At 57.9% G+C, this 47,928-nt stretch carries 46 protein-coding genes, 1 tRNA gene and 2 pseudogenes; 21 read left to right on the top strand and 28 right to left on the bottom strand.

The genetic code is table 11. The features are described from left to right. Positions 1-117: 117 nt before the first annotated feature. From IM317_RS00005 to rraB, 5 genes and pseudogenes are all read right to left on the bottom strand, one after another. Positions 118-1,014: pseudogene (locus IM317_RS00005) on the bottom strand (N-6 DNA methylase); the annotation flags it as partial. A gap of 345 nt (positions 1,015-1,359) precedes the next feature. Beyond that, positions 1,360-1,444, bottom strand: a tRNA-Leu gene (locus IM317_RS00010). Between the two features lie 106 nt (positions 1,445-1,550). Next, the gene (locus IM317_RS00015; protein ID WP_033144512.1) at positions 1,551-2,273 is read right to left on the bottom strand and encodes a hypothetical protein; all 723 of its coding nucleotides are present in this window, start codon (positions 2,271-2,273) and stop codon (positions 1,551-1,553) included. 30 nt (positions 2,274-2,303) lie between these two features. Next, positions 2,304-3,062, bottom strand: coding sequence for a tRNA isopentenyl-2-thiomethyl-A-37 hydroxylase MiaE (gene miaE / locus IM317_RS00020; protein ID WP_033144511.1), 759 nt, complete (start codon positions 3,060-3,062; stop codon positions 2,304-2,306). Between the two features lie 46 nt (positions 3,063-3,108). Then, positions 3,109-3,534, bottom strand: coding sequence for a ribonuclease E inhibitor RraB (gene rraB / locus IM317_RS00025; protein WP_029739283.1), 426 nt, complete (start codon positions 3,532-3,534; stop codon positions 3,109-3,111). A gap of 99 nt (positions 3,535-3,633) precedes the next feature. On the opposite strand from rraB, the gene argL reads away from it, so the two are divergent. The 4 genes from argL (at position 3,634) to IM317_RS00040 (ending at position 5,784) form a co-directional block, all read left to right on the top strand. Then, on the top strand, positions 3,634-3,729 hold the full coding sequence (gene argL / locus IM317_RS23855) for a putative translational regulatory protein ArgL (protein WP_211180486.1): 96 nt from the start codon (positions 3,634-3,636) through the stop codon (positions 3,727-3,729). Then, positions 3,699-4,703 carry an ornithine carbamoyltransferase gene (gene argF / locus IM317_RS00030; RefSeq protein ID WP_033144510.1) on the top strand — a complete coding sequence of 335 codons (1,005 nt, stop codon included), beginning with the start codon at positions 3,699-3,701 and terminating at the stop codon, positions 4,701-4,703. Before argL ends, argF (IM317_RS00030) begins: the two co-directional genes overlap by 31 nt. A gap of 264 nt (positions 4,704-4,967) precedes the next feature. Then, positions 4,968-5,330: a hypothetical protein gene (locus IM317_RS00035; protein WP_033144509.1), complete on the top strand. Its 363-nt coding sequence runs from the start codon at positions 4,968-4,970 to the stop codon at positions 5,328-5,330. A 1-nt stretch (position 5,331) separates the two neighbouring features. Next, positions 5,332-5,784, top strand: coding sequence for a DUF3828 domain-containing protein (locus tag IM317_RS00040; protein ID WP_033144508.1), 453 nt, complete (start codon positions 5,332-5,334; stop codon positions 5,782-5,784). A gap of 180 nt (positions 5,785-5,964) precedes the next feature. Here IM317_RS00040 and IM317_RS00045 read toward each other — a convergent pair whose 3' ends face one another. Then, positions 5,965-6,417, bottom strand: a complete 453-nt coding sequence (locus IM317_RS00045) for a YhcH/YjgK/YiaL family protein (protein WP_033144507.1) — start codon at positions 6,415-6,417, stop codon at positions 5,965-5,967. A gap of 675 nt (positions 6,418-7,092) precedes the next feature. Here IM317_RS00045 and arcA point away from each other — a divergent pair. The 5 genes from arcA (at position 7,093) to IM317_RS00070 (ending at position 12,370) form a co-directional block, all read left to right on the top strand. Then, entirely contained in the window at positions 7,093-8,313 is a 1,221-nt protein-coding gene (gene arcA / locus IM317_RS00050) for an arginine deiminase (protein WP_029739276.1), read from the top strand. A 10-nt stretch (positions 8,314-8,323) separates the two neighbouring features. Beyond that, positions 8,324-9,235 (top strand): carbamate kinase, encoded by a 912-nt coding sequence (gene arcC, locus IM317_RS00055; RefSeq protein WP_033144506.1) that lies wholly within the window; start codon positions 8,324-8,326, stop codon positions 9,233-9,235. 119 nt (positions 9,236-9,354) lie between these two features. Continuing rightward, positions 9,355-10,359 (top strand): ornithine carbamoyltransferase, encoded by a 1,005-nt coding sequence (gene argF, locus IM317_RS00060; RefSeq protein WP_032647051.1) that lies wholly within the window; start codon positions 9,355-9,357, stop codon positions 10,357-10,359. Between the two features lie 47 nt (positions 10,360-10,406). Next, positions 10,407-11,810, top strand: a complete 1,404-nt coding sequence (locus tag IM317_RS00065) for a YfcC family protein (protein WP_033144505.1) — start codon at positions 10,407-10,409, stop codon at positions 11,808-11,810. A gap of 80 nt (positions 11,811-11,890) precedes the next feature. After that, complete coding sequence (locus IM317_RS00070) at positions 11,891-12,370, top strand: arginine repressor (RefSeq protein ID WP_029739272.1); 480 nt, start codon at positions 11,891-11,893, stop codon at positions 12,368-12,370. Between the two features lie 3 nt (positions 12,371-12,373). Here the strand turns inward: IM317_RS00070 and IM317_RS00075 are convergent. Continuing rightward, positions 12,374-12,491: pseudogene (locus IM317_RS00075) on the bottom strand (hypothetical protein). Here IM317_RS00075 and IM317_RS00080 point away from each other — a divergent pair. The 4 genes from IM317_RS00080 (at position 12,471) to ridA (ending at position 14,476) form a co-directional block, all read left to right on the top strand. Continuing rightward, entirely contained in the window at positions 12,471-12,575 is a 105-nt protein-coding gene (locus IM317_RS00080) for a pyrBI operon leader peptide (protein WP_022646880.1), read from the top strand. The pseudogene IM317_RS00075 and the gene IM317_RS00080 overlap by 21 nt on opposite strands. A gap of 34 nt (positions 12,576-12,609) precedes the next feature. After that, entirely contained in the window at positions 12,610-13,542 is a 933-nt protein-coding gene (gene pyrB / locus IM317_RS00085; protein ID WP_033144504.1) for an aspartate carbamoyltransferase, read from the top strand. Positions 13,543-13,554: 12 nt separating this feature from the next. Then, positions 13,555-14,016, top strand: coding sequence for an aspartate carbamoyltransferase regulatory subunit (pyrI, locus tag IM317_RS00090; protein WP_023310197.1), 462 nt, complete (start codon positions 13,555-13,557; stop codon positions 14,014-14,016). Positions 14,017-14,089: 73 nt separating this feature from the next. Then, positions 14,090-14,476 (top strand): 2-iminobutanoate/2-iminopropanoate deaminase, encoded by a 387-nt coding sequence (gene ridA / locus IM317_RS00095; RefSeq protein ID WP_008501391.1) that lies wholly within the window; start codon positions 14,090-14,092, stop codon positions 14,474-14,476. 51 nt (positions 14,477-14,527) lie between these two features. Here the strand turns inward: ridA and IM317_RS00100 are convergent, their stop codons facing one another. Then, positions 14,528-16,939, bottom strand: coding sequence for a beta-N-acetylhexosaminidase (locus IM317_RS00100; protein ID WP_033144503.1), 2,412 nt, complete (start codon positions 16,937-16,939; stop codon positions 14,528-14,530). A gap of 210 nt (positions 16,940-17,149) precedes the next feature. Further along, positions 17,150-19,858 carry a magnesium-translocating P-type ATPase gene (gene mgtA / locus IM317_RS00105; protein ID WP_033144502.1) on the bottom strand — a complete coding sequence of 903 codons (2,709 nt, stop codon included), beginning with the start codon at positions 19,856-19,858 and terminating at the stop codon, positions 17,150-17,152. A gap of 390 nt (positions 19,859-20,248) precedes the next feature. Here mgtA and treR point away from each other — a divergent pair, with 390 nt between their 5' ends. The 5 genes from treR to nrdG all read left to right on the top strand — a co-directional run bounded on the left by treR (position 20,249) and on the right by nrdG (position 27,560). After that, complete coding sequence (treR, locus tag IM317_RS00110; RefSeq protein ID WP_023310194.1) at positions 20,249-21,196, top strand: trehalose operon repressor TreR; 948 nt, start codon at positions 20,249-20,251, stop codon at positions 21,194-21,196. A gap of 129 nt (positions 21,197-21,325) precedes the next feature. Continuing rightward, the gene (gene treB / locus IM317_RS00115; protein ID WP_029739268.1) at positions 21,326-22,744 is read left to right on the top strand and encodes a PTS trehalose transporter subunit IIBC; all 1,419 of its coding nucleotides are present in this window, start codon (positions 21,326-21,328) and stop codon (positions 22,742-22,744) included. 51 nt (positions 22,745-22,795) lie between these two features. Further along, positions 22,796-24,439: an alpha,alpha-phosphotrehalase gene (treC, locus tag IM317_RS00120; RefSeq protein WP_033144501.1), complete on the top strand. Its 1,644-nt coding sequence runs from the start codon at positions 22,796-22,798 to the stop codon at positions 24,437-24,439. 376 nt (positions 24,440-24,815) lie between these two features. Continuing rightward, complete coding sequence (gene nrdD / locus IM317_RS00125; RefSeq protein ID WP_032662478.1) at positions 24,816-26,954, top strand: anaerobic ribonucleoside-triphosphate reductase; 2,139 nt, start codon at positions 24,816-24,818, stop codon at positions 26,952-26,954. A 141-nt stretch (positions 26,955-27,095) separates the two neighbouring features. Beyond that, positions 27,096-27,560, top strand: coding sequence for an anaerobic ribonucleoside-triphosphate reductase-activating protein (nrdG, locus tag IM317_RS00130; RefSeq protein ID WP_033144500.1), 465 nt, complete (start codon positions 27,096-27,098; stop codon positions 27,558-27,560). Between the two features lie 3 nt (positions 27,561-27,563). On the opposite strand, the gene IM317_RS00135 is transcribed toward nrdG, so the two are convergent. The 14 genes from IM317_RS00135 to pmbA form a co-directional block, all read right to left on the bottom strand. Continuing rightward, positions 27,564-27,848 carry a type II toxin-antitoxin system RelE/ParE family toxin gene (locus tag IM317_RS00135; protein WP_033144499.1) on the bottom strand — a complete coding sequence of 95 codons (285 nt, stop codon included), beginning with the start codon at positions 27,846-27,848 and terminating at the stop codon, positions 27,564-27,566. Continuing rightward, a complete protein-coding gene (locus tag IM317_RS00140) occupies positions 27,838-28,080 on the bottom strand; it encodes a type II toxin-antitoxin system RelB/DinJ family antitoxin (protein WP_008501400.1) in 243 nt (80 codons plus the stop codon). Before IM317_RS00140 ends, IM317_RS00135 begins: the two co-directional genes overlap by 11 nt. A 77-nt stretch (positions 28,081-28,157) precedes the next feature. After that, positions 28,158-30,068 (bottom strand): transcription antiterminator, encoded by a 1,911-nt coding sequence (locus IM317_RS00145; protein ID WP_033144498.1) that lies wholly within the window; start codon positions 30,066-30,068, stop codon positions 28,158-28,160. Between the two features lie 19 nt (positions 30,069-30,087). Beyond that, on the bottom strand, positions 30,088-31,224 hold the full coding sequence (locus IM317_RS00150; protein WP_033144497.1) for a lactonase family protein: 1,137 nt from the start codon (positions 31,222-31,224) through the stop codon (positions 30,088-30,090). 114 nt (positions 31,225-31,338) lie between these two features. Beyond that, positions 31,339-32,079, bottom strand: a complete 741-nt coding sequence (locus tag IM317_RS00155) for a KDGP aldolase family protein (protein ID WP_033144496.1) — start codon at positions 32,077-32,079, stop codon at positions 31,339-31,341. Continuing rightward, positions 32,076-33,194, bottom strand: a complete 1,119-nt coding sequence (locus IM317_RS00160) for a DgaE family pyridoxal phosphate-dependent ammonia lyase (RefSeq protein WP_033144495.1) — start codon at positions 33,192-33,194, stop codon at positions 32,076-32,078. The genes IM317_RS00155 and IM317_RS00160 overlap by 4 nt, the downstream gene beginning before the upstream one ends. Further along, positions 33,178-34,311: an amidohydrolase/deacetylase family metallohydrolase gene (locus tag IM317_RS00165; protein WP_033144494.1), complete on the bottom strand. Its 1,134-nt coding sequence runs from the start codon at positions 34,309-34,311 to the stop codon at positions 33,178-33,180. Before IM317_RS00165 ends, IM317_RS00160 begins: the two co-directional genes overlap by 17 nt. Positions 34,312-34,353: 42 nt before the next feature. Further along, positions 34,354-34,995: a DUF4310 family protein gene (locus IM317_RS00170; protein WP_023310183.1), complete on the bottom strand. Its 642-nt coding sequence runs from the start codon at positions 34,993-34,995 to the stop codon at positions 34,354-34,356. 13 nt (positions 34,996-35,008) lie between these two features. After that, positions 35,009-35,785: a DUF4311 domain-containing protein gene (locus IM317_RS00175; RefSeq protein WP_023310182.1), complete on the bottom strand. Its 777-nt coding sequence runs from the start codon at positions 35,783-35,785 to the stop codon at positions 35,009-35,011. A 22-nt stretch (positions 35,786-35,807) separates the two neighbouring features. Then, on the bottom strand, positions 35,808-36,107 hold the full coding sequence (locus IM317_RS00180; protein WP_006810338.1) for a DUF4312 family protein: 300 nt from the start codon (positions 36,105-36,107) through the stop codon (positions 35,808-35,810). 2 nt (positions 36,108-36,109) lie between these two features. Next, complete coding sequence (locus IM317_RS00185) at positions 36,110-36,472, bottom strand: SFCGS family glycine-rich protein (protein ID WP_023293430.1); 363 nt, start codon at positions 36,470-36,472, stop codon at positions 36,110-36,112. A 10-nt stretch (positions 36,473-36,482) separates the two neighbouring features. Continuing rightward, positions 36,483-36,821, bottom strand: a complete 339-nt coding sequence (locus IM317_RS00190; RefSeq protein ID WP_025911967.1) for a glycine dehydrogenase — start codon at positions 36,819-36,821, stop codon at positions 36,483-36,485. A 315-nt stretch (positions 36,822-37,136) separates the two neighbouring features. Further along, positions 37,137-37,523: a cytochrome b562 gene (cybC, locus tag IM317_RS00195; protein WP_033144493.1), complete on the bottom strand. Its 387-nt coding sequence runs from the start codon at positions 37,521-37,523 to the stop codon at positions 37,137-37,139. Between the two features lie 41 nt (positions 37,524-37,564). Continuing rightward, on the bottom strand, positions 37,565-38,917 hold the full coding sequence (pmbA, locus tag IM317_RS00200; protein WP_023310180.1) for a metalloprotease PmbA: 1,353 nt from the start codon (positions 38,915-38,917) through the stop codon (positions 37,565-37,567). A 95-nt stretch (positions 38,918-39,012) separates the two neighbouring features. Here pmbA and yjgA point away from each other — a divergent pair, with 95 nt between their 5' ends. Next, positions 39,013-39,564 (top strand): ribosome biogenesis factor YjgA, encoded by a 552-nt coding sequence (gene yjgA / locus IM317_RS00205; RefSeq protein ID WP_029739257.1) that lies wholly within the window; start codon positions 39,013-39,015, stop codon positions 39,562-39,564. A gap of 77 nt (positions 39,565-39,641) precedes the next feature. Here the strand turns inward: yjgA and mpl are convergent, their stop codons facing one another. Further along, positions 39,642-41,021: a UDP-N-acetylmuramate:L-alanyl-gamma-D-glutamyl-meso-diaminopimelate ligase gene (gene mpl, locus IM317_RS00210; RefSeq protein WP_029739256.1), complete on the bottom strand. Its 1,380-nt coding sequence runs from the start codon at positions 41,019-41,021 to the stop codon at positions 39,642-39,644. A 197-nt stretch (positions 41,022-41,218) separates the two neighbouring features. Here mpl and fbp point away from each other — a divergent pair, with 197 nt between their 5' ends. After that, positions 41,219-42,217, top strand: a complete 999-nt coding sequence (gene fbp, locus IM317_RS00215) for a class 1 fructose-bisphosphatase (protein WP_023310178.1) — start codon at positions 41,219-41,221, stop codon at positions 42,215-42,217. 150 nt (positions 42,218-42,367) lie between these two features. Next, on the top strand, positions 42,368-42,724 hold the full coding sequence (locus IM317_RS00220; protein ID WP_033144492.1) for a LysR family transcriptional regulator: 357 nt from the start codon (positions 42,368-42,370) through the stop codon (positions 42,722-42,724). Here the strand turns inward: IM317_RS00220 and IM317_RS00225 are convergent. The 4 genes from IM317_RS00225 to ytfR form a co-directional block, all read right to left on the bottom strand. Further along, positions 42,696-44,267, bottom strand: coding sequence for a methyl-accepting chemotaxis protein (locus IM317_RS00225; RefSeq protein ID WP_033144491.1), 1,572 nt, complete (start codon positions 44,265-44,267; stop codon positions 42,696-42,698). The genes IM317_RS00220 and IM317_RS00225 overlap by 29 nt on opposite strands. 93 nt (positions 44,268-44,360) lie before the next feature. Beyond that, positions 44,361-45,362 carry a galactofuranose ABC transporter, permease protein YjfF gene (yjfF, locus tag IM317_RS00230; protein ID WP_023293434.1) on the bottom strand — a complete coding sequence of 334 codons (1,002 nt, stop codon included), beginning with the start codon at positions 45,360-45,362 and terminating at the stop codon, positions 44,361-44,363. Beyond that, the gene (gene ytfT / locus IM317_RS00235; RefSeq protein WP_172421287.1) at positions 45,349-46,374 is read right to left on the bottom strand and encodes a galactofuranose ABC transporter, ATP-binding protein YtfT; all 1,026 of its coding nucleotides are present in this window, start codon (positions 46,372-46,374) and stop codon (positions 45,349-45,351) included. The genes yjfF and ytfT overlap by 14 nt, the downstream gene beginning before the upstream one ends. Before the next feature lie 10 nt (positions 46,375-46,384). Continuing rightward, positions 46,385-47,887: a galactofuranose ABC transporter, ATP-binding protein YtfR gene (ytfR, locus tag IM317_RS00240; protein WP_060568696.1), complete on the bottom strand. Its 1,503-nt coding sequence runs from the start codon at positions 47,885-47,887 to the stop codon at positions 46,385-46,387. Between the last annotated feature and the right edge of the window lie 41 nt (positions 47,888-47,928).

The following is a 47,928-nucleotide window of genomic DNA, read 5'->3' on the forward strand; positions in this document are numbered from 1 at the left end:
CGCGGAGAATACTGATGATCTGTTCGTCGGAAAAACGCTTCTTCATGGGGATGTCCTCATGTGGCTTATGAAGACATTACTAACATCGGGGTGTACTAATCAACGGGGAGCAGGTCAATATTGCTTGCGGCCATAGGGCTCGTTTGACCACAGATCGTATCCCCACTCCTTCAAGCTAAACGGTGGGTTGGCAACAACACAATCGAAGGTTTCTAAACGATCACTTTTTAAAAACTTAGGTTCGCGTAACGTATCCCCCCGAACAATATCGAAGTCTTCCTGACCGTGGAGGAACAGGTTCATCCGTGCAATAGCTTCCGTCGTCAGGTTTTTTTCCTGACCTTTGATTTTTAGCAAGCGCGGATCGCCACCGTTTTCTTTTACGTGGTGAATCGTCTCAAGCAACATACCGCCTGTGCCACAGGCTGGATCGTAAACACTCTCACCCGCTTTTGGATCGAGAATGTTAACCATCAAACGAACGATTGTACGTGGGGTGTAGAACTCACCAGCTTTTTTGTTAGCTTTGTCTGCAAAACGTTTAATCAGATACTCATATGCACGGCCCATGACATCATCACGGACACTTGCTACACCCAGATTCACCTTATTGAAGTGATTAAGTAGCGTAGCCAGTAACTCATCTGAAAGGCGTTCTTTATTGGTCCAACTGGCATCGCCAAAAATGCCATGCAGTTTAGGGTTTGCCAGTTCTATACCACGGAAGGAGTCTTTTAAGGCCTGACCAATGTCTTTGGTCTCAGCGAAAACATCACGCCAGTGGCAATTCTCTGGTATCTGAATGCGGTGAAACATCTTCCCCTTGGCAAGCTCTGCATCCCCAACCTTCTCCATCGCATCGGCAAATTCTTCGTCATATACATCACAAATGCGCTTGAAGAATAGGATTGGGAATATGTACGTTTTGTAATCTGACGCATCAATAGGCCCAGTGATAATATGGGCTGCATGCCAAAGATGGGCCTCGAGGTCTTTTAGATTAATCAGTGTCATTGTTTTCTCTTTTCGATTCTGCGACGCCGGAATCTTGTACAACAAAACATCTATGCCGTAGTTGAAAAGCAATCTTTTACTTCAGTCTTCGTCGTTAGACTTTCGGAAGCATTTTTTGAAAGCATAGTGCTATGGAGTTAACATCTGAGCCGGTAGGTTAGTATCGTAAGAATTATTACGCCCATAAACCAGCCTTTTTAACATCAGGCGTGATTAGTGTCGTTGTGCATGATTATAGTTATAACTTCATCATGACAGCGCCAGCATTGTGAGTGGGAATAGCAATTTTTCACGAATTTCAGACACAAAAAAAGCCGCCCTTAAGCGACTTTCATTTGCATCTTTTGGTGCCGAAGGCCGGACTCGAACCGGCACGTATTTCTACGGTTGATTTTGAATCAACTGCGTCTACCGATTTCGCCACTTCGGCACTGAAGGGGATGCGGAAACGTTGTGGATTATACCTGTCGCGCGCCGCCATGCAAGCGACGACGCGCTAAATCCGCGCTAAGTGCCCAAAAAACCAGCGCCCTTCGTCAGTCCAGCTCAGACACCGCCAGACGAATCACACCCGCCGCCTTCTGCTCCGGCAGCGCCAGCACCTTCACCCACATCTCCTGCACCATATCGCAGGAGAGCTTCTCTTTGCCCGCCGCCTTCTCCGGCATCTGCAGCAGCTGGATGTCCTCGCCGTACTTATCGGCAAGCGCCTTCATAATCGGCCGCACGTCCTCGACAGCCGCCTCGCGTTCGGCCGGGGTCACGGTGTGGCGGTTTTTGCCGTAGGCCGCGCGCATCATGTCGGCGTCGGCCTGCATGCGCCGCGCCATCAGGTCTTTATCCAGCATGCGCATCGGGTTCACGCCGCCCTTCACCGTCGGGTAGAGGAAGCGGAAGCAGGCGTCGTCGCTCACCTTCTGAATGGCGGCGGTCTGCTCCATGTTGATGGTCATGTAGTTCACCACGTTGGCGTCCGGGGCGTTTTGCAGGCGCGACATCTGCAGATGCAGGATCTGCGGCTGGATGGTGTCGATAATCTGCTGCTCCGGCTCGCCCGCTTTTTGCAGGGCGGCCATCTGGTCGAGGATGCGCTGATGCAGCGCGGGCTCCTGCTCCTTAATCACCTGCCAGGCGGGCATCGCGTTAAGGGCGGAATCCGTCTGCCGTTCCGGAGCGCGCTGCCTGTCAAAGAACACCCAGAACGCCACGGCGGCGGCCACCACAACAACCATCACGGTACGGGTCCACGTTTTATTCATCTCGCATCCTTATCCTTGAGTTGTGCCGGTTTATACCGGCACGCCGCTGTGGAAGCGAAACTCGTTGTCCGGTGTCGAGATAAGTGTGGCTTCAATTTCGCCAAAATGCTGTATGCGCGGTGAGATATCGTCGTCGCTCACCTGCTGGGCCAGCGTCAGGTAGTCCTGATAATGCCGCGCTTCCGAGCGCAGCAGCGAGAGATAGAACTTCTGCAGGTCGTCGTCGAGGAACGGGGCCAGCGCGGCGAAGCGTTCGCACGAGCGGGCTTCGATGTAGGCGCCGCAGATGAGCTTGTCGATCAGCGTCAGCGGTTCGTGGGTGCGCACTTCCTTCAGCATCCCTTTGGCGTAGCGGCTGGCGGTAATTTTGACGTACGGAATGTCGCGGGACTGCATCGCCTCGCGCACCTGCCAGAAGTGGTGCAGCTCCTCTTTAATCAGCAGCACCATGCTGTCGATGAGCGCCTGGCCCCACGGGTCGTCGGTTTTGGGCATCACGCTTTTGCCAATCTGCTTATGCAGGGCGATGAAGTCCGGCTCCGGGCCGTCGCGGAAGGTGAACTGTTCGTAGGGCTTGAGCCAGTCGAGCAGCGCGTCGGCACCGCTTTCGTCGGCGACGTATTTACGCACCAGCAGCAGCGCGGTCTGGGCGGCCTTGAGCTCGCACACCATGTGGTCGGTGAGCAGCAGCGGCAGGTTCGCCGGGTCGCGGGCTTTATCAATCCATGCTTGCGGGGTCGGGCACTGGAGGAAGTTGAGTACGGGGGCGAGTATCTGCGGGTAATCCATGGTTCTGCCTTGAAAAAGCGGTGGCGCGCGCCACCGCCTGAAACGCTTAGTGACGCACGCCGTCGTCGTCTTCGTCGACGTAATCTTCGTCGTCGCCTTCTTCGCCGTCTTCACCGTTCGGATCTTCGAAGTAGGTTCCCCAGCCGTCGTATTCCACTTCAAACTTCTCGGCCAGGTTCATCAGCTGTTCTACCTGCGCGTCGATCAGCTCCGCCTTCAGCGCGCCTTCGCTCAGGATGTCGCAGCAGATGACGGTGTCGCCCTCTTCCACTTCCAGCTCTTCCGGCTCGGTCACTTCGTAACCCAGCTTGAAGGCTTCCACGGCCAGTTTTTCCAGCGCGTCGAAATCATCCGCAGAGAAATGGTGCTCGATGGTGTACAGCGCGTCCGGATCGCTACCGTCTTCCAGCAGTTCTTCAATAATCAGACGCGTCTCTTCGCGTTGCTCTTCCAGGTGTTCCGGGTTTGCCATGGCTCAATCCTCTTTAAAGTGCGGCAGATACTTCTATTTTCACACACGGACGGGTTTGCCTCCACCTTTGTAAGAAAGAATTGTGAAACGGGGTTGCAAATGAATAATTACACATATAAAGTGAATTTTAATTCAATAAGTGGCGTTCGCCATGCGAGGATAAAATGTCCGATTTATACAAAAAACACTTTCTGAAACTGCTCGACTTTACCCCTGCACAGTTCACTTCTCTGCTGACTCTTGCCGCACAGCTCAAAGCCGATAAAAAAAATGGCAAGGAAGTACAAAAGCTTACTGGTAAAAACATCGCGCTCATCTTCGAAAAAGACTCGACCCGTACACGTTGCTCTTTCGAAGTTGCCGCATTTGACCAAGGCGCGCGCGTTACCTATTTAGGGCCGAGCGGCAGCCAGATTGGGCATAAAGAGTCAATTAAGGACACCGCGCGGGTTCTCGGGCGGATGTATGACGGCATTCAGTATCGCGGCCACGGCCAGGAAGTGGTCGAAACGCTGGCGCAGTATGCGGGCGTGCCGGTGTGGAATGGGCTGACCAACGAGTTCCATCCAACCCAGCTGCTGGCGGACCTGCTGACCATGCAGGAGCACCTGCCGGGCAAGGCGTTTAACGAGATGACGCTGGTCTACGCGGGCGATGCGCGCAACAACATGGGCAACTCGATGCTGGAAGCGGCGGCGCTGACCGGGCTGGATCTGCGCCTGGTGGCTCCGAAAGCCTGCTGGCCGGAAGCGAGCCTGGTGGCGGAGTGCAGCGCGCTGGCGGAGAAGCACGGCGGGAAGATCACGCTGACGGAAGACGTGGCGGCGGGCGTGAAGGGCGCGGACTTTATCTACACCGACGTCTGGGTGTCGATGGGCGAAGCCAAAGAGAAGTGGGCGGAGCGGATCGCGCTGCTGCGCGGGTATCAGGTGAACGCGCAGATGATGGCGCTGACCGGCAACCCGAACGTGAAGTTCCTGCACTGTCTGCCGGCGTTCCATGACGACCAGACCACGCTCGGCAAGCAGATGGCGAAAGAGTTCGACCTGCACGGCGGGATGGAAGTGACGGACGAGGTGTTTGAGTCGGCGGCGAGCATCGTGTTCGACCAGGCGGAAAACCGGATGCATACGATTAAGGCGGTGATGGTGGCGACGCTTGGGGAGTGAGCCTCTCTCTTACCTTGAGATGGTGATTATCTGCTGAATTATTTTTCAGCAGATAATCATTTCCAGTTTACGCGCAAAAAAATCATTTTACTGACGCATCTTCAGATAAGCATCAACCATAATATGTATTTATAATTTTATTAACCATTATTTATTAGATTGATGATGGTTAATATTAGATCATTATCAATTACATACCATTGTAAATATCCGGTGTAATGTTTCCTTATTACTACGTTTCGTTAATAAAATAAGGATTATTTTATGTCATGGAATAAGCATGAAGCTGTGTCATATGCCCGCAGCCACGCACATCATAACAGTACGGGTTACTGCGCTCGCGCCGTCGCTGCAGCTATTCGTGCCGGAGGTTTGAAAATTGATGGTGCTGATGCAAAAAACTTCTGGCGCTCTCTTGAGAAGGCAGGATTCAGCAAGGTGTACGGCACACCCATTGAGGGTGATGTCGCAGTAATTGACGCATTACCAGGTGCGCATCAGAATGGGCATGCATGTATCTACGACGGATCGGGTACCTGGTATTCAGATTTTAAACAGAACAGCCTTTATCCCGGCCAGACATATCGTAAGATACAGCCAAAAATTACCCTTTACAGGCACTACTGATATGAAAAATATCTTACTGCTTCTCTTCATATTTTCTTTCTCTGTAATGGCTGGCCACTCTGACCCGATTGAGCGTGCTGTAAAATTTAACAGCTGGTACGTTAATCAAATCAACAAAGATGCATTTCCCATTACTGATGGAAACGAAATAGATAAATATGTCACAGCATCAACAATGAAAAAACTCCGTCATACGCAGGATCCGCGTTATGCCGACAAAGAGTTTTACGAAGCCGATATGTTTTTAAAAGCGCAATACGTTGGCGATGACTGGCCCCAGAATGTAACAGCCATAGCCGGGGATACCGATCCAGTTTGCGTCAACGTATACATTGCATTTGGCAAAAAGCAGGAGCACGTAGTCATAGACTGCATGGTTAAAGAAAACAACTTATGGAAGGTACAGTCAGTTTCTAATGCGGATTTTTCAAGAAATCTGGCTATCTCTAAATGAGCCAAACAAAGTTCTTATCACTCTAGTGGTTCAGTGCGCCTTTCTTGCCGGGTGGCGCTGCGCTTACCCGGCCTGCTTTGTGCAACGATATCAATAATCGTAGGCCCGGTAAGCGCAGCGCCACCGGGCAAATCAAGCACCGATACGGCCCTCTCCCTGTGGGAGAGGGAGTAAACCCGATTAGCTAATCAGCATCTTCACAACAACCTTGCGCACCTTCGCAGGCGTCCCCACCGCGCACAGCGGCTTGTGCACTTCGCCCGGCCAGAACACCACAAAATCCCCTTCGCTCAGCACCACGGTTTTCTCCTGCTCGCCTTCCGGCAGGAACGCGATGTCTTTGTCCGCCAGCCAGTCGGTGTCCGGCGTACCGTGCGGCAGGGTGCTGAACGTCATTCCTTCCTGCCCCTTCATCACGATCTGGATATCCAGATAGCGCGCGTGGTACTCGGCGCGGCGCTCGGCGAACGGCTGAGTCATATCTTCCGAGACCAGATAAAACAGGCTGCTGCCGTTGATGTCGTGCTTGCCGAGCGGCGTAGCGTCGGTGACGTGGGCTTTAACGTGCTCAATGGCCTGGCGCAGCGCGTCAGGCAGCCAGGGCTGCAGATGGTGGATGTTGCCGATAATCATGTGAAATCCCTCTACGTAAAACAACGTTTCATTTTTATCTTTTATACGAGAGTTAAGACTGCCATACCAGCCCTTTTTCGAAGAGGTTTGCGCGAGCGCATGTTTATCGGGAAAGGTGTTAACCCACTGTTAATCCTGTCCAGGCAATTATGCAGGGGTTATGCATAACCTCGATCAGCGCTTGTCGGACGGCTGTTCTAACCTCTTGATCATGCTCTCTAATTAACAAAACCCGTTGCCGCCTCACACTTTACTGTTTTGATAATTTGCTCTAAAAAACCATAATTATTTATTGATTTTTCTTAAGTCAAAAGAAGTTAATTACGTTAATTGCATAGCAATTCTTGCTCATGATATTTATCATTTAAAATCAGCCACATAACGATATATTTCAAAACATTAAAATCTACAAAATAATAACAATCTCAAATAATGCCACCGAATCCTGCTTAGCTATTCACCCCTCAATAATATGAAATTAATCATTATCTGATACGAATCATGCAAATGAAAACAAACCCCTTAATATCCGGTTTCGCGTGAGCGATATCACAATACGGATTATTTAACTGCCTAGTATGAATCACGAAATCAATTGAGCTTAGCCGCCATGAAATTAAACACATCACATGGCGCATGCCCTTTTTATTCTGAAAAACAGTTAAAGGAATAATTATGGAAAAGCATTACGTCGGTTCTGAAATTGGTCAATTGCGTAGCGTTATGCTGCATCGTCCTAATTTAAGTCTGAAACGTTTAACGCCATCAAACTGTCAGGAGTTGCTTTTCGATGACGTGCTCTCGGTTGAGCGGGCGGGTGAGGAGCATGACATCTTCGCCAACACGCTGCGCGAGCAGGGTGTGGAAGTCCTGCTGTTGACCGACCTTCTGACACAAACCCTTGATATTGCAGAAGCGAAAGCCTGGCTTCTGGATACCCAAATCTCTGACTATCGCCTCGGCCCGACCTTTGCCGGCGACGTCCGCGGCTGGCTGGCGGATATGCCGCACCGCGAACTGGCGCGCAGATTAAGCGGCGGATTAACCTACGGCGAAATTCCGGCGGCCATTAAAAATATGGTGGTGGATACCCACACGGCGAATGATTTTATTATGAAGCCGCTGCCGAACCATTTATTTACCCGCGATACCTCGTGCTGGATTTATAACGGCGTCTCTATTAACCCCATGGCGAAACCGGCCCGTCAGCGTGAAACGAATAACCTGCGGGCAATATATCGCTGGCATCCGGCGTTTGCCGACGGCGATTTTATTAAGTATTTCGGCGACGAGAATATTAATTACGACCACGCCACGCTAGAAGGCGGCGACGTACTGGTGATTGGCCGCGGGGCGGTATTAATCGGCATGTCCGAGCGCACGACGCCGCAGGGCGTGGAGTTCCTCGCCAACAGCCTGTTCAAACACCGTCAGGCCGAGCGCGTGATCGCCGTTGAGCTGCCAAAACACCGCTCCTGCATGCACCTCGACACCGTCATGACCCACATCGACGTGGACACCTTCTCCGTCTACCCGGAAGTGGTGCGCAAGGACGCCCAGTGCTGGACGCTCACCCCGGACGGACGCGGCGGCCTGCTGCGCACCCAGGAAACCGACCTGCTGCACGCCATCGAGAAAGCGCTCGGCATTAACCAGGTGCGCCTGATCACCACCGGCGGCGACGCCTTTGAAGCCGAACGCGAGCAGTGGAACGACGCCAACAACGTGCTGACCATCCGCCCGGGCGTGGTAATTGGCTACGAGCGCAACGTCTGGACCAACGAGAAGTACGACAAAGCGGGCATCACCGTGCTGCCTATCCCGGGCGATGAGCTCGGACGCGGCCGCGGCGGCGCGCGCTGCATGAGCTGCCCGCTGGAACGTGACGGAATTTAAAGGAGCCATCATGGAACGAAAACCCACTCTGGTTGTGGCCCTGGGCGGCAACGCGCTGCTCAAGCGCGGCGAGCCGCTGGAAGCCGAAATCCAGCGCCAGAACATCGAGCAGGCCGCGCGCACCATCGCCGGATTAACAGAACAGTGGCGCGTGGTGCTGGTGCACGGCAACGGGCCGCAGGTCGGGCTGCTGGCGCTGCAGAACAGCGCCTACGACAAAGTCACACCCTACCCGCTGGACGTTCTCGGCGCCGAAAGCCAGGGAATGATCGGCTACATGCTCCAGCAGGCGCTGAAAAACAATCTGCCGCAGCGCGAGGTGAGCGTCCTGCTCACGCAGGTGGAAGTGGACGCCGCCGACCCGGCCTTCAGCAACCCGACCAAATACATCGGCCCGGTGTACAGCGAAGCCCAGGCGAAAGCGCTCGCTGCGGAAAAAGGCTGGGTGTTCAAGGCCGACGGCAGCTACGTCCGCCGCGTGGTGCCGTCACCGCAGCCGAAGCGCATCGTCGAGAGCGACGCCATCACGGCGCTGATCCAGCGCGATCACCTGGTGATCTGCAACGGCGGCGGCGGCGTGCCGGTAGTGGAGAACGCCAACGGCTATCGCGGCATTGAGGCGGTGATCGACAAAGACCTCTCCGCCGCCCTGCTGGCGCGCCAGATCGAGGCCGACGCCCTGCTGATCCTGACTGATGCCGACGCGGTGTACCTCGACTGGGGCAAGCCGACCCAGCGCCCGCTGGCGCAGGTGACGCCGGAGCTGCTCAGAGGCATGCAGTTCGACGCCGGATCGATGGGGCCGAAAGTGGCCGCCTGCCGCGAGTTTGTTGAGGCCTGCAACGGCATTGCCGGGATCGGCGCGCTGGCCGACGGCGCGGAGATCCTGGCGGGCGAGAAAGGCACGTTGATTCGTAACTGAGTCGTTTTCCCCTCACCCTAACCCTCTCCCTAAGGGAGAGGGGACGATTACACCCTCTCCCCGTGGGAGAGGGCCGGGGTGAGGGCATCAGACAGCTAATTTTTAAAAGGATTTCCCACATGACCATCAACCTGAAAAACCGCAACTTCCTGAAACTGCTGGACTACACCCCGGCGGAGATCCAGTACCTGATCGACCTCGCCATCGAGCTGAAAGCGGCCAAAAAAGCCGGACGTGAAAAGCAAACCCTGGTCGGGAAAAACATCGCCCTGATTTTTGAAAAAACCTCCACCCGCACCCGCTGCGCCTTTGAAGTGGGCGCGTTCGACCAGGGCGCGCAGGTCACCTATCTCGGCCCAAGCGGCTCGCAGATCGGCCATAAAGAGTCGATGAAAGACACCGCCCGCGTGCTGGGCCGCATGTATGACGGCATCGAATACCGCGGCTACGGCCAGGCCATCGTCGAAGAGCTGGGCGAATACGCGGGCGTGCCGGTGTGGAACGGCCTGACCGACGAGTTCCACCCAACGCAGATCCTCGCCGACCTGATGACCATGCTGGAGCACGCGCCGGGCAAAACCCTGCCGGAGCTGAGCTTTGCCTACCTGGGCGACGCGCGCAACAACATGGGCAACTCGCTGATGGTCGGCGCGGCCAAGATGGGGATGGATATCCGCCTCGTCGCACCGAAATCCTTCTGGCCGGAAGCCGGGCTGGTTGAGCAGTGCCGCGCCATCGCGAAAGAGACGGGCGCGCGCATCACCCTCACCGACGACGTGGAAGAAGGCGTGCAGGGGACCGATTTCCTCTACACCGACGTGTGGGTCTCCATGGGCGAGCCGAAGGAGGCCTGGGCCGAGCGCGTCAGCCTGATGAAGCCGTATCAAATCAACGCGGACGTGATGAAGGCCACCGGCAACCCGAACGTCAAGTTTATGCACTGCCTGCCGGCGTTCCACAACGAACACACCAAAGTGGGCCGCGAGATCGAGATGGCCTACGGCCTGAAGGGGCTGGAGGTGACGGAAGAGGTCTTCGAATCACCGAACTCCATCGTCTTCGACGAAGCAGAGAACCGCATGCACACCATTAAAGCGGTCATGGTGGCGACACTCGGCGACTAATCACCGCCCGGCGCGCCGCGGGGTGCGCCGGGTTTAAGGAGAACATCATGGGCAAGTTTAAGTTTCCCTCCGCTTACACCATTCTCTTTTTCCTGATTGCCGTTGTGGCGGCGCTGAGCTGGGTCGTCCCCGCCGGTCAGTACCAGATGGCGATGAACGAAACCCTCGGTAAAGAAGTCCCGATTGCCGGAACGTACGCGCACGTGGCGGCACATCCGCAGGGGCTGGTTTCCGTCCTGATGGCGCCCATCGCCGGGCTGTACGATCCGGTCTCCGGCCAGGCCGGGGCAATCGACGTCGCGCTGTTTATCCTGATCATCGGCGGTTTTCTCGGGATCGTCACCAAAACCGGGGCGATTGACGCCGGGATCGAACGCGTCACTACGCGGCTGCGCGGGCGCGAGGAGTGGATGATCCCGATCCTGATGGCGCTGTTTGCCGCAGGCGGCACGATTTACGGCATGGCCGAAGAGTCGCTGCCGTTCTACACCCTGCTGGTACCGGTGATGCTGGCCGCCCGGTTCGATCCGGTTGTCGCCGCGTCCACCGTGCTGCTCGGGGCGGGGATCGGCACGCTCGGCTCTACCATTAACCCGTTTGCCACGGTGATCGCCGCCAACGCCGCCGGGATCCCCTTCACTAACGGCATCGCCCTGCGCGTGGCGCTGCTGGTCATCGGCTGGGTCATCTGCGTGGCGTGGGTGATGCGTTACGCCCGTAAGGTGCGCCAGGATCCGTCGCTGTCGATCGTCGCAGACAAACAGGAAGAGAACCGCGCCCATTTCCTCGGCGACAAGGGCGAACAGTCGCTGGAATTTACCCCGGTGCGCAAAATCATCCTGGTGATTTTCGCCCTCGCCTTCGCGGTGATGATCTACGGCGTGGCGGTGCTGGGCTGGTGGATGGCGGAGATCTCGGCGGTGTTTCTCGCCAGCGCGATTATCGTCGGCCTGATTGCCCGCATGAGCGAAGAGGAGCTGACGTCGACGTTTATCAACGGCGCGCGAGATTTGCTGGGCGTCGCGCTGATTATCGGCATCGCGCGCGGTATCGTAGTCATCATGGATAAGGGCATGATTACCCACACCATTTTGCACAGCGCGGAAGGGCTGGTCAGCGGGTTGTCCACGGTAGCGTTTATCAACGTGATGTACTGGCTGGAGGTCGTGCTGTCGTTTCTTGTGCCTTCTTCATCCGGCCTGGCCGTTCTGACGATGCCGATCATGGCGCCGCTTGCCGATTTCGCTAACGTCAACCGCGACCTGGTTGTGACGGCTTACCAGTCGGCCTCCGGCATCGTTAACCTCGTCACGCCCACTTCTGCCGTCGTGATGGGCGGGCTGGCTATCGCCCGCGTGCCCTACGTGCGCTATCTGAAATGGGTGGCGCCGCTGCTGGGCATTTTAACGGTGGTGATTATGGTGGCGTTAAGTCTGGGTGCCTTGTTGTGATTTGCCGGATGGCGCTGCGCTTATCCGGCCTACGGATCGGTGCGGTGCCACCGGTTATTTCAGGAACTGATATGGGAACTATGATGGATTACGAAGAGTACTCTCCCAAAGAGCAACTACAGCTGACGGTCTGCCAGCGCCTGATCGCAGAAAAGAGCTATCTCTCTCAGGAGGAGATCCGCCGGGATTTGCAGGAGCGTGGTTTTGAGACCATCAGCCAGTCCACCGTTTCACGTCTGCTTAAATTGCTCGGCGTCATAAAAATTCGAAATGCCAAAGGGCTAAAGATTTATTCGCTGAATCCCCAGCTGCGCCCTGCCCCCGACGCCGCGCGTACCGTGTCCGAAATGGTGGTCAGCGTCGAGCACAATAGCGAGTTTATCCTTGTTCATACCGTCGCCGGATATGGCCGCGCGGTGGCGCGTATTCTGGATTATCACCAGCTGCCGGAAATTTTAGGCGTGGTGGCCGGCAGCAGTATCGTCTGGGTCGCTCCCCGGGTCGTGAAGCGCACCGCACTGGTGCATAAGCAAATTAATTATTTACTCAGAACGCATTAATATTCATAAAGAACCGTTTGCATTGAGTAAAGCGTGCATTAAATCGCTTGATCCGAAAAGCGAGCTGCGTATAATGCCCGACAATTTGCCGGGAGGAAGCATGGTCAAGCGTGTACGACATAACGTCTTACCGCGTCTGAAATCAGACGCTGGCCTGCCGTTTTTCTTCCCGTTGCTAAACCTATTCCCAGAGCCCCTCATTTGAGGGGCTTTTTTTTGCCCGGCGTCAGGAGATAAACATGAATCCGCTTTATCAAAAACACATCATTTCCATAAACGACCTCAGCCGCGAAGAGCTGGAACTGGTTCTGGAAACCGCGGCAAAACTGAAGGCCAATCCGCAACCGGAGCTGCTGAAGCACAAGGTGATTGCGAGCTGCTTCTTCGAAGCCTCGACCCGCACCCGCCTCTCCTTTGAAACCTCCATGCACCGCCTGGGCGCGAGCGTGGTGGGCTTCTCGGACAGCAGCAACACGTCGCTGGGTAAAAAAGGCGAGACCCTGGCGGATACCATTTCAGTGATCAGCACCTACGTCGACGCGATTGTGATGCGTCATCCGCAGGAGGGCGCGGCGCGCCTGGCGACCGAATTTTCCGGCGGCATTCCGGTGCTGAACGCCGGTGACGGTGCCAACCAGCACCCGACGCAGACCCTGCTGGATCTGTTCACCATTCAGGAGACGCAGGGCAAGCTCGAGAACCTGAATATCGCCATGGTCGGCGACCTGAAATATGGCCGCACCGTCCACTCCCTGACCCAGGCGCTGGCGAAATTTAACGGCAACCGCTTCTTCTTCATCGCCCCGGACGCGCTGGCGATGCCGCAGTACATTCTCGACATGCTGGACGAAAAAGGCATTCAGTGGAGCCTGCACGCCAGCATCGAAGAGGTGATGAGCCACGTGGATATTCTCTACATGACCCGCGTGCAAAAAGAGCGTCTGGATCCGTCCGAATACGCCAACGTGAAGGCACAGTTCGTGCTGCGCGCCACCGACCTCGAGGGCGCGCGCGACAACATGAAGGTGCTGCATCCGCTGCCGCGCATCGATGAGATCACCACAGACGTGGATAAGACGCCGCACGCCTGGTACTTCCAGCAGGCCGGAAACGGCATCTTCGCCCGCCAGGCGTTACTGGCACTGGTTCTGAATCGCGAATTGGCACTGTAAGGGGAAACGACCATGACACACGATAACAAACTCCAGGTTGAAGCCATCAAGCGCGGCACCGTGATTGACCATATCCCTGCGCAGGTGGGCTTTAAGCTGCTGACGCTGTTCAAACTGACCGAAACCGACCAGCGCATCACCATCGGCCTGAACCTGCCGTCGGGCGAGATGGGCCGCAAGGACCTGATCAAAATCGAGAACACCTTCCTGACCGACGAGCAGGTCAACCAGCTGTCGCTGTACGCACCGGACGCCACCGTCAACCGCATCGACGAGTATGAAGTGGTCGGCAAATCCCGTCCGAGCCTGCCGGATCGCATTGAAAGCGTGCTGGTCTGCCCGAACAGCAACTGCATCAGTCATGCTGAGCCGGTTTCTTCCAGCTTTGCAGTGAAAAAACGCGCCGATGACATCGCGCTCAAATGCAAATACTGCGAAAAAGAGTTTTCTCATTATGTGGTGCTGGCCAACTAATTGAGGTTGGTAATGAAATCCCGGCTGTTATAATGGCCGGGAACATTCTTAACGCTGTAATTCTGGAGAAAACATGAGCAAAGTACTCGCGACGGAAAATGCACCAGCGGCTATCGGCCCTTACGTTCAGGGCGTTGATCTGGGTAGCATGATCATCACTTCCGGTCAGATCCCGGTGAACCCAAAAACCGGCGCGGTGCCGGAAGACGTCGCGGCACAGGCCCGTCAGTCGCTGGAAAACGTGCAGGCTATCGTTGAATCTGCCGGTCTGAAAGTGGGCGATATCGTGAAAACCACCGTTTTCGTGAAAGATCTGAACGATTTCGCGACCGTTAACGCCACTTACGAAGCGTTCTTCACCGAGCACAACGCCACCTTCCCGGCGCGCTCCTGCGTGGAAGTGGCCCGTCTGCCAAAAGACGTGAAAATTGAAATCGAAGCGATTGCAGTACGTCGCTAATTCGCTTTGGCGATAAAAAAAGGCAGCCCAGGCTGCCTTTTTTGTTGCTTGCTACTGATTCCGCGTCGCCCTGAGCAGCGTCTCCAGCGGATAGACCGCCGCAATCACCACCTCGTCCTGAACCTTCGCCGCGTTATCCAGCTCGCTCTGAATCGAGGCTATCTCTTTATCATCCAGCGTGCCCTGGCGCGCTACCAGATCCGTCAGCCTCAGGCCAATGGAGGCCAGCTTATCCACCTCCTGGATCACCGGCTTCATGGCCTTCAGCTGATAGCTGTTTTCGCTTAGCGCCAGCGCGTCGCTGGTGTTGCTCTGCCAGCGGTTAAAGACGTGGCGCAGCGCGTCGGCGCTTTCCGCATCTTCCGCATCGCTCACCAGGCGGTCCGCCCATTTGTTCATCTGCCGCACGGTGGCGCTTTCGGCGTTCAGCGCATCGGCGAAGCGGTTGAGCGGTTCGAACTGATGATAATTTCCCGCCTGGAACTTCAGGTGCTGGCGGGTGTAATACTGCGCGGGCTCTACCGCCTGAGCGAGGATCTGCAGCGGCAGCGTGTCGGCATTACCGGCAAGGCGCGTGAACTGCACCTGCTGCTGGGTATGCTGCTGCAGCCCGACCGACACCGTCGACCAGCTGTCCATCGCCTGCAGGCGGGTGTACATGTTGTCGACGTCGTTGACGTCCTGCGCGGACCACAGCCGTTCCGCCACCGCGAAGGTGCGCGGCCACAGGCGGATATCCAGCACCGGCGCCACCACGTTTTCCGCCCACAGCGCGGCTTCCCCGCCGAGCAGGTTGGCCTGATTCGCCACGTCCGGCACGACCGGCGGAATGCCTTTCGGCACCGCGTCCAGACGCGTGCCGCTGATTGGGTAACGCGTATTCCCCACCAGGAAATAGCCGGTGAGCTTGTCGTTATCAACGGAAACCACCGGGCGCGTCTCGCCCATCCACGTGTCGACGGTGAAGGTCACCTGGCTGTCATCGCGCCATTCAATATCCTGCACCGCGCGGCGGGATTTCCCGGCAAAATCAATAAATCCGCGCCAGCCTGCGTCCCCTTTCACCAGCGTGAAGCTCCCCTCCACCGGCTTGCCCTTCAGGCGCGGCATGGAGAAGGCCCAGCTCTGGACGCTGTCGGTGTCTGCAATCACATCCACGCCGTTCAGCCCCTGCGGGACAATTTCGTTGCGGTAGTGATAGGCGGTGGACTGGGGCTGGTCGAGATAGAAACCGGTGGAAAGAATGCCCTTGTAGCCGTTCTGCGCCACCTGCCCCAGCGCGTCCTGCCCCTGCCAGGACTGGATCAGAATGCTTTTCGGCAGGTCGGGATGGTAGATCTCGTCCCAGCCGACCATCTGCCGGTGATGCTTCTCAAGGATCGTTTCCAGCCTGCGGTTGAAATACGCCTGCAGCGCGTGGCTGTCCGCCAGCCTGTTGTCGCGCATGAAGTTCTGGATCGCGGCATTCGCTTTCCACTGGCTGTCGTCCACCTCATCGCCGCCGATATGCAGATACGGATCGGGGAAGATCGCCGCCAGTTCGCTGACCATCGCGTCAGCAAAGGCGTAGGTTGCCTCTTTGGTGGGATCTAACACCGGCTTCAGCACGCCCCAGTGGCGCTCCATGGCGTACGGCCCCGGGGCGCTCATCAGCTCCGGGTAGGCTACGGCAATCGCCGAGGCGTGGCCCGGCATGTCGATCTCCGGCACCACGCGGATACCGCGTTCGGCGGCGTAACGCACCACCTCGCGCATCTGTTCCGGCGTGTAGTACAGCCCGTCGCTGGCAAGCTGCGTCAGCTTAGGGTAGCGCTTCGAGCTGAAGCGCCAGCCCTGGTCGTCGGTCAGGTGCCAGTGCAGGACATTGAGCTTCGCCGCGGCCATGCCGTCGATCTGGCGCTTGATATCCGGCAGCGGAATAAAATGACGCGCCGAGTCGAGCAGCAGCCCGCGCCACGGGAAGCGCGGCGAATCTTCAATGGTGACCCACGGCAGCGAGGTGTTTTCCGCCCCGTTCTGCATCAGCTGGAGCAGCGTTTCCATGGCGCGCAGCGCGCCGAAGCGGGTGTTGGCGGAGATATCGACGCCGTTGGCATCCACCGTGAGCCTATAGCTTTCATCGCTTTCCGGCAGCGGCAGCGGCTTGACCTTTTTGGCAATCGCGATACGGATGGTCGGCTTTTCAGGCTTTTCAGGCTTTTCAGGCTTTTCAGGCTTGTCGGCCTGGGGCTGCAGCGTCCAGCCGGTTTGCAGGGCAATGCGCTGGCGCAGGCGGTTGACGGCGTCACCGAGATCGTCCCCGCTGACGCTAATGGATACGTTGTTGCTGAGCACCAGCGCGCCCTGGGTCGTCGGGCGTTCGACCTTCGCAGGCCAGGGCATCAAAGGGAGATCGCCTGCCGGGGCGGCAAACGCAGAGGCGCCGAGCATCAGCCCGGCGGTTAAGAGGCTGTACCGTAACATGAATGTTCCTTATCTGACGGGCCAAATAAAGGCAAAACATTCTGTTAACATGCGCTCAATTTGTCGTCAAGCGAATGCGCCGACGGAGATCACAGGTTGTTGAATTTGGGAGGAAAGCCAGCCCCCTCACCCCAAAGGAGCGAGGGTGAAAGGCGACACCGAGCGGTCCCCTCTCCCTTTCAGGGAGAGGGTTAGGGTGAGGGTAAAAAATTACTGCCACCCGTACCGACGCGCATAGAATCCTTTCACCATCTGCGTCAGCACCATGTAGCCCGCGAGGATAGCCACCAGCCACGGGAAGTAGCTCAGCGGCAGCGCCTGCAGCTGCAGGTAGCCTGCCAGCGGCGAGAACGGCAGCGCGATGCCGAGCGCCATCACAATGCCCGTCATTACAATCAGCGGCCACGCGGCGCGGCTCTGGATGAACGGAATGCGGCGGGTGCGGATCATGTGCACAATCAGCGTCTGCGACAGCAGGCCTACCACGAACCAGCCGGACTGGAACAGCGTCTGGTGTTCCGGGGTGTTGGCGTGGAACACAAACCACATCAGGCAGAACGTCAGAATGTCGAAGATGGAGCTGATCGGCCCAAAGAACAGCATAAAACGCCCCAGATCCGCCGGGTTCCAGTGCTGCGGCTTCTGGATCTGCTCGTCGTCGACGTTATCAAACGGGATCGCTACCTGAGACACGTCGTACATCAGGTTCTGGATCAGCAGGTGCAGCGGCAGCATCGGCAGGAACGGCAGAAACGCGCTCGCCACCAGCACGCTGAAGACGTTACCGAAGTTGGAGCTGGCGGTCATTTTGATGTACTTGAGCATATTGGCGAAGGTGCGGCGCCCTTCGATCACGCCCTCCTCCAGCACCATCAGGCTCTTTTCCAGCAGAATAATATCCGCCGCCTCGCGGGCGATATCCACCGCCCCATCGACGGAGATACCGATGTCCGCCGCACGCAGCGCGGGCGCGTCGTTGATGCCGTCGCCCATAAAGCCCACCACGTGCCCTTCACGCTTAAGCAGGGTGACGATGCGCTCTTTGTGCATCGGCGTCAGGCGGGCAAACAGCGTGGTACGCTGGGCAAGCTTCGCCAGCTCGTCGTCGGACAGGTGCTCAATATCGCTTCCCACCACCACGTCGCCCGCGTCCAGCCCCACTTCATGGCACACTTTGGCCGCCACCAGCTCGCTGTCGCCGGTGAGAATTTTGACGGTAATACCGCTCGCCTTCAGCGCTTTCAGCGCCGGCGCGGTGGTCTCTTTCGGCGGATCGAGGAAGGCGATGTAGCCCTCGAGGATTAGATCGGATTCGTCGATACGCTGATAGTCCCCCTCGCGCGCGGGCAGGAACTTGCTCGCGACCGCCACCACGCGCAGCCCCTGACGGTTCAGGTTGTCGGTGACGCGCTTGATGCGGCGCAGCATGGTGTCGTCCAGCGGCACGATGTCGCCGTTATAGCGAACCTGCGTCGACACGTTGAGGATCTCCTGCAGCGCCCCTTTACAGATCAGCTGATGCACGTCCGTCTGCTCGCTCACCACCACCGACATGCGGCGGCGCTCGAAGTCGAACGGGATCTCATCCACCTTCTGCCAGCGGCCGGAGAGCGTGCGGGCGGATTCCTCGTCCACCCCTTCCAGCACCGCGACGTCGAGCAGGTTTTTCAGCCCGGTCTGGTAATGACTGTTCAGCCACGCGCTGTGCAGGACGCGCTCGCTGGTTTTGCCGGAGATATCGGTGTGGTTCTCCAGCACGATTTTGTCCTGCGTCAGGGTGCCGGTTTTATCGGTGCAGAGGATGTCCATCGCGCCAAAGTTTTGAATGGCGTCGAGGTGTTTAACGATTACTTTCTGTTTAGAGAGCTTCACCGCCCCGCGCGCCAGCGTGGAGGTGACGATCATCGGCAGCATTTCCGGCGTCAGGCCAACGGCCACGGAGAGCGCAAACAGGGCCGCTTCCCACCAGTCGCCTTTGGTGTAGCCGTTGATCAGCAGCACGATCGGCGTCATCACCATCATAAAGCGGATCAGCAGCATGCTGACGCGGCCAATCCCTTTCTGGAAGGCGTTCGGCTCGCTCTCCTGCTCGCTGACGCGCCCGGCAAGCTGACCAAACCAGGTGTCGCCCCCGGTGGCGGTGACAATCGCCTGCGCGGTGCCGCTGACCACCGTGGTGCCCATAAAGCACAGGGTGTCGCATTCAAGCGGGTTCATCTGCTGCGGGTCGCGGCTGCGCGCTACCTTTTCAACGGGCAGGGATTCCCCGGTCAGGGAGGCCTGAGCGACGAACAGATCGCGCGCCTGGATAATGCGTAAATCCGCCGGGATCATGTCCCCCGCGGCCAGCTTCACCAGATCGCCCGGCACCAGCTGGTCGATAGGCAGCTCCACCCAGGCGTTTTCGCCGAGATCGTTAATCACGCGCGAGACGGTCGCGGTGTTGCTGACCATCGCCTTCAGGGCGTCCGCCGCTTTGGTGGAGCGGGCTTCCTGAATAAAGTTCAGCAGCGTGGAGATGCCCACCATCAGGGCAATGACGCCTGCGGCAAACAGATCTTCCGTCGCGTAAGAGATGAGGCCGAGTACGGTCAACAGCAGGTTGAACGGGTTGCGGTAGCAGAGCCACAGGTGCACCCACCACGGAGACGGCTTCTGCGCCGGGATTTGGTTATCGCCGTGCACGGCGCGGATTTTTTCCACTTCGGCCGCGTTTAGCCCTTCCGGGTGTCCGCCGAACGCGCGCCAGACTTCGTTTTCATCCATCGCCGCCGCGTTCAGGCAGCGTTCGGTCAGGGATGCGGGGATCGCCGCCCCCGCCATGTTTTTGGCGTTTGGCAGCGGGTCGCGCTGAACAAGACGGTGTGGCAGGTGGCGGCTCAGCAGGGCCTGCAGCTGCCGGGTGATATTTTTAAACATAGGCATTCCTCCGCATCCGCAGGGGCGGACGCAGCATTTCCTTCAGGCGTGGCAAGGCCGTACCTGAGAGGCACTCAATTTTTCAAGCAGGAACGTTTAAGACGCTACTGCCTCACGCCGGTGAGACAGCAACAAGGCTGGCTTACCGGAAAGAACGTTTTCTCCCGCTCAGGAGAGGTGTGGGATCGGGATCCATGAAGCCTCCGGTAAGTAAAAAAACAGGGTGTCGCTGCGCAGTATAAGGATTTAAGCGTACCCTTTATGACGATTCGGGCGGTATTATACCCCCCTGCAAATAAACCGAACGTAAACCAGACTTTGCCCATAGCGAAATCGCGCTATAGCATTAGGCTCAATTCACTACATCGTCGTTGTTACAGGGAATACAGCATGCAGAACCGCCTTACGATTAAAGACATCGCGCGTTTAAGCGGCGTGGGGAAATCGACCGTCTCACGCGTGCTGAACAACGAAAGCGGCGTCAGCGAACGCACCCGCGAGCGCGTTGAGGCGGTCATGAATCAGCACGGTTTTTCCCCTTCCCGCTCCGCGCGCGCCATGCGCGGGCAGAGTGACAAAGTCGTCGCCATCATTGTTTCTCGTCTGGACTCTCTGTCTGAAAATCTCGCCGTGCAGACCATGCTGCCCGCCTTCTATGAGCAGGGGTATGATCCGATCATGATGGAGAGCCAGTTCTCTGTGCAGCTTGTTGAAGAGCATCTGGGGATGCTCCAGCGGCGCAACATTGATGGCGTGGTGCTGTTCGGTTTTACCGGCATTAAGGACGAGATGCTGAAACCCTGGCAGCCTTCGCTGGTGCTGCTGGCGCGCGATGCACACGGTTTTGCCTCCGTCTGCTATGACGACGAGGGCGCGATCATTACCCTGATGCAGCGCCTGTTTGACGAGGGCCATCGTCACATCAGCTTCCTCGGCGTCCCGCACGCGGACGTCACCACCGGCAAGCGTCGCCATGAGGCGTATCTGGCCTTTTGCAAAAAGCACAACCTCTCCGCCGTGGCCTCCCTGCCGGGGCTGGGCATGAAGCAGGGCTACGAGCAGGTCGCCAGCGTTCTGACGCCGCAGACCACGGCGCTGGTGTGCGCCACGGATACCCTGGCGCTGGGTGCCAGCAAATATCTGCAGGAGCAGCGTATCGATAACCTGCAGGTGGCGAGCGTCGGCAGCACGCCGCTGATGAAGTTCCTGCACCCGGAGATCATCACCGTCGATCCGGGCTACGCCGAGTCCGGCAGACAGGCCGCCGCGCAGCTGATCGAGCAGATAAACGGGCGTTCAGAGCCTCGTCAGATCGTCATTCCCGCTCACCTTTCGTAACCCCTCTAAAACAGATTATTGTGATCTTCGCCTGATTTCGGGAACGTTCCCATTTTCGCCGTCACGCTGAAGGAGTAGGCTTGCGCTCAGGTCATTACACCCCCTCACCATCTGTCATGAGGTTTCATGATGAGTAAAGTCAAACAAGCAGATATCGATCGGCTGATCGTCCTGGTCGGCGGACGCGAAAACATCGCCACCGTCAGCCATTGCATTACCCGCCTGCGCTTCGTGCTGAACGATCCGGCCAAAGCCAACCCGAAGGCCATTGAAGAACTTTCCATGGTCAAAGGCTGCTTCACCAACGCCGGGCAGTTCCAGGTCGTTATTGGTACCGAAGTGGGCGATTACTATCAGGCTCTGCTGGCGACAACCGGGCACTCTTCTGCCGATAAAGAGCAGGCGAAGAAGGCCGCGCGCCAGAATATGAAGTGGCACGAGCAGCTGATTTCCCACTTCGCGGAAATTTTCTTCCCGCTGCTGCCCGCGCTGATCAGCGGGGGCTTAATCTTAGGCTTCCGTAACGTCATCGGCGATGTGCCGATGAGCGACGGCAAAACCCTGGCGCAGATGTATCCGGCGCTGAAAACCGTTTACGATTTCCTGTGGCTGATTGGCGAGGCGATCTTCTTCTATCTGCCGGTCGGGATTTGCTGGTCCGCGGTGCGCAAGATGGGCGGCACGCCGATTCTCGGTATCGTGCTGGGCGTCACGCTGGTCTCTCCACAGTTAATGAACGCTTACTTACTTGGTCAGCAGGTGCCTGAGGTGTGGAACTTCGGCCTGTTTACTATCGCCAAAGTGGGCTATCAGGCGCAGGTCATTCCGGCCCTGCTGGCGGGTCTGGCGCTGGGCTTTATTGAAACGCGCCTGAAGCGCATCGTGCCGGATTATCTCTATCTGGTGGTGGTGCCGGTCTGCTCGCTGATCCTGGCGGTGTTCCTGGCGCACGCCTTTATCGGTCCGTTTGGCCGGATGATCGGCGACGGCGTGGCCTTCGCGGTGCGTCACCTGATGACCGGCAGCTTCGCGCCTATTGGAGCCGCGCTGTTTGGCTTCCTGTACGCCCCGCTGGTGATCACCGGCGTGCACCAGACCACGCTGGCCATTGATATGCAGATGATCCAGAGCCTCGGCGGCACGCCGGTCTGGCCGATTATCGCCCTGTCTAACATTGCACAGGCGTCGGCGGTCACTGGCATCATCATCGTCAGCCGCAAGCACAACGAGCGTGAGATCTCCGTTCCGGCAGCCATCTCTGCTTACCTCGGCGTCACAGAACCGGCGATGTACGGTATCAACCTGAAATACCGCTTCCCGATGCTCTGCGCGATGATCGGTTCCGGTCTGGCGGGCCTGGTGTGTGGTCTGAACGGCGTGATGGCGAACGGGATTGGCGTCGGCGGCCTGCCGGGCATTCTCTCCATCCAGCCGGCTTACTGGCAGGTGTTTGCCCTGGCGATGGCCATCGCGATTATCGTCCCTATGGCGCTCACCACCGTGGTTTACCAGCGTAAGTTCCGTCAGGGCTCGCTGCAGATTGTTTAACTTCTTCTTTCGGGGCGCAGATGCGCCCCTTCGCATTTGCAGGAACGCATTATGAATACCCTTCCTCACTGGTGGCAGAACGGCGTCATCTATCAGATTTACCCAAAGAGCTTCCAGGACACCACCGGCAGCGGCACCGGCGATCTGCGCGGCGTGACGCAGCGTCTGGACTACCTGAAAACCCTCGGCATCGACGCCATCTGGCTGACGCCATTTTATATCTCCCCGCAGGTGGATAACGGCTACGACGTGGCGAATTACACCGCCATCGACCCGGCTTACGGCACGCTGGATGATTTCGACGAGCTGGTTGCCCGGGCGCACGAGCGCGGCATCCGCATCGTGCTGGATATGGTGTTTAACCACACCTCCACGCAGCACGCCTGGTTCCGCGAGTCGCTGAACAAAGAGAGCCCGTACCGCCAGTTCTACATCTGGCGCGACGGCACGCCGGAGCAGCTTCCCAACAACTGGCGCTCCAAGTTTGGTGGCAACGCCTGGCGCTGGCACGCCGAGAGCGAGCAGTATTACCTGCATCTGTTCGCCCCGGAGCAGGCGGATCTCAACTGGGAGAACCCAGAAGTGCGCGCCGAGCTGAAAAAGGTGTGCGAGTTCTGGGCCGATCGCGGCGTCGACGGCTTGCGTCTCGACGTGATTAACCTGATTTCGAAAGATCAGGATTTCCCGGACGACAACACCGGAGACGGCCGCCGCTTCTACACCGACGGGCCGCGCGTTCACGAATATCTGCAGGAGATGAGCCGCGACGTCTTCACCCCGCGCAACCTGATGACGGTGGGCGAGATGTCCTCGACCTCGCTGGAGAACTGCCAGCAGTACGCCTCGCTCGACGGACGCGAGCTGTCGATGACCTTTAACTTCCACCACCTGAAGGTGGACTACCCCGGCGGCGAAAAATGGACGAAGGCGAAGCCGGACTTCGTGGCGCTGAAAACCCTCTTCCGCCACTGGCAGCAGGGGATGCACAACAGGGCGTGGAACGCGCTGTTCTGGTGTAACCACGATCAGCCGCGCATCGTGTCGCGCTTTGGTGACGAAGGGGAATACCGCGTTCAGGCCGCGAAGATGCTCGGCATGGTGCTGCACGGCATGCAGGGCACGCCGTATATCTACCAGGGCGAGGAGCTGGGGATGACCAACCCGCACTTCAGCCGCATCACCGACTATCGCGACGTGGAAAGCCTGAACATGTTCGCCGAACTGCGCGCCAACGGCCGCGAACCGGATGAATTACTGGCGATTCTGGCGAGTAAGTCCCGCGATAACGGGCGAACCCCAATGCAGTGGGACGCTTCGCACAATGCGGGCTTTACCGAGGGCGAGCCGTGGATTGGCGTCTGCGACAATTACGAGACGGTGAACGCCCGCGCGGCGCTCGACGACCCGGATTCGGTGTTCTACACCTACCAGTCGCTGATCGGCCTGCGTAAAACCCTGACGGTGCTGACGTGGGGTGATTATGAGGATCTTCTGCCGGAACATCCTTCTCTTTGGTGCTACCGTCGTCAGTGGCAGGGGCAGACGCTGATGGTGGCGGCGAACCTGAGTCCTACGCCTCAGGAATGGCAGGCAGACGCTCTCAGCGATAGGTCGCAGGTGGTGATGAGTAACTACCCTGCACCGCAAACGACGTCGCTGCGTCCGTTTGAAGCCGTCTGGTGGTTGCAGCAGTAATTCTCTCTACCGGGTGCGGCTCAGCACCCGGCTTACTTTACTGTTTTTGTTGAGTAAATAATCAGATTTTTCTCTCGCGCCTTTACAATCGCTGAAGCGCCCGTCGTTTGTACTCTCGTCTTTTTACTTTGTTCTGCATCAAATAAATCGCAAACATGTTTGATGCAAATCACTATATGTAGCACTTAAAATGCACGCCGACCCAACATCTTGTATTTATCGTCTACTATTCCAACAACAAGACGGCGCTTACGCTGGCCGGAATTGTGGATAACACGAGCTGGGAACGCGGGAAGTCTTTGGCCCGGCGGGGAATACGCCCGGTTATGACTTCTCCACCTCTGTGGATAACCTGTTTTCAAAAAATGGAGTGATCATGACACCGCATGTGATGAAACGTGATGGCTGTAAAGTGCCGTTTAAATCAGAGCGCATCCAGGAAGCCATTCTGCGTGCAGCTAAAGCAGCGGGAGTCGATGACGCAGATTACTGCGCCACCGTCGCAGAAGTCGTTAGTAGCCAGATGAACGAACGCAGCCAGGTCGATATCAGTGAGATCCAGACCGCGGTTGAGAACCAGCTGATGGCGGGGCCCTACAAGCAGCTGGCGCGCGCCTACATTGAGTACCGTCACGATCGTGACGTGCAGCGTGAGAAGCGCGGTCGTCTGAACCAGGAGATCCGTGGCCTGGTGGAGCAGACCAACTCCGCCCTGCTCAATGAAAACGCCAACAAAGACAGTAAAGTGATCCCGACCCAGCGCGACCTGCTGGCCGGTATCGTCGCCAAACACTATGCCCGTCAGCACCTGCTGCCGCGCGACGTGGTGTCGGCGCACGAGCGTGGTGAAATTCACTACCACGATCTCGACTATTCGCCGTTCTTCCCTATGTTCAACTGCATGCTGATCGACCTGAAAGGCATGCTGACCCACGGTTTTAAAATGGGTAACGCCGAGATTGAACCGCCTAAGTCGATCTCCACGGCCACCGCCGTCACCGCGCAGATTATCGCTCAGGTCGCCAGCCATATTTACGGCGGCACCACGATTAACCGCATTGATGAAGTGCTGGCCCCGTTCGTGACGGCAAGCTTCAACAAGCATCGTAAAACGGCCGAAGAGTGGCAGATCCCGGACGCCGACGGCTATGCGCACTCCCGCACCGAGAAAGAGTGCTACGACGCCTTCCAGTCGCTGGAGTATGAAGTGAACACGCTGCATACCGCCAACGGCCAGACGCCGTTTGTGACCTTCGGCTTTGGGCTGGGCACCAGCTGGGAATCACGCCTGATCCAGCAGTCCATCCTGCGCAACCGCATTTCCGGTCTCGGCAAGAACCGCAAAACGGCGGTGTTCCCGAAACTGGTGTTCGCCATTCGCGACGGCCTGAACCACAAGTTTGGCGATCCGAACTACGACATCAAACAGCTGGCGCTGGAGTGCGCGAGCAAGCGCATGTATCCGGACATCCTGAACTACGATCAGGTCGTCAAAGTGACCGGTTCGTTTAAAACGCCAATGGGCTGCCGCAGCTTCCTCGGCGTGTACGAAGATGAAAACGGCGAGCAGATCCACGACGGGCGCAACAACCTGGGCGTCATCAGCCTGAACCTGCCGCGCATCGCGCTGGAGGCGAAAGGCAATGAAGCGGAATTCTGGACGCTGCTGGACGAGCGCCTGCAGCTGGCGCGTAAGGCGCTGATGACCCGTATTGCACGTCTGGAAGGGGTCAAGGCCCGCGTGGCGCCAATTCTCTATATGGAAGGGGCCTGCGGCGTACGTCTAAAAGCGGACGATGACGTGTCGGAGATCTTCAAAAACGGTCGCGCGTCGATTTCGCTGGGCTATATCGGTATTCACGAGACCATCAACGCCCTGGCGGGCGATACGCATATGTACGACAGCGAGGCCCTGCGTGAGAAAGGCATCGCGATTGTTCAGCGCCTGCGCGACGCGGTAGACCAGTGGAAAGAGGAAACCGGCTACGGGTTTAGCCTCTACAGCACGCCGAGCGAGAATCTGTGCGACCGCTTCTGCCGTCTGGACACCGCCGAATTCGGGATTGTGGAAGGCGTGACCGACAAAGGGTATTACACCAACAGCTTCCACCTCGACGTGGAGAAAAAGGTGAACCCGTACGACAAGATCGACTTCGAAGCGGCGTATCCGCCGATCGCCAGCGGCGGCTTCATCTGCTACGGCGAGTACCCGAACATTCAGCACAACCTGAAGGCGCTGGAAGACGTGTGGGATTATAGCTATCAGCACGTGCCGTATTACGGGACCAACACGCCAATCGACGAGTGCTACGAGTGCGGCTTTACCGGTGAGTTCGAGTGTACGAGCAAAGGCTTTACCTGCCCGAAATGCGGCAACCACGATGCGGCTCGCGTCTCCGTGACCCGTCGCGTGTGCGGCTATCTCGGCAGCCCGGACGCGCGTCCGTTTAACGCCGGCAAGCAGGAAGAGGTGAAGCGTCGCGTGAAGCATTTGGGGAATGGGCAGATCGGGTAAGTTCTGCGCAGGGTTCTCCCCCTCACCCTACCCCTCTCCCTCAAGGGAGAGGGAACCGATCGAGCACATTGCTAAGCCTGACTCCGGTTTTCTCCCTCTCCCCGTGGGAGAGGGGCGGGGTGAGGGCATCAGGTTAACGCTATGAATTATCATCAATACTACCCCGTCGACATCGTCAACGGCCCCGGCACCCGCTGCACCCTGTTCGTTTCAGGCTGCGTCCACGAATGCCCCGGCTGCTATAACAAAAGCACCTGGCGCTTAAATTCCGGCATGCCGTTCACCGCCGAAATGGAAGACCGGATCGTCAACGACCTTAACGATACGCGCATCAAACGTCAGGGGATTTCCCTCTCCGGCGGCGACCCCCTGCACCCGCAAAACGTGCCGGAGATCCTGAAGCTGGTGAAGCGCATTCGCCGCGAATGTGCAGGCAAAGATATTTGGGTCTGGACGGGATATAAGCTGGATGAACTCAATGCGCAGCAAAGAGAAGTAGTGGATCTGATTAACGTCCTGGTCGACGGCAAGTTCGTGCAGGATTTAAAAGACCCGGCCCTGATCTGGCGCGGCAGCAGCAACCAGGTTGTGCACCATCTGCGGTGAGCATTAGAGCCGTTTGTTTGCATCATGATAAACGGCTGATTTCTCTCGCTTACCGATAGCGATAACGAATACCGTTACAACGTTGTCCTGAACCTGATAGACCAAACGATAACCCTGCGATCTGAGTTTTATTTTGTAGCAATCCGGCAGACCATGCAGGCGGGCCGATTCGACCCTGGGGCTCACCAGCACGTCCGCAAGTTTCTTCTTAAACTGGTCTTTTACAGTCTGCCCCAGCTTGCTCCACTCCTTTAACGCCCTCGGGTCAAATGCCAGTTCATAAGTCATCCAGACTAACCTTGATTCCCTTTTGCGGATTCGCCAGTCGCTCCCGGACCGTCTGTATCAGCGCATCTTCGCTGTCGCTAATCGTGACCGTTTTCACCGGCATACGTCCCGTCTCCGCGACGTACTGAAACAGTAATCGCACGGCTTCCGTTGGGGTGATATTGAGTTTTTCCAGCACGGCATAAGCCTCGTTTTTGAGTTTGTCATCCAGACGGACGTTCAGCGTGGCCATTATGCCTCCAGTAAAATCGAATGTGTAATGCAGTTTAGCATTACATTCGCATTACATCGAATTCTGGATAACGCCTCTCAAAACCGGCTCAAACTCTCCATCGCCACCGCCTTAAACCCGGCAAAATCTCCGCAGCTACAGAGCCGCGACATCGCCCGTTCACGGAGGAAAGTGACGAAAATATCGTAGATCGCCATCGCCTCTTCGTATTCGCTTTTGCTGATGGCGAGCAGGAAGATGACGTGCGCGGTTTCATCTCCCCACTGAACGCCGTGCGGGGCGAGCACGGTATAGACCACGGTTTTCTGCGCTAAAAGGCCGAGGGAGTGCGGCAGCGCGATGCCGTCGCCGAGCATGGTGCTGACGATGGCTTCACGCTCGACGACAGAATCCAGGAACTCCGCGCCGACAAACCCCTCGCCTTCAAGCTGCGCGCACAGTTCCCGGAACAGCGTTTGCTGATCAACGGGCTTGTCGAGAATGCGGAAATGGGCCGCGTCGAAGTATTTATCCAGCATCCACGGGCGGGTGCGGTCCACCAGCACCAGCTTGCCGATCTGTTCTAACTGGTAATCGGTCGGGAATGGGGCGATCATCACCACCGGTTTAGATTTTTCGCTCACGCGGGCGGTGGAAATGACAAAGTCCTCGCCGATGGAATCCGCCAGCTCGTACTCGCGCAGGGTGAGCGTGCGGGCCACCTCAATCTGCGGGTACTTGCGCTGGAGCACCGCCTCGATCATGCGGACCATAGCATTCCCGGCGTCGCATACCAGCAGCACCCGCGGCTGGCGCTGGTAGCCGATGTTGTAATGGCGCTCCAGCCCGACGCCGATATGCAGCACCAGGAAGCCGATTTCGTTTTCGCTGATCACATACGGCGTGTATTTTCCCCAGCTCGACACCGCCGCGAGGGTCATATCCCACGCCATCGGGTAGTGCTGCTTGATGTTATCCAGCAGCGGATTGGGGATCATGATTTGATACCGCACGCGGGTGATCATGGTTTTGATGTGCGTGAGCAGGTCCGCGTGCAGCTGCGCGTCGCTGAGCAGGTTGTAGTTATAGTGGGTGTTGATGTAGCGCAGGATGTAGTTGACCAGCGCTTCGTCGTCATCCGCGTTAATTGCGCTCGGGGCAATCTCCTGAATCTGCCGCGCCGCAATGTGCACGCACAGCCAGCTCTCCTCCGAAGGTGAAAGCGCTTTGCCCGCCAGCTGCTGGATAGTGACGGCGATATCCTTCGCCGCCTCGCGCACGTTCTCTTCCACGTCTTCGGCATGGAATTCCGGCAGCGGATAGCCCTCGCTGATGCGCCGCACCGACACTGCACAGTACAGGCGCAGGAACAGCTCGCCTTCATCGGTCAGACGGATGTGATGACGCGTCAGCGCCTCGTGCAGCACGGGCACCATCTGCTCCGCCACGCCTGCATTCAGCGCCACGTCGGTCACCAGCGGGTTCAGGCTGTCCTGCTGCGCCAGCTCCCAGAGCAGATCGGTCAGGCAGGCGCGGGTCGACATCTCGCTGCCAAACAGCTTCATGCCGTGGCGAGGACGCGTTTCCAGCGTCAGGTTATAGCGGTGAAACCACTCGCGCACTTCGGCCATGTCGCTCTGCAGCGTGGCGCGGCTGACGAACCACTCGTCCGCCAGATCCTCGAGCTTAAGAGAAAATGCCGAGGTGAGAAAACGCACCACCAGATAGTGCACGCGCTCCGGCCCGGTCCGGGGAATACGCAGCGCGCGCGGGTGGGATGCCTGCAGCTGCTGGTAGCGCTGGGCATCATCAATTTTGAGCTGATAGCCGTTGCCCCGGCTCAATATAAACTGCGCGCCGTGGCCTGCCAGCAGCGCGTTCAGGGCGGTGATATCGGCACGGACGGTTCGCGTGGAGACCGACAGCCGCTGCGCCAGCTCGTCCTGCGGCAGCGTCTCGTTTTGCAACAGATCGAACAGTTGCGCTAAACGTTGGTTCGGAAATCGCACGGGTTTGTCCTCTTACAGCTTAAGGTGAAATGACCATCTGGGATGGGCTGCCGACCGGGGTATAGTCCGGCTCGAAGCTTAATTTCCCGTCCTGCGCCACGCGGAAACGGGTGATGTTGTCGCTGCGCTGGTTCATGACGTACAGCCAGTGTCCCTGCTTATCGAGCGTCAGGGTGCGCGGGTAGTCGCCGCGCGTCCACACGTCGTCCTGATGCGTCAGCGTGCCCTCCGCTGTTACGGTAAAGTGCCCGATGCTGTTATGCAAACGGTTAGCCACATACAGCTGTTTACCGTCGGCGCTTAATGCGAGCCCGGCAGCAAAGCTGGTGCCTTTGTAACCTTCCGGCAGGGCTGAGAGCGTTTTGCCCTCTTTCAGGGTGCCGTTGGCGTTCACGGTATAATGGGTGAGCGTAGACGCCTCTTCGTTAATCAGCCACAGGGCATCGCCTTTTGGCGTAAAGACAAAGTGGCGCGGCCCGGCGCCTTTTGAGGAGGCGCTGATAAACGGCGGATCGTTCGGCGTCAGCTTCCCTGTTCGATCGTCAAAACGATACTGGTAGAGGCGATCCAGCCCAAGATCGGTGGAAAACACGTATTTCCCGCTCGGATCGGCGGCGATCATGTGCGCGTGGGGGCCGTTATGATCGCTGATGGCAAAGCTTCCTTCGACAGCCGCTTCCGGCTTCGCCGCGCCCGGTTCGCCCTGATCCTGACGTTTATCCGTAGCCTCACCCAGGCTGCCGTCTGCGTTGACTGGCAAAACGGCGATCGATCCGCTGACATAGTTAGCCACCAGCAGATGTCGACCGTTCGGCGTCAGCGACAGGTAAACCGGCCCCGCGCCGCCGGAGGCCACCTGATTAAGCTCGCTCAGCGCGCCGTTATCCCCCACCCGCAGCGCCTGCACCACGCCCTGCTCCACTTCACTTGCCAGATAGAGCGTTTTGCCGTCGTGCGAGACGGCCAGCTGCGCGGCGTTCGGCAGCCTGCTCACCAGCGTTTTATTCGCCAGCGCGCCGCTTTGCGGGTCAACGGTAAAGCGGTACAGCCCTTCGCCGTTGGGGTTGTAGGTGCCCACCCAGGCGTACTGCGGCTGGGCGATAGCGGCGGTGGCGAGCATTGAGAGTGAAGCAACAAGCAGGGTACGGGTGTGCATGGTGGCTCCTTCAGGTTTGTGCGGTTTGTTTTCCCTCACCCCGGCCCTCTCCCAAAGGGAGAGGGGGTAAAAGTTCCCTCTCCCTTTGGGAGAGGGTTAGGGTGAGGGCAGATACTACTTCACCAGCTTCTTCGTCATCGCAAGCAGCGTACGCACGTCTTCCGGGCGCGTGTCGCCGCTGGCTTTGTCGATAATCGAGCTGTAGATATGCGGGATGATTTTGCTCACGCCCGCGTCGAGGGCGATCTGCAGGATCTCCTCATAGTTTTCCAGATCGATACCTCCGGTCGGCTCCAGCCAGAAGTCGTGACGGGCGCAGGCTTCCGCCACCGCGTTGTACTCATCACGGCACTTGAGGCCGCCCATCGGGAAGTATTTGATGGAGCTGCCGCCGAAATCCTTCAGCAGGGCAATCGCGGTTTCAACCGGCACAATGCCGTCCGGAGCGTTGCTGCTCAGCGGTCCGGTGGAGATTTTGACCATCCCGACGGTGCCGGTCGGAGAGACCAGACCGTTGACCACCGACTCATTCTGCCCCAGCAGCGCGCGGCTGGTGGCCACGCCGGTGAAGACCTGGTTGACGTGCTGCGGCTGCACCTGACGGGAGATCTCGCTCACCATCGCCGACTGGTTCGGATCCCCCGCGCCGAGGCCGACGGAGAGTGCGTTATCGATCAGCGCGGCATATTCACGCATATCGGCAACGGCGCTCGCCACGTCCGGGTAATTTTTGGAGAGCACGCCCACCAGCACGTGACCTTCCGCCGCCTCGTAAATGGCGCTGGCGTTGGCTTTCGATCCTGCCAGCACGTTCAGGCAGACGCGGTCACGGTAAAAGTTGGGGGTCAGTTTCATGCTTTTTTCTCCTGTCCTAATACTTCGCTAATGCGGCGATACACGATGTTCAGCTGGTCAGCATTCACGCTGCGCACGTCCGCCTCGATAATCCCTTCGTTGGCCTTGTAGCCACGGAAGTAAATGGCATATTCGCCCTGCTTGAGCTTCGCCACCAGATCGCCCGTGCCGACGCCCGTTGCGGCTTCGTCGAACTTAATCTCGGTGCGCGCGATATCGCGACCGGCGCTGTCCCAGACCACGCGCGCGGTCACGCCGTTGAGGGTGTTGAGCGCCTCGATAAACGGCGTCATCTTCGCCACCATCTCGGCCCCGCTCTCTTTGGTCGCCGTCAGGTAGTGTTCGATGGCGCAGGTCAGGCCAAGAATGCCCTCTTTGCCCACCTTCATCGCGCGGCCAATGCCCGCGGTCTGGCGCTTCACCCACTCAACGTACTGGGTTTTGCCGATCACCAGCCCGCTGGTTGGGCCTTCAATCGCCTTCGCGCCGCTGTAGATCACCAGATCGGCACCGGATCGGTAGTACGCGTGCAGGTCTTCTTCCGCCGCCGCATCGACGATCAGCGGGAGATCGTGCTTGCGCGCCACCACCGCCGCCTGCTCGACGCTGAGCATGCTTTTCTGCACGCAGTGGTGCGATTTGATGTAGAGGATCGCCGCCGTGCGCGGGGTGATCGCCGCCGCCAGCTGATCGGCGGAGCATTCGTTGGCGTAGCCCGCCTCCACCAGCTTGCCGCCGCCCAGTGCCACCATGGTGCCCACCGGCGCGCCAAAGTTCACGTTGTGGCCTTTCGGCAGGACGATTTCGTTGTTCTCAATCGGGGTCACGTGCAGGTTTTCCAGCAGCCAGTCGCTGTCTTTGACCAGCACCGCCGCCACGGACTGGGCAATGCCCGCAGACGCGCAGGAAACTACCGTCGCGCCTTCCACATCCAGCAGCTTCGCGATGTATTCCCCGGTTTTGTTGACCAGATCCTTCATCTCGAAATAGTGATTCATGCCGTCCATCGCCACCTGCACCACTTCCGGGCGCGGCGTGGAGACGCCCAGCGCCGTCATGCGGCCAGAGGTGTTGATAACCTGCTTTAAATGGTACTTCTCATAAATCGAAGGCATGTTCCGTGCTCCCTTGTTCGGTCATGTAGCCCTTGCCCGCGCGGATCGCGGCAAGCGGCACCAGAATGTGTTCAGCCTGCAGGCTGTCGTTTTCGGCGTCCGTCAGCACCGTCGGCTGGCGTTTAATCGTGAACAGCGTCAGGTCGGCGTCGAGACCCGGCTGGATGCGGCCCTTGCGCGCCAGGCGCAGGCCGTCGGCGGCGTTGGCGGTCACGCAGTCAATCACCTGCGGCAAGGACATGCCGATGGCGAGAAACTTCGACATCACGCTTGCCAGCGAGCCGACCGGACCGTTGATGCGGTTGCGGCAGTAGATATCCGAGCTGATGGTGTGCGGCAGAATGCCCATCGCGATGGCGCGTTTCGCCACCTCAAAGCTGAAGCTCGCCGTGCCGTGGCCGACGTCCAGACGCACGCCGCGCTTCAGGGCGGAGGTGATGGAGGCGCGCAGCTCGCCGGAGGGCGTAAGAATGCGGTTGGGTTTGCCGTTGTAGCAGTGGGTGATGATGTCGCCGGAGCTCAGCAACTCGGCAATTTCGTCGAGGTTCGGCGGGTTGTTGCCAATGTGCACCATCAGCGGCAGGTCGCCGTTCTCTTTCTGAATGGCTTTCGCGCGCTCCAGCGGCGTGATGCCGTTTTCACCGACCACGCTGCTGCTCATGCGCGCCTTCAGGCCGACGATAAAATCAGGGTGGCGCTTCACCGCCTGCTTCACCGCGTCGGCGTCGATATTCGCCATGTTGGCCAGCTCGTTCTGGGCAATCAGCCCCACGCGGGAGATGTTCAGCAGGGCAAACACCTCGGTGGAGGCCCTGCGGGTGATGTCATAGAAATCGTCCACGTCGTCGGCGCCGGTACTGCCCGCGTCCACCACGGAGGTGACGCCGGTGGCAATGCCCACGCTGTCCGGCTCGTCGTGGTAAATCGGGGAGTTCGGGTAGCAGTGAACGTGGGAGTCAATCCAGCCTGCGCTGACGAACACGTCGCCGTTCAGCTCAACCGTTTTATGCGCGGGGGCGTCAATCTCGCCCAGCGCCGCGATCTTCCCGTCCTGAATGGCGATATCGGTCAGGGTATCGTCGGCAAGGCGCGCACGGCGCAGGAGTAAATCAAACATGAGGATCTCCTGATAAGGCGGGCGCCTGAGCGCCCGCGGGTATTAAAGGGCGACCGGGAACAGCCAGCCCAACAGCATTGCGCCGAGGATCGCGCCACCGGTGATCGGCTTCTGCCAGATGTAGAACACCAGCGCACCCAGCAGGGAACCGACGCCGATAGGAATGGAGGCGGTCATGGCGCTGAGGATAATCAACGGCCCGAGGAAGCGGCCGGAGGCGTTACCCGCGCCCATCATCACGTCTGCACCGTAGGTGGAGTTGCTCTGGTTGATGGTGAACTTACGCGCCAGGATGATGACGTAGCCAATCGCCAGACCAATCACCAGGCCGGTAATCAGCGCGGCAATGAAGTTGGTCACCGGGAACATGATGCCCGCGCCCAGCAGCAGCGCCGGAACGCCGAGGCCCACGCCGGTCTGGATGGCGCCGCCGATGTCGAGAATACCCACCAGCGACCCTTCGATAATGCGGGCGAACAGGAAGCTCGCGCCGAACGCCGCCACCGCGCCGTAAACCCCGGTATCGATCCCCGCTTTCAGCATCGCCACGAAGGCCACTTCGTTAAACGCGCCGATGCCGTAGAGGTAGTACATGTGCGTCCCGGCGAAAACGCCGGAGGAGAGCAGGCCAACGAAGATCGGGAACGACCAGTCGGCATACCAAAAACCTTTATTCTGTTCCATGTAGAGGCTCCTGTTATTTACCGCTGAGCGAGTTGTGGATCATGTCGAGCCAGTTCGGCACGGTCAGATGGAAGGATTCGATCATCTTCATGTCGAAGCCGCGGAAGAAGCCGCTCAGCACGAAGAGCAGGACGATCGCCGCCATCATCACTTTGGTGACGTGGTTCCAGCCGCTCTCTTCCACGCCTTTCCCGATCAGGATCCCCAGCACCAGGCCCGGTACGGCGTTCCCCATAATCAGCTGCGCCGCGCCGCCAAAGATGGTGGCCCAGAAGCCCGATTTTTTACCCGCGTCGATGGCCGCCAGCCAGAAGATCACCGGCATGACGGTGTTGACCAGCAGGTTTGCCGCCGGTACCAGCACCTTCACGGCGGTGACCTGAAGCGCTGCCGGCACGGAGGAGGCGGTCAGGTTCAGGAAGGTGACGACGAGCATGCCAATCACGCCGCAGGCAATTGCCATTTTGCGCGGGTCGTGCAGCGTTTCGCCGACGTTACGGTTTTTGATCATCAGTGCAGCAGCACCCCAGTTCGGGATGATGCGGTGGTCAACGTCCTGTGTGAAGGCACCTGCGGCCACGGAAGAGGCCCAGGCGTTAAAGAAGAAACCTAACCCAAAGGAGAAGTGGGACGCCGGATCCCCTTCACAGGAGTTCAGTTCCCCCAACGTACGAAACGCGCCCATACCCTGAGTGGTAGGCGCATGAAACATGCGTGCAGCCCCGGCGCCAACACCGACGCCAACCAGGCCGCCAATGATGAGCGATTTTATTAATATAATTAAGAACATCAGTCTGCCCTTTTATGAATAATCAGCGTTGCGTGACGAAATCCACCTGGTCAAGATTGATAGCGGTCACGTTGACGGTCACATCCAGCTCCACGCTGTAGGTGCGTCTTTCCCGGCGCAGAAAGAAGAACAGAAACGCTTCTTTTCGCACCGCTTCTTGCGCCTGAACGACCTGCACATCCTGTGGCTCAATACGCAGTAAGATATGCGGTGAGGCTTTCATCACCGCGGCCTGAACGTGGTTGAGCGCGTCGGCAAAGGCGCGCGCTTTGGCGTCGCCTTTGCCCTTCACTCTCACCGTGGTTGTGAACTGTTCTTTCATGCTTATGCGCCGTATTTCTTCTGCCACGCCTGCACCAGACGCTCGCCCAGCTCTTCTTTATCCATAAAGCCGAAGCCCAGCACGTTGCAGCCTTCGTTGATGGCGGTCACGCCCTCTTCCACCGAACGCATGCCGTATTTGGCCTTGTAGCCATATTTGGTTTGGGCCGTGATGGCACCCGCGCCGCCGCTGCCGCAGAAGGAGATGCCGAAGGTGGCGTTTTCCGCTTTCATCACGTCGCCGAGCTTCATGTCCGCCGCCATGCCCGGTACAACCACCGCGCGTCCACCTGCTTTTTCCACACCGGCAGCCACTTTCTGACCTTTACCCAGGCGATCGCCAATCACGACTGTAATCTGTTCCATGTGTTGCTCCTTAAAGGTTGTCTTTCGCGACTTCAAAGTGAACGGAGAGCAGCCAGGCTTCTTCATCAGGAAGATTGCCAAACTGCGCGACCACTTCACGGGCGAGCCGCATTGAATCCGGTGAAATTTCGTCAAACAGCTCTGCTTCAACCTCCGGCAGCGGCTCGCCGGTCACGGACCGGTGCGCCATTGCGCGCACGTGGGAGGTGAGCATCTGCTCCTGTACCGCATTGGGGATGATGTTGTTTCGGGCCAGCAGGGCATAAACCTGCTGCAGCATGGTGTTCGCGAGCTGTTCTGTTTGCTCCGCCTGTTCCCCAACGTCGTTCATTACCGCTCCGTTAATCACTGGTCTTACCCCGTTAATGGCTCTGGAATAAAACTAACGTTGGGGGGGAATTGTTTGTAGCGAGTTGTTTTCCACTTCGAAGTGGAAAGGCGAGCCGCAGCAGTGATCTGTGCCACATAAATGCGGTGAATCTGAATTAATGACGGTATTTGCGTGATGAATATCACGTATTCCAGCGGCAAAACGCGCGCCGGGGAAACGAAACGTTCAGGCGCGGTGACGCAAAAATGTGATGGCGATAGGGTTTACTTATTACCGCGTAAAAAAAACGGGGGCCGCTGGCCCCCGCTGGTTGTTTGTCAGATGCGCGATCGGTTAACGGTATTTCTTGTGATAGGTGTTACGCGTCGTCACAAACTGCTCGGCCGCCGCCTGGGCTTCCTTCACTTTGCCTTCGTTAGCCAGCTTCAGCGCGCCGTCGATCTGGCCGACCAGCACGTCAAAGCCGTGGCGGTAGTCTTTCATCTCTGCGCTGTCTGCCGCTTTGCTTTCCAGCTTCGGAGGCGTCGCTTTTTGTGCGTCGAGCGCCGCTTCACGCATTTTGGTCAGCGCGTCTTTCATTTCAGCCGCATTGTCGGTTTTCTGCACCACCTTCAGGTTTTGACCGAGGATGCCCATGTCGTTTTCAAGATCGGCAGCAAACGCAGAAGAGCCAAGAACCAGCGTTGAAGCCGCGACGATCGCTAACAGATGTTTACGCATTGCTCACTTCCTTTTTTATTATTAAAACGCCTTTACGGGTATTACTGACCGGCGATTTTCATTTCCGGCAGAAGTACAGAACCACACTGTATATTGCTACGTGTTTCAATATCGTTACCGACCGTAACGATATTGCGCCACATGTCCTTCAGGTTGCCGGCGATAGTAATTTCGCTCACCGGATACTGAATTTCGCCGTTTTCCACCCAGAAGCCCGCCGCGCCGCGCGAGTAGTCTCCGGTAATGCCGCTTACGCCCTGGCCCATCAGCTCGGTGACCACCAGACCAGTGCCCATCTCTTTCAGCATCTGCTCAAAGTTCAGGCCCTGTCCGGCAATGCGCCAGTTGTGGATGCCGCCAGCGTGTCCGGTGCTTTTCAGCCCCAGCTTGCGCGCGGAGTAGTTGGTCAGCAGCCACTGGGTCAGAATACCGTCTTTGATGATATCGCGACGTTCGGTGCGCACGCCTTCGCTGTCGAACGGCGTGGAGGCCAGCCCCTTCAGCAGATGCGGATGTTCTTCAATGGTGAGCCATTCCGGCAGGATCTGCTTGCCCAGCGAGTCGAGCAGGAAGGTCGATTTACGGTAAACCGAGCCGCCCGCGATAGCGCCCACCAGATGGCCAAACAGACCGGTCGCCACTTCGTTGGCAAAAATAACCGGGGCCTTCATGGTGGAGAGTTTACGCGGCGACAGGCGTGACAGCGTGCGTTCGGCACACTCTTTACCCACCCACTCAGGAGATTGCAAATCCCCCAGCGCGCGGCCAATGGTATAGGCGTAGTCACGCTCCATGTCACCGTTCTCTTCGGCGATCACGCAGCTGGAGAGCGAATGACGGGTAGAGCAGTAGCCCTGCAGCATGCCGTGGCTGTTGCCGAAGACTTTGATGCCGTAATGGCTGTTGAAGCTGCCGCCTTCGGTATTGGTGATGCGCTTATCGGCCTGCAGGGAAGCCTGCTCGGCGCGCGCGGCCAGCTCGATCGCTTCGTCCGGGGTCACTTCCGCCGGGTGGAAAAGATCGAGATCCGGCGCGTCAAACGCCAGCAGGTCTTTATCCGCCACGCCTGCGTAAGGATCCGGAGAGGTATAACGGGCGATATCCAGCGCCGCCTGCACCGTACGGGCAATGGCATCCGGGCTGAGATCGGTAGATGACGCGCTGCCTTTGCGATTCTGGTGATACACCGTGATCCCAAGCGCGCCATCGCTGTTGAATTCTACGTTCTCCACTTCACCATAGCGGGTGCTCACGCTGATGCCGGTGGTTTTGCTGACCGCCACTTCGGCGCCATCTGATTTTTCTGAAGCAAGCATCAGCGCGGTGGAGACGGCTTCTTCAAGAATCTTACGCTGCGCTTCAACTTGTGAGGTTACTTTCATCGCAAATGCCATACTGTAAGAGAGAGTTATCTGAAGTCTAACAGAGAACCGTTTTTCAGTGCGCGTCTTAACTGGTAACATTAGCCTCTTTTTTTAAGGAGCCTGACATGACTAAGCAGCCCGAAGACTGGCTCGACGACGTTCCCGGTGATGACATCGAAGACGAAGATGATGAGATCATCTGGGTCAGTAAAAGTGAAATTAAACGTGACGCCGAAGAGTTAAAACAGCTTGGCGCGGAAATGGTAGAACTGGGTAAAAACGCGCTGGACAAGATCCCGCTCGACCAGGATCTGCGTGATGCCATTGAACTGGCACAGAAAATCAAGAAAGAAGGCCGTCGTCGCCAGCTTCAGCTTATCGGGAAAATGCTGCGTCAGCGCGACGTCGATCCGATCCGCCAGGCGCTGGACAAGCTGAAAAACCGCCACAACCAGCAGGTTGCGTTTTTCCACAAGCTTGAGCAGATCCGCGATCGCCTGATTGAACAGGGTGATGACGCCGTACCGGAAGTGCTGAACCTGTGGCCGGATGCCGACCGCCAGCAGCTGCGTTCCTTGATCCGCAACGCGCAGAAAGAGAAAGAAGGGAATAAGCCGCCGAAGTCTGCGCGCCTGATTTTCCAGTATCTGCGCGAGCTGTCTGAGAACGAAGAGTAATCTGTTCCCCTCACCCCGTAGGGGCGAGGGAGAAAAGAAAGTAGGCCCGGTAAGCGCAAGCGCCACCGGGCTTTTTTTTACTCTGCGGCTGCCGCTTCCGCTTTCTTCGCCAGACCGTCCAGCAGCTTCTGATGGATCCCACCAAAACCGCCGTTGCTCATCACCAGAATGTGGTCGCCAGGCTGTGCGGCTTTCACCACCATATCCGCGAGCGCATCCACATCCGCGCTCCAGTGCGCAGGCTGAATGCAGGCATCGGCCACTTCGGCCACCTGCCACGGAATATGCTGCGGCTGCAGCAGGAAGACCTCATCGGCACGTCCTAACGACGGCGCGAGATCATCTTTGCAGATGCCCATCTTCATGGTGTTCGAGCGCGGTTCCAGCACCGCCAGAATGCGGGCTGTCCCGCCGACCTTGCCACGCAGGGCGGCAAGCGTTGCCAGAATAGCCGTTGGATGGTGCGCGAAATCGTCATACACGGTAACGCCGTGGGCTTCACCGCGCAGTTCCAGACGACGACGGGCGTTGATAAACGAGCCCAGCGCATTGGCCGCATCCGCAGGCAGAACGCCAACGTGACGCGCCGCAGCAATAGCCATCAGGCCGTTGTGCATGTTGTGCTCGCCCACCAGGCCCCACTTCACCTCACCCACTTTTTCACCGTCGAGCAGCACTTCCCACTCGGAGGCATCGGCGTTGAGCTTCTTCGCCTGCCAGTGGCCCTGCTCGCCCACCAGCTCCTGCTCGCTCCAGCACCCCATCGCCATCGTCTGCTTCAGGTTGATGTCGTTTTCCGGCAGGATGATGCGCCCCTGGCCCGGAACAATGCGCACCAGGTGGTGGAACTGTTTCTGGATCGCTTTCAGGTCGTCAAAAATATCCGCGTGGTCGAACTCAAGGTTGTTGAGGATCAGCGTGCGCGGGCAGTAATGCACGAACTTGGAGCGCTTGTCGAAGAACGCGCAGTCGTATTCGTCGGCTTCGATCACGAAGAACGGGCTGTCACCCAGACGCGCAGAAACGTCGAAATTACCCGGTACGCCGCCAATCACGAAGCCCGGCTTGTAGCCGCAGGCTTCGAGGATCCAGGTCGCCATGCCCGCGGTCGTGGTTTTGCCATGGGTACCGGCAACGGCAACCACCCAGCGGTCGCGCAGGACGAAGTCATGCAGCCACTGCGGGCCGGACATGAACGGAATATTGCGTTCCAGAACCGCCTCGACGCACGGATTGCCGCGGGTCATGGCGTTGCCGATGATCACCAGGTCCGGCTCGGGATCCAGCTGGCTGGCATCGTAGCCCTGAATTAACGAGATGCCCTGTTTCTCCAGAAGTGTGCTCATTGGCGGATACACATTGGCGTCCGAACCTGTCACTTCATGGCCCAGCGAGCGCGCCAGCATTGCCAGTCCGCCCATGAAAGTGCCACAAATCCCCAATATATGAATGCGCATACGTCACTATCCTTCTTCAATGTGGCGCACATTTTACTCACATGTTAGCGGCTGTGAAACGCATTTCAGGTAAATCCGTATGTTGCTGGCGCGATTCACCTCTGCGCTAATATTTGAATGTTTGTTAAGATTGTTGGGCTTTAGTCGTTTTAGTGAACATACAATCGCTCTACTCACAAAGATGCAGGGAAAGTGTTATGAAAACGTTAGGTGAATTTATTGTCGAAAAGCAGCACGAGTTCTCTCATGCTACCGGTGAACTCACTGCTTTGCTGTCGGCAATAAAGCTGGGCGCTAAGATCATCCACCGCGATATCAACAAGGCCGGTCTGGTCGATATCCTGGGTGCCAGCGGTGCCGAGAACGTTCAGGGCGAGGTTCAACAGAAGCTCGATCTGTTCGCAAATGAAAAATTGAAAGCTGCACTGCGCGCGCGCGACATCGTTGCGGGTATCGCCTCTGAAGAAGAAGATGAAATTGTTGTTTTCGAAGGGTGTGAACACGCTAAATACGTTGTTCTGATGGATCCGCTCGACGGTTCCTCAAACATCGACGTTAACGTTTCTGTCGGTACCATTTTCTCCATCTACCGCCGCGTCACGCCTGTTGGCACGCCGGTGACCGAAGAAGATTTCCTGCAGCCGGGCATTAACCAGGTTGCTGCCGGTTACGTCGTTTATGGCTCCTCCACCATGCTGGTGTACACCACCGGCTGCGGGGTTCACGCCTTTACGTACGATCCTTCACTGGGCGTTTTCTGCCTGAGCCAGGAACGTATGCGCTTCCCGGAGAAGGGCAACACCTACTCCATCAACGAAGGCAACTACATCCGCTTCCCGAACGGCGTGAAGAAGTACATTAAATTCTGCCAGGAAGAAGATAAAGCGACCCAGCGTCCTTACACGTCCCGCTATATTGGCTCTCTGGTCGCGGATTTTCACCGTAACCTGCTGAAAGGCGGTATCTACCTCTACCCAAGCACCGCCAGCCACCCGGACGGGAAGCTGCGCCTGCTGTACGAGTGCAACCCGATGGCGTTCCTCGCCGAACAGGCGGGCGGCAAGGCGAGCGACGGTAAAGAGCGTATTCTGGATATCGTGCCGGAAAGCCTTCACCAGCGCCGTTCATTCTTCGTCGGCAACAACCACATGGTTGAAGACGTTGAACGTTTTATCCGTGAGTATCCGGACGCGTAATGCCTCTCTACAGGGGAGCCGTTCTGGCTCCCCTGGTCATTTATATGTTTTACCGTATAAGTGTTTATAAAAAACAGGCTTTAATATTCACCACTGCTCCTGCATTATTTCCATAACAGTTTGACAGATATTTCGTGGAGCAGAATCGCAATGAACAATTATTCCCGTGCTAATACCGGCATTGATTTAAATCTTATCCCTGTATTTATTGAAATCGTCCGCTGCGGCAGCATGGCTAAAGCCTCTTTGCGTCTGGAGATGTCACGTCCGGCGGTGAGTCTGGCCCTAAAGCGTTTTAATCAACTCTTTGATGAACCGTTATTTTTCCGCAAAGGTTTATATCTTGAACCGACGGAAAAAGCGTTAGCCTTAACCAGCTCACTGGAAATATTAATGGGTGAAATTCACGATAATATTGCAGCAGTTAATTCCGGAAAAAATAAAACCCCGGCACAGAACGTACCGGGGCTGGGTAATATTATGCAGCGGTCTGAGTCGTCACTTTGAATGATGACATGGCTTCCATCAGCTGACGCGACTGCTCCTCAAGAGAGCGGGTCGCGGCGGAGGATTGCTGCACCAGCGCCGCATTCTGCTGCGCGGTTTCGTCCATCTGATTCACCGCAATATTCACCTGCTCAATGCCGCGGCTCTGCTCCTGAGACGCGGTCGCAATCTCACGCATCAGTTTGGTCATGCGCAGCACTTCTGTTGCGATTTCGTCCATCGTCTCGCCAGCCTGCTGGGCCAGCTCGCTGCCCTCGTTAACGTGGGTCTGCGAATCACTGATAAGCGATCGGATCTCTTTCGCCGCGTCGGCGCTGCGGCTGGCGAGGTTTCGCACTTCGCCCGCGACGACGGCAAACCCGCGCCCCTGCTCGCCCGCGCGCGCCGCTTCCACGGAGGCGTTAAGCGCCAGAATATTGGTCTGGAAGGCAATACCGTCGATCACGCTCAGGATGTCGGCGATGCGCGCCGAACTGCCGGAGATATCGCGCATTTTTTCAATTACGTAGCAGACCATTTCGCTGCCGTGATCGGCCGTGTCGGACACCGACTTCGCCAGCTGGTGCGCCTGCTCGGCGTTATCGGCGTTGAGCTTCACCGTTGCGGTGATCTGTTCCATGCTGGCCGCCGTCTGCTCCAGCGACGTGGCGGTGGATTCCGTACGCTCGGCAAGATCGCGGTTTCCCAGCGTCAGCTCGCGGCTACCGGTGTCAATTTGCGAGCTGGCATCGCGTACCCGCATAACCGAGTTCATCAGCGACTGCCGCATCTCCTCTATCACCGCATTGAGGCGGTTAAACTCCTGGCTCGCGGGGGCATTCAGCGTATGGGTTAAATCCCCCGCCGCCACGTTCTCCAGCTGAGCGATCGATGCAGAGAGCGGCTTGAGCAGCATATGGCGCAGCACCAGCCACGCGAGCACGATAATGCCCGCCGTCAGCAGCGCTGCGACGATAATCAGGATCAGTACGCGGGTTTTACTCGCCTGCACGGCGCTCACTTCCGCCTGACCACGCGCTTCGCTCCATTTCTGAAACGCCTGCATGTCGTTATCAAACTGCTTCGCCACCGGAATCAGCGTCTTCTCCAGCAGATCGTAATACCCGTCCGCGCTCTGGTCATTCAGGGTTTTCAGCATGGGGTTGATCCCCTGCTGGCTATACGTCGCCAGGCTGGCCGCCACTTTATCGAGCAGCTGTTGTCCCTGCTCGTCAGCCACGCCGCCGTCGATCACGCCTTTCAGCGTTTTCTGGGCCAGGGCAACTTCCTGATTGATGTTTTTTACCGCTTTGGCCGCATCGTCCAGCATGCCGATTTCCATCATGCGGACGGCCTGGCCCGCCTCATTGCGCGCGCGCAGGATCAGCGTATAGCCTGAATTAAGCTGCACCATCTGCTCACCCTGAAGGTGATTAATACGCTGCAGTGAAGAAGAACTCTGTGTGAGGGCATAAATGCCAATGCCGCTGACAATCAGCAGCAGAAGGGTCATAACGGCCAGTAAAGAGAGCAAGCCGGTACGAATCGATAGCGTTTTAAGCATGATATTATTTCCGGTAGCGAGATATTTCTGGGCATAAAAAAAGAGTATCGGCCGCTACCGGAAAATGTTTAGACTTTAAGCAAATTCAGCGTGTTATCGCTCTGTTACCGATGTGTTTACGCGGGTAACAGGCGAGCTTTGACGGTTCTCCCAGAGCACCGTCAGGCCACGCTGCAGGGCAATAAAAATAAACAGCAGAATGCCGATGGCGATCTTCGTCCACCAGGAGCTGAGCGTGCCGTCGAAGTTGATATAGGTTTGTATCAGCCCCTGGATAGCCACGCCGAACAGCGTTCCCAGCACCGTCCCCACCCCGCCGCTGAGCAGCGTGCCGCCAATGACCACAGAAGCAATCGCATCCAGCTCAACGCCCACGCCTGCAAGGGCATAACCCGCCTGGGTATACACCGAGAAGACGATCCCCGCCAGCGTCGCCAGGCCGGTCGAGAGCATATAGATGCGGATGGTGGTACTGCGGGTGGAGATCCCCATCAGGTTTGCCGACGTGGCGTTACCGCCGATGGCGTAAACCTGGTTGCCAAACCGGGTACGGTGGGCGAGGAAGATGCCAATCACCACCACGCCCAGCATCAGCAGCCCCATCGCGCTCAGGCGGCCGCCGCCGGGAATTTTCCACGCCAGGCTGGAGAGCGTGTCGTACACCGGATGGTTAATCGGAATCGACTCTTCCGAGACCAGATAGCTCACCCCGCGCAGGAAGAACATTCCCGCGAGGGTAATGATAAACGCCGGGATTTTTAACGCGTCGATCAGCAACCCCATAAAGGCGCCAAACGCGCAGCCCATCGCCAGCACCAGCGGAAACGCCACCAGCGGAGAGATGCCCCAGAAGCCGATCGCCTTCGCGAGGAACACGCCCGTAAACGCGATCACCGACCCGACGGAGAGATCGATCCCGCCGGAGAGGATCACAAAGGTCATCCCGACGGCGATGATGCCTAAAAAGGCGTTATCGGTCAGTATATTGCAGATCACGCGCGTCGAGGCAAAACCGGGGAACTGCGTCAGACAGTAGAGATACCCCAGCACAAACACACCCAGCGTGATCATCAACGGTAAATTACGTTTTATCATGGCCACGGATCCCCTTAATGATGCTGACAAAGCGCGGCGACTGGACGATCAGCACGCAAAGCACGACCACCGCTTTCACCACCTGGTTGAGTTCCGGCTGAAACCCCGAAAGCAGGATCCCGGTGTTCATTCCCTGAATGATCAGCGCGCCAATCACCGAAAGCAGCAGGTTAAAGCGCCCGCCCATCAGCGACCCGCCGCCGATCACCACCGCGAGGATCGCGTCCAGCTCCAGCCAGAGCCCCGCGTTGTTGGCATCGGCCCCGCGAATATCCGCCGCGACGATGACCCCGGCGATGGCGGCGCAGACGCCGCTCAGCACGTAGGTCAGCATCACCATCAGGCGGGTGTTGACCCCGGCGTTGCGCGCGGCGCGGATGTTGATCCCGACGGCTTCAATGAACATGCCCAGCGCCGTTTTGCGGGTGAAAAGCCAGAAGACAATGAGCGTGACCAGGACAACGATCACCGGCGTCGGGAAGAACAGAAGGTTGCCGCTCCCGATCCACGCCAGGCTCGGCGAGTTAAAGGTGACAATCTGCCCGGAGGTGATCAGCTGCGCCACGCCGCGCCCGGCCACCATTAAAATAAGGGTGGCGACAAAGGGCTGAATTTTCAGCACCGCCACCAGAATGCCGTTCCATAATCCGGCCAGCACGCCGGTGCCTAAGGCCGCCAGCAGTACCACCGGCAGGCTGTGTCCGGACACGGTCATGGAAGCTGCCGTGGCCCCGGCGATGGCCATCACCGCGCCGACGGAGAGGTCAATCCCGCCGGTGGCGATGACCAGCGTCATCCCGATAGCCAGCAGCGCCACCGGCGCGGCACGGTTTAGAATGTCTATCGGGCTGCCAAACAGGCGGCCATCCTGCACGATAATCTGGAAGAAATGCGGCGCGACCAGGCTATCAACCAGCAGAACCACCAGCAGCGCTGCGATTTGCGGCGTGCCGGTTGGCCAGCTGAATCGGCGCTTTGACTCACCGGTTTGCGAAAGCGAACGGGGCATCACGATTTACTCCTTATGCCGCGATGGCATTCATGATCGCCGGAACGGACAGCTTATCCAGCGGGATCTCTGCCACCTGTTTGCGATCGCGCATGATGATGACGCGATCGGCATAGCCCACCAGCTCCTCCAGCTCGGACGAAATAACCAGCAGCGCCAGACCGTCTGCACACAGGGTTTCGATAAGCCGGATAATTTCGGCGTGCGCCCCCACGTCAATGCCGCGGGTCGGTTCGTCGAGGATCAGGAACTGAGGTTTGGTCAGCAGCCAGCGGGAGAGCAGCACCTTCTGCTGGTTGCCGCCGGAGAGGAACTCGATGGGCTGTTCCGCGCTCGGGGTACGAATACCCAGCTGACGGATAAAGCGCTCGGCTATGGCGTTTTGCTCTTTACGGGGGATCGGGCGCAGCCAGCCGCGCTGGGCCTGCAGCGCCAGGATGATATTTTCCCGCACCGAGGCCGCGGCAATAATACCGTCCGTTTTTCGGTCTTCCGGGCAGAAGCCGACGCCCAGGCAGGAGGCCTGATGCGGCGATCGTAAGGTTTGCGGTTTGCCCTTGATCAGCGCGGTGCCGCTGTCCGCCGGCTTGATCCCGAAGATCACCTCGGCGGTTTCGGTCCGGCCGGAGCCCAGCAGGCCCGCCAGCCCGACAATTTCGCCCGGGCGGACTTCCAGATTAAACGGTGAGATCACCCCTTTCTTGCCGTAATCGCTGAACGCGGCGACCGGTTTCTCGCTGAGCAGCGTGCGCCCGGCGCGCTGAAGGGCGTTGGTTTCCAGCTCGCGGCCCAGCATCATTTTCACCAGCTCGATCTGCGGCAGCTCGCGGGTTTCGCGGCAGCCGACAAAGCTGCCGTTGCGCAGCACCGTGATGCGATCGCTTACCTCATATACCTGATCGAGGAAGTGGGTAACGAAGATCAGGCTGACGCCCTGATCGCGCAGCTGGCGCATCAGGGTAAAGAGCATCTCCACTTCCTGGGTATCGAGGCTGGCGGTGGGTTCGTCGAGGATCAGCACCTTTGCCGAGAGATCGATCGCGCGACAAATGGCGACGATCTGCTGCATCGCCACGGAAAAGCGGTTCAGCGGCTCGCGGACGTCGAGGGAGAAGCCGTACGATTCCATCAGCTTTGTCGCCCGCGCCTCCATCTCTTTGCGGCGCAGCAGGCCAAAACGTCGCGGCTCACGGCCAATAAACAGATTATCCGCCACCGACATATTCGGCAGCAGGTTTACTTCCTGGTACACCGTCCCGATCCCCAGCTGTTGGGCATGGGCGGTATTTTTCGGCGAAATGGCGTTGCCTTCCAGCCAGATGGTGCCGCGATCGGCGTGATAAACGCCGGTGAGGGATTTAATCAGCGTCGATTTTCCCGCGCCGTTCTCGCCCTGCAGCGCCATGATCTCACCGCGCCGCAGGCTGAAATCAACGTTATCCAGCGCCTTTACGCCGGGGAAGAATTTGCTTAAGCCCTCTGTGCGGAGGATTTCCTGGTGTTGTTCAGTGGTCATGGTTTTCCCCCTCACCCTGACCCTCTCCCCGGAGGGGAGAG

Origin of the sequence: Enterobacter cloacae complex sp. S3, from assembly GCF_014930495.1 — a bacterium.
GTDB classification, from domain to species: Bacteria; Pseudomonadota; Gammaproteobacteria; order Enterobacterales; family Enterobacteriaceae; genus Enterobacter; species Enterobacter asburiae_B.

Excerpts from the sequence above, each read along its gene's own strand:
- IM317_RS00160 (WP_033144495.1), bottom strand. The coding sequence starts at position 33,194 with ATGCCTTCGATTTATGAGAAGTACCATTTAAAGCAGGTTATCAACACC.
- IM317_RS00175 (WP_023310182.1), bottom strand. The coding sequence starts at position 35,785 with ATGTTCTTAATTATATTAATAAAATCGCTCATCATTGGCGGCCTGGTT.
- IM317_RS00100 (WP_033144503.1), bottom strand. The coding sequence starts at position 16,939 with ATGTTACGGTACAGCCTCTTAACCGCCGGGCTGATGCTCGGCGCCTCT.
- IM317_RS00070 (WP_029739272.1), top strand. The coding sequence starts at position 11,891 with ATGATGGATTACGAAGAGTACTCTCCCAAAGAGCAACTACAGCTGACG.
- pyrI (WP_023310197.1), top strand. The coding sequence starts at position 13,555 with ATGACACACGATAACAAACTCCAGGTTGAAGCCATCAAGCGCGGCACC.
- nrdG (WP_033144500.1), top strand. The coding sequence starts at position 27,096 with ATGAATTATCATCAATACTACCCCGTCGACATCGTCAACGGCCCCGGC.
- ytfR (WP_060568696.1), bottom strand. The coding sequence starts at position 47,887 with ATGACCACTGAACAACACCAGGAAATCCTCCGCACAGAGGGCTTAAGC.
- rraB (WP_029739283.1), bottom strand. The coding sequence starts at position 3,534 with ATGGCAAACCCGGAACACCTGGAAGAGCAACGCGAAGAGACGCGTCTG.
- treB (WP_029739268.1), top strand. The coding sequence starts at position 21,326 with ATGAGTAAAGTCAAACAAGCAGATATCGATCGGCTGATCGTCCTGGTC.
- argF (WP_032647051.1), top strand. The coding sequence starts at position 9,355 with ATGACCATCAACCTGAAAAACCGCAACTTCCTGAAACTGCTGGACTAC.
- IM317_RS00015 (WP_033144512.1), bottom strand. The coding sequence starts at position 2,273 with ATGAATAAAACGTGGACCCGTACCGTGATGGTTGTTGTGGTGGCCGCC.
- IM317_RS00040 (WP_033144508.1), top strand. The coding sequence starts at position 5,332 with ATGAAAAATATCTTACTGCTTCTCTTCATATTTTCTTTCTCTGTAATG.
- nrdD (WP_032662478.1), top strand. The coding sequence starts at position 24,816 with ATGACACCGCATGTGATGAAACGTGATGGCTGTAAAGTGCCGTTTAAA.
- IM317_RS00220 (WP_033144492.1), top strand. The coding sequence starts at position 42,368 with ATGAACAATTATTCCCGTGCTAATACCGGCATTGATTTAAATCTTATC.
- mpl (WP_029739256.1), bottom strand. The coding sequence starts at position 41,021 with ATGCGCATTCATATATTGGGGATTTGTGGCACTTTCATGGGCGGACTG.
- IM317_RS00155 (WP_033144496.1), bottom strand. The coding sequence starts at position 32,079 with ATGAAACTGACCCCCAACTTTTACCGTGACCGCGTCTGCCTGAACGTG.
- argL (WP_211180486.1), top strand. The coding sequence starts at position 3,634 with ATGAATAATTACACATATAAAGTGAATTTTAATTCAATAAGTGGCGTT.
- cybC (WP_033144493.1), bottom strand. The coding sequence starts at position 37,523 with ATGCGTAAACATCTGTTAGCGATCGTCGCGGCTTCAACGCTGGTTCTT.
- mgtA (WP_033144502.1), bottom strand. The coding sequence starts at position 19,858 with ATGTTTAAAAATATCACCCGGCAGCTGCAGGCCCTGCTGAGCCGCCAC.
- IM317_RS00140 (WP_008501400.1), bottom strand. The coding sequence starts at position 28,080 with ATGGCCACGCTGAACGTCCGTCTGGATGACAAACTCAAAAACGAGGCT.
- IM317_RS00045 (WP_033144507.1), bottom strand. The coding sequence starts at position 6,417 with ATGATTATCGGCAACATCCACCATCTGCAGCCCTGGCTGCCTGACGCG.
- miaE (WP_033144511.1), bottom strand. The coding sequence starts at position 3,062 with ATGGATTACCCGCAGATACTCGCCCCCGTACTCAACTTCCTCCAGTGC.
- yjgA (WP_029739257.1), top strand. The coding sequence starts at position 39,013 with ATGACTAAGCAGCCCGAAGACTGGCTCGACGACGTTCCCGGTGATGAC.
- IM317_RS00065 (WP_033144505.1), top strand. The coding sequence starts at position 10,407 with ATGGGCAAGTTTAAGTTTCCCTCCGCTTACACCATTCTCTTTTTCCTG.
- fbp (WP_023310178.1), top strand. The coding sequence starts at position 41,219 with ATGAAAACGTTAGGTGAATTTATTGTCGAAAAGCAGCACGAGTTCTCT.
- arcA (WP_029739276.1), top strand. The coding sequence starts at position 7,093 with ATGGAAAAGCATTACGTCGGTTCTGAAATTGGTCAATTGCGTAGCGTT.
- yjfF (WP_023293434.1), bottom strand. The coding sequence starts at position 45,362 with ATGATAAAACGTAATTTACCGTTGATGATCACGCTGGGTGTGTTTGTG.
- IM317_RS00225 (WP_033144491.1), bottom strand. The coding sequence starts at position 44,267 with ATGCTTAAAACGCTATCGATTCGTACCGGCTTGCTCTCTTTACTGGCC.
- argF (WP_033144510.1), top strand. The coding sequence starts at position 3,699 with ATGTCCGATTTATACAAAAAACACTTTCTGAAACTGCTCGACTTTACC.
- arcC (WP_033144506.1), top strand. The coding sequence starts at position 8,324 with ATGGAACGAAAACCCACTCTGGTTGTGGCCCTGGGCGGCAACGCGCTG.
- IM317_RS00165 (WP_033144494.1), bottom strand. The coding sequence starts at position 34,311 with ATGTTTGATTTACTCCTGCGCCGTGCGCGCCTTGCCGACGATACCCTG.
- pyrB (WP_033144504.1), top strand. The coding sequence starts at position 12,610 with ATGAATCCGCTTTATCAAAAACACATCATTTCCATAAACGACCTCAGC.
- pmbA (WP_023310180.1), bottom strand. The coding sequence starts at position 38,917 with ATGGCATTTGCGATGAAAGTAACCTCACAAGTTGAAGCGCAGCGTAAG.
- IM317_RS00150 (WP_033144497.1), bottom strand. The coding sequence starts at position 31,224 with ATGCACACCCGTACCCTGCTTGTTGCTTCACTCTCAATGCTCGCCACC.
- treC (WP_033144501.1), top strand. The coding sequence starts at position 22,796 with ATGAATACCCTTCCTCACTGGTGGCAGAACGGCGTCATCTATCAGATT.
- IM317_RS00080 (WP_022646880.1), top strand. The coding sequence starts at position 12,471 with ATGGTCAAGCGTGTACGACATAACGTCTTACCGCGTCTGAAATCAGAC.
- IM317_RS00180 (WP_006810338.1), bottom strand. The coding sequence starts at position 36,107 with ATGAAAGAACAGTTCACAACCACGGTGAGAGTGAAGGGCAAAGGCGAC.
- treR (WP_023310194.1), top strand. The coding sequence starts at position 20,249 with ATGCAGAACCGCCTTACGATTAAAGACATCGCGCGTTTAAGCGGCGTG.
- ridA (WP_008501391.1), top strand. The coding sequence starts at position 14,090 with ATGAGCAAAGTACTCGCGACGGAAAATGCACCAGCGGCTATCGGCCCT.
- IM317_RS00135 (WP_033144499.1), bottom strand. The coding sequence starts at position 27,848 with ATGACTTATGAACTGGCATTTGACCCGAGGGCGTTAAAGGAGTGGAGC.
- IM317_RS00035 (WP_033144509.1), top strand. The coding sequence starts at position 4,968 with ATGTCATGGAATAAGCATGAAGCTGTGTCATATGCCCGCAGCCACGCA.
- IM317_RS00170 (WP_023310183.1), bottom strand. The coding sequence starts at position 34,995 with ATGGAACAGAATAAAGGTTTTTGGTATGCCGACTGGTCGTTCCCGATC.
- IM317_RS00185 (WP_023293430.1), bottom strand. The coding sequence starts at position 36,472 with ATGGAACAGATTACAGTCGTGATTGGCGATCGCCTGGGTAAAGGTCAG.